Origin of the sequence: Escherichia sp. E1V33, assembly GCF_004211955.1 — a bacterium.
Taxonomy (GTDB): Bacteria; Pseudomonadota; Gammaproteobacteria; order Enterobacterales; family Enterobacteriaceae; genus Escherichia.
Genome location: NZ_RHJI01000006.1, coordinates 1 through 57,248, shown reverse-complemented (window position 1 = coordinate 57,248; position 57,248 = coordinate 1). Strand labels below are relative to the sequence as shown.

Annotated in this window: 58 protein-coding genes, 7 tRNA genes, 1 other RNA gene and 1 pseudogene (1 of these 67 running past the window's edge); 37 read left to right on the top strand and 30 right to left on the bottom strand. The window is 50.1% G+C overall.

The window, feature by feature from the left end; all coding sequences use genetic code 11:
• The 7 genes from sucA to D9742_RS06275 form a co-directional block, all read left to right on the top strand.
• Positions 1–1,466, top strand: the 3' portion of a protein-coding gene (gene sucA / locus D9742_RS06305) for a 2-oxoglutarate dehydrogenase E1 component (protein WP_001181473.1). 1,336 nt of this gene lie to the left of the window's left edge; the window shows 1,466 of its 2,802 coding nt (coding positions 1,337–2,802); the start codon falls outside the window, past its left edge; the stop codon is at positions 1,464–1,466.
• 14 nt (positions 1,467–1,480) lie between these two features.
• Complete coding sequence (odhB, locus tag D9742_RS06300; RefSeq protein ID WP_000099831.1) at positions 1,481–2,698, top strand: 2-oxoglutarate dehydrogenase complex dihydrolipoyllysine-residue succinyltransferase; 1,218 nt, start codon at positions 1,481–1,483, stop codon at positions 2,696–2,698.
• A gap of 366 nt (positions 2,699–3,064) precedes the next feature.
• The gene (sucC, locus tag D9742_RS06295; RefSeq protein ID WP_001048608.1) at positions 3,065–4,231 is read left to right on the top strand and encodes an ADP-forming succinate--CoA ligase subunit beta; all 1,167 of its coding nucleotides are present in this window, start codon (positions 3,065–3,067) and stop codon (positions 4,229–4,231) included.
• On the top strand, positions 4,231–5,100 hold the full coding sequence (gene sucD, locus D9742_RS06290) for a succinate--CoA ligase subunit alpha (RefSeq protein ID WP_000025458.1): 870 nt from the start codon (positions 4,231–4,233) through the stop codon (positions 5,098–5,100). The genes sucC and sucD overlap by 1 nt, the downstream gene beginning before the upstream one ends.
• Positions 5,101–5,412: 312 nt before the next feature.
• The gene (locus D9742_RS23225) at positions 5,413–5,544 is read left to right on the top strand and encodes a hypothetical protein (RefSeq protein WP_346477099.1); all 132 of its coding nucleotides are present in this window, start codon (positions 5,413–5,415) and stop codon (positions 5,542–5,544) included.
• 9 nt (positions 5,545–5,553) lie between these two features.
• Positions 5,554–5,772 (top strand): hypothetical protein, encoded by a 219-nt coding sequence (locus tag D9742_RS06280; protein ID WP_130236345.1) that lies wholly within the window; start codon positions 5,554–5,556, stop codon positions 5,770–5,772.
• A gap of 271 nt (positions 5,773–6,043) precedes the next feature.
• Positions 6,044–6,949, top strand: a complete 906-nt coding sequence (locus D9742_RS06275) for a LysR substrate-binding domain-containing protein (protein WP_130236344.1) — start codon at positions 6,044–6,046, stop codon at positions 6,947–6,949.
• A 33-nt stretch (positions 6,950–6,982) separates the two neighbouring features.
• Here the strand turns inward: D9742_RS06275 and D9742_RS06270 are convergent.
• From D9742_RS06270 to glmS, 8 genes and pseudogenes are all read right to left on the bottom strand, one after another.
• Positions 6,983–7,246 (bottom strand): annotated as a pseudogene (locus D9742_RS06270) (cob(I)yrinic acid a,c-diamide adenosyltransferase); the annotation flags it as partial.
• Between the two features lie 4 nt (positions 7,247–7,250).
• The gene (locus D9742_RS06265) at positions 7,251–8,903 is read right to left on the bottom strand and encodes a class I fumarate hydratase (protein WP_130236343.1); all 1,653 of its coding nucleotides are present in this window, start codon (positions 8,901–8,903) and stop codon (positions 7,251–7,253) included.
• A 268-nt stretch (positions 8,904–9,171) separates the two neighbouring features.
• Positions 9,172–9,489: a DUF4387 domain-containing protein gene (locus D9742_RS06260; RefSeq protein WP_130236342.1), complete on the bottom strand. Its 318-nt coding sequence runs from the start codon at positions 9,487–9,489 to the stop codon at positions 9,172–9,174.
• Positions 9,486–10,856, bottom strand: a complete 1,371-nt coding sequence (locus D9742_RS06255; RefSeq protein WP_130236341.1) for an acyclic terpene utilization AtuA family protein — start codon at positions 10,854–10,856, stop codon at positions 9,486–9,488. The genes D9742_RS06260 and D9742_RS06255 overlap by 4 nt, the downstream gene beginning before the upstream one ends.
• Before the next feature lie 3 nt (positions 10,857–10,859).
• On the bottom strand, positions 10,860–12,101 hold the full coding sequence (locus D9742_RS06250; RefSeq protein WP_130236340.1) for a methylaspartate ammonia-lyase: 1,242 nt from the start codon (positions 12,099–12,101) through the stop codon (positions 10,860–10,862).
• Positions 12,101–13,546 (bottom strand): methylaspartate mutase subunit E, encoded by a 1,446-nt coding sequence (locus D9742_RS06245; protein ID WP_130236339.1) that lies wholly within the window; start codon positions 13,544–13,546, stop codon positions 12,101–12,103. Before D9742_RS06245 ends, D9742_RS06250 begins: the two co-directional genes overlap by 1 nt.
• Positions 13,547–13,564: 18 nt before the next feature.
• Positions 13,565–14,953, bottom strand: a complete 1,389-nt coding sequence (gene glmL, locus D9742_RS06240) for a methylaspartate mutase accessory protein GlmL (RefSeq protein WP_130236338.1) — start codon at positions 14,951–14,953, stop codon at positions 13,565–13,567.
• A complete protein-coding gene (gene glmS / locus D9742_RS06235; RefSeq protein WP_130236337.1) occupies positions 14,953–15,402 on the bottom strand; it encodes a methylaspartate mutase subunit S in 450 nt (149 codons plus the stop codon). Before glmS ends, glmL begins: the two co-directional genes overlap by 1 nt.
• A 1,376-nt stretch (positions 15,403–16,778) precedes the next feature.
• On the opposite strand from glmS, the gene cydA reads away from it, so the two are divergent.
• The 21 genes from cydA (at position 16,779) to pnuC (ending at position 29,113) form a co-directional block, all read left to right on the top strand.
• Complete coding sequence (gene cydA / locus D9742_RS06230) at positions 16,779–18,347, top strand: cytochrome ubiquinol oxidase subunit I (protein WP_010331061.1); 1,569 nt, start codon at positions 16,779–16,781, stop codon at positions 18,345–18,347.
• Positions 18,348–18,362: 15 nt separating this feature from the next.
• Positions 18,363–19,502 carry a cytochrome d ubiquinol oxidase subunit II gene (gene cydB, locus D9742_RS06225; protein WP_130222229.1) on the top strand — a complete coding sequence of 380 codons (1,140 nt, stop codon included), beginning with the start codon at positions 18,363–18,365 and terminating at the stop codon, positions 19,500–19,502.
• 14 nt (positions 19,503–19,516) lie between these two features.
• Positions 19,517–19,630 carry a cytochrome bd-I oxidase subunit CydX gene (gene cydX, locus D9742_RS06220; RefSeq protein ID WP_000270283.1) on the top strand — a complete coding sequence of 38 codons (114 nt, stop codon included), beginning with the start codon at positions 19,517–19,519 and terminating at the stop codon, positions 19,628–19,630.
• Positions 19,630–19,923, top strand: coding sequence for a cyd operon protein YbgE (gene ybgE / locus D9742_RS06215; protein ID WP_000034602.1), 294 nt, complete (start codon positions 19,630–19,632; stop codon positions 19,921–19,923). The genes cydX and ybgE overlap by 1 nt, the downstream gene beginning before the upstream one ends.
• 149 nt (positions 19,924–20,072) lie before the next feature.
• On the top strand, positions 20,073–20,477 hold the full coding sequence (gene ybgC, locus D9742_RS06210) for a tol-pal system-associated acyl-CoA thioesterase (protein ID WP_001098372.1): 405 nt from the start codon (positions 20,073–20,075) through the stop codon (positions 20,475–20,477).
• Positions 20,474–21,166: a Tol-Pal system protein TolQ gene (gene tolQ, locus D9742_RS06205; protein ID WP_000131310.1), complete on the top strand. Its 693-nt coding sequence runs from the start codon at positions 20,474–20,476 to the stop codon at positions 21,164–21,166. Before ybgC ends, tolQ begins: the two co-directional genes overlap by 4 nt.
• A gap of 3 nt (positions 21,167–21,169) precedes the next feature.
• On the top strand, positions 21,170–21,598 hold the full coding sequence (gene tolR / locus D9742_RS06200; RefSeq protein WP_000090097.1) for a colicin uptake protein TolR: 429 nt from the start codon (positions 21,170–21,172) through the stop codon (positions 21,596–21,598).
• A 63-nt stretch (positions 21,599–21,661) separates the two neighbouring features.
• A complete protein-coding gene (gene tolA, locus D9742_RS06195) occupies positions 21,662–22,939 on the top strand; it encodes a cell envelope integrity protein TolA (RefSeq protein ID WP_130236336.1) in 1,278 nt (425 codons plus the stop codon).
• Positions 22,940–23,071: 132 nt separating this feature from the next.
• Entirely contained in the window at positions 23,072–24,364 is a 1,293-nt protein-coding gene (gene tolB, locus D9742_RS06190) for a Tol-Pal system beta propeller repeat protein TolB (RefSeq protein WP_010352214.1), read from the top strand.
• 34 nt (positions 24,365–24,398) lie between these two features.
• On the top strand, positions 24,399–24,920 hold the full coding sequence (gene pal, locus D9742_RS06185; RefSeq protein WP_001295306.1) for a peptidoglycan-associated lipoprotein Pal: 522 nt from the start codon (positions 24,399–24,401) through the stop codon (positions 24,918–24,920).
• A gap of 9 nt (positions 24,921–24,929) precedes the next feature.
• Positions 24,930–25,721: a cell division protein CpoB gene (gene cpoB / locus D9742_RS06180; RefSeq protein WP_130214946.1), complete on the top strand. Its 792-nt coding sequence runs from the start codon at positions 24,930–24,932 to the stop codon at positions 25,719–25,721.
• Between the two features lie 164 nt (positions 25,722–25,885).
• A tRNA-Lys gene (locus tag D9742_RS06175) sits at positions 25,886–25,961 on the top strand.
• Between the two features lie 126 nt (positions 25,962–26,087).
• Positions 26,088–26,163 (top strand) — tRNA-Val (locus D9742_RS06170).
• 2 nt (positions 26,164–26,165) lie between these two features.
• Positions 26,166–26,241 (top strand) — tRNA-Lys (locus D9742_RS06165).
• Between the two features lie 52 nt (positions 26,242–26,293).
• Positions 26,294–26,369: transfer RNA gene (locus tag D9742_RS06160), tRNA-Val, on the top strand.
• 3 nt (positions 26,370–26,372) lie between these two features.
• Positions 26,373–26,448, top strand: a tRNA-Lys gene (locus D9742_RS06155).
• 146 nt (positions 26,449–26,594) lie between these two features.
• A tRNA-Lys gene (locus D9742_RS06150) sits at positions 26,595–26,670 on the top strand.
• Positions 26,671–26,802: 132 nt separating this feature from the next.
• Positions 26,803–26,878 (top strand) — tRNA-Lys (locus D9742_RS06145).
• Positions 26,879–26,902: 24 nt separating this feature from the next.
• A non-coding RNA gene (locus D9742_RS06140) (RtT sRNA) lies at positions 26,903–27,034 on the top strand.
• 278 nt (positions 27,035–27,312) lie between these two features.
• Entirely contained in the window at positions 27,313–28,356 is a 1,044-nt protein-coding gene (gene nadA / locus D9742_RS06135) for a quinolinate synthase NadA (RefSeq protein WP_130236335.1), read from the top strand.
• Positions 28,357–28,393: 37 nt separating this feature from the next.
• Positions 28,394–29,113, top strand: coding sequence for a nicotinamide riboside transporter PnuC (pnuC, locus tag D9742_RS06130; protein ID WP_130236334.1), 720 nt, complete (start codon positions 28,394–28,396; stop codon positions 29,111–29,113).
• Here pnuC and zitB read toward each other — a convergent pair.
• Positions 29,110–30,045: a CDF family zinc transporter ZitB gene (gene zitB / locus D9742_RS06125; RefSeq protein WP_130236333.1), complete on the bottom strand. Its 936-nt coding sequence runs from the start codon at positions 30,043–30,045 to the stop codon at positions 29,110–29,112. The genes pnuC and zitB overlap by 4 nt on opposite strands.
• A gap of 114 nt (positions 30,046–30,159) precedes the next feature.
• Entirely contained in the window at positions 30,160–30,540 is a 381-nt protein-coding gene (locus tag D9742_RS06120) for a YbgS-like family protein (RefSeq protein ID WP_130236332.1), read from the bottom strand.
• A gap of 315 nt (positions 30,541–30,855) precedes the next feature.
• On the opposite strand from D9742_RS06120, the gene aroG reads away from it, so the two are divergent.
• Positions 30,856–31,908 carry a 3-deoxy-7-phosphoheptulonate synthase AroG gene (aroG, locus tag D9742_RS06115; protein WP_130236331.1) on the top strand — a complete coding sequence of 351 codons (1,053 nt, stop codon included), beginning with the start codon at positions 30,856–30,858 and terminating at the stop codon, positions 31,906–31,908.
• 165 nt (positions 31,909–32,073) lie between these two features.
• On the opposite strand, the gene gpmA is transcribed toward aroG, so the two are convergent.
• The 7 genes from gpmA to modE form a co-directional block, all read right to left on the bottom strand.
• Positions 32,074–32,826 carry a 2,3-diphosphoglycerate-dependent phosphoglycerate mutase gene (gene gpmA / locus D9742_RS06110; protein ID WP_001295305.1) on the bottom strand — a complete coding sequence of 251 codons (753 nt, stop codon included), beginning with the start codon at positions 32,824–32,826 and terminating at the stop codon, positions 32,074–32,076.
• Positions 32,827–33,028: 202 nt separating this feature from the next.
• Positions 33,029–34,069: a galactose-1-epimerase gene (gene galM / locus D9742_RS06105; protein ID WP_130236330.1), complete on the bottom strand. Its 1,041-nt coding sequence runs from the start codon at positions 34,067–34,069 to the stop codon at positions 33,029–33,031.
• Positions 34,063–35,211, bottom strand: coding sequence for a galactokinase (gene galK / locus D9742_RS06100; RefSeq protein ID WP_000053416.1), 1,149 nt, complete (start codon positions 35,209–35,211; stop codon positions 34,063–34,065). Before galK ends, galM begins: the two co-directional genes overlap by 7 nt.
• A gap of 3 nt (positions 35,212–35,214) precedes the next feature.
• Positions 35,215–36,261, bottom strand: coding sequence for a galactose-1-phosphate uridylyltransferase (gene galT / locus D9742_RS06095; RefSeq protein ID WP_130236329.1), 1,047 nt, complete (start codon positions 36,259–36,261; stop codon positions 35,215–35,217).
• Between the two features lie 9 nt (positions 36,262–36,270).
• Positions 36,271–37,287: a UDP-glucose 4-epimerase GalE gene (gene galE, locus D9742_RS06090; protein WP_033559629.1), complete on the bottom strand. Its 1,017-nt coding sequence runs from the start codon at positions 37,285–37,287 to the stop codon at positions 36,271–36,273.
• 252 nt (positions 37,288–37,539) lie between these two features.
• Complete coding sequence (gene modF / locus D9742_RS06085) at positions 37,540–39,012, bottom strand: molybdate ABC transporter ATP-binding protein ModF (protein WP_130236328.1); 1,473 nt, start codon at positions 39,010–39,012, stop codon at positions 37,540–37,542.
• 67 nt (positions 39,013–39,079) lie between these two features.
• Positions 39,080–39,868: a molybdenum-dependent transcriptional regulator gene (gene modE, locus D9742_RS06080; protein WP_130236327.1), complete on the bottom strand. Its 789-nt coding sequence runs from the start codon at positions 39,866–39,868 to the stop codon at positions 39,080–39,082.
• A gap of 128 nt (positions 39,869–39,996) precedes the next feature.
• Between modE and acrZ the strand changes: the two genes are divergently transcribed.
• From acrZ to modC, 4 genes are all read left to right on the top strand, one after another.
• A complete protein-coding gene (gene acrZ / locus D9742_RS06075; protein ID WP_047623924.1) occupies positions 39,997–40,146 on the top strand; it encodes a multidrug efflux pump accessory protein AcrZ in 150 nt (49 codons plus the stop codon).
• Between the two features lie 166 nt (positions 40,147–40,312).
• On the top strand, positions 40,313–41,086 hold the full coding sequence (modA, locus tag D9742_RS06070) for a molybdate ABC transporter substrate-binding protein (protein ID WP_130236326.1): 774 nt from the start codon (positions 40,313–40,315) through the stop codon (positions 41,084–41,086).
• The gene (gene modB / locus D9742_RS06065; protein WP_130236325.1) at positions 41,086–41,775 is read left to right on the top strand and encodes a molybdate ABC transporter permease subunit; all 690 of its coding nucleotides are present in this window, start codon (positions 41,086–41,088) and stop codon (positions 41,773–41,775) included. The genes modA and modB overlap by 1 nt, the downstream gene beginning before the upstream one ends.
• 2 nt (positions 41,776–41,777) lie before the next feature.
• Entirely contained in the window at positions 41,778–42,836 is a 1,059-nt protein-coding gene (gene modC, locus D9742_RS06060; protein ID WP_130236324.1) for a molybdenum ABC transporter ATP-binding protein ModC, read from the top strand.
• Here the strand turns inward: modC and ybhA are convergent, their stop codons facing one another.
• On the bottom strand, positions 42,837–43,655 hold the full coding sequence (gene ybhA, locus D9742_RS06055; RefSeq protein ID WP_130236323.1) for a bifunctional pyridoxal phosphate/fructose-1,6-bisphosphate phosphatase: 819 nt from the start codon (positions 43,653–43,655) through the stop codon (positions 42,837–42,839).
• A 154-nt stretch (positions 43,656–43,809) separates the two neighbouring features.
• Here ybhA and pgl point away from each other — a divergent pair, with 154 nt between their 5' ends.
• Complete coding sequence (gene pgl / locus D9742_RS06050; RefSeq protein ID WP_130236322.1) at positions 43,810–44,805, top strand: 6-phosphogluconolactonase; 996 nt, start codon at positions 43,810–43,812, stop codon at positions 44,803–44,805.
• A gap of 41 nt (positions 44,806–44,846) precedes the next feature.
• On the opposite strand, the gene D9742_RS06045 is transcribed toward pgl, so the two are convergent.
• Positions 44,847–45,800: a LysR family transcriptional regulator gene (locus D9742_RS06045; RefSeq protein ID WP_130236321.1), complete on the bottom strand. Its 954-nt coding sequence runs from the start codon at positions 45,798–45,800 to the stop codon at positions 44,847–44,849.
• Between the two features lie 183 nt (positions 45,801–45,983).
• Here D9742_RS06045 and D9742_RS06040 point away from each other — a divergent pair, with 183 nt between their 5' ends.
• The 3 genes from D9742_RS06040 to D9742_RS06030 all read left to right on the top strand — a co-directional run bounded on the left by D9742_RS06040 (position 45,984) and on the right by D9742_RS06030 (position 50,989).
• Entirely contained in the window at positions 45,984–47,036 is a 1,053-nt protein-coding gene (locus D9742_RS06040; protein WP_130236320.1) for a 4-oxalomesaconate tautomerase, read from the top strand.
• A gap of 75 nt (positions 47,037–47,111) precedes the next feature.
• Entirely contained in the window at positions 47,112–48,545 is a 1,434-nt protein-coding gene (locus tag D9742_RS06035; RefSeq protein ID WP_130236319.1) for an anion permease, read from the top strand.
• 182 nt (positions 48,546–48,727) lie between these two features.
• Positions 48,728–50,989, top strand: a complete 2,262-nt coding sequence (locus D9742_RS06030) for a hydratase (RefSeq protein WP_130236318.1) — start codon at positions 48,728–48,730, stop codon at positions 50,987–50,989.
• A gap of 234 nt (positions 50,990–51,223) precedes the next feature.
• Here D9742_RS06030 and D9742_RS06025 read toward each other — a convergent pair whose 3' ends face one another.
• The 11 genes from D9742_RS06025 to D9742_RS23220 form a co-directional block, all read right to left on the bottom strand.
• Positions 51,224–52,507 (bottom strand): putative acyl-CoA thioester hydrolase, encoded by a 1,284-nt coding sequence (locus D9742_RS06025; protein WP_130236317.1) that lies wholly within the window; start codon positions 52,505–52,507, stop codon positions 51,224–51,226.
• A 135-nt stretch (positions 52,508–52,642) separates the two neighbouring features.
• Positions 52,643–53,713 (bottom strand): tyrosine-type recombinase/integrase, encoded by a 1,071-nt coding sequence (locus D9742_RS06020; protein WP_130236316.1) that lies wholly within the window; start codon positions 53,711–53,713, stop codon positions 52,643–52,645.
• The gene (locus tag D9742_RS06015; RefSeq protein WP_001337487.1) at positions 53,691–53,909 is read right to left on the bottom strand and encodes an excisionase; all 219 of its coding nucleotides are present in this window, start codon (positions 53,907–53,909) and stop codon (positions 53,691–53,693) included. Before D9742_RS06015 ends, D9742_RS06020 begins: the two co-directional genes overlap by 23 nt.
• Positions 53,910–54,015: 106 nt before the next feature.
• Entirely contained in the window at positions 54,016–54,360 is a 345-nt protein-coding gene (locus D9742_RS06010) for a hypothetical protein (protein ID WP_130210877.1), read from the bottom strand.
• 64 nt (positions 54,361–54,424) lie between these two features.
• Complete coding sequence (locus tag D9742_RS06005) at positions 54,425–54,739, bottom strand: hypothetical protein (RefSeq protein ID WP_130210875.1); 315 nt, start codon at positions 54,737–54,739, stop codon at positions 54,425–54,427.
• 336 nt (positions 54,740–55,075) lie between these two features.
• Positions 55,076–55,777, bottom strand: a complete 702-nt coding sequence (locus D9742_RS05995; protein WP_130210873.1) for a hypothetical protein — start codon at positions 55,775–55,777, stop codon at positions 55,076–55,078.
• Positions 55,778–56,049: 272 nt separating this feature from the next.
• Positions 56,050–56,208: a DNA polymerase III subunit theta gene (locus D9742_RS05990; RefSeq protein WP_105269881.1), complete on the bottom strand. Its 159-nt coding sequence runs from the start codon at positions 56,206–56,208 to the stop codon at positions 56,050–56,052.
• Positions 56,201–56,611, bottom strand: coding sequence for a hypothetical protein (locus tag D9742_RS05985; protein ID WP_130236315.1), 411 nt, complete (start codon positions 56,609–56,611; stop codon positions 56,201–56,203). The genes D9742_RS05990 and D9742_RS05985 overlap by 8 nt, the downstream gene beginning before the upstream one ends.
• Positions 56,608–56,772, bottom strand: coding sequence for a DUF2737 family protein (locus tag D9742_RS05980; protein ID WP_130236314.1), 165 nt, complete (start codon positions 56,770–56,772; stop codon positions 56,608–56,610). Before D9742_RS05980 ends, D9742_RS05985 begins: the two co-directional genes overlap by 4 nt.
• A 10-nt stretch (positions 56,773–56,782) precedes the next feature.
• A complete protein-coding gene (locus D9742_RS05975; RefSeq protein ID WP_064529150.1) occupies positions 56,783–57,076 on the bottom strand; it encodes a phage anti-RecBCD protein in 294 nt (97 codons plus the stop codon).
• 13 nt (positions 57,077–57,089) lie between these two features.
• On the bottom strand, positions 57,090–57,248 hold a 159-nt coding region (locus tag D9742_RS23220), incomplete at its 5' end, for a single-stranded DNA-binding protein (protein ID WP_130236313.1).

The window sequence follows — 57,248 nt, the reverse complement described above, 5'->3', positions numbered from 1 at the left end:
GTGATGTCTTCATCGACCTGGTGTGCTACCGCCGTCACGGCCACAACGAAGCCGACGAGCCGAGCGCAACCCAGCCGCTGATGTATCAGAAAATCAAAAAACATCCGACGCCGCGCAAAATCTATGCTGACAAGCTGGAGCAGGAAAAAGTGGCGACGCTGGAAGATGCCACCGAGATGGTTAACCTGTACCGCGATGCGCTGGATGCTGGCGATTGCGTAGTGGCAGAGTGGCGTCCGATGAACATGCACTCTTTCACCTGGTCGCCGTATCTCAACCACGAATGGGACGAAGAGTACCCGAACAAAGTTGAGATGAAGCGCCTGCAGGAACTGGCTAAACGCATCAGTACGGTGCCGGAAGCGGTTGAAATGCAGTCTCGCGTTGCCAAGATTTATGGCGATCGCCAGGCGATGGCTGCCGGTGAGAAACTGTTCGACTGGGGCGGCGCGGAAAACCTCGCTTACGCCACGCTGGTTGACGAAGGCATTCCGGTTCGCCTGTCGGGTGAAGACTCCGGTCGCGGTACATTCTTCCACCGCCACGCGGTGATCCACAACCAGTCTAACGGTTCCACTTACACGCCGCTGCAACACATCCATAACGGCCAGGGCGCGTTCCGTGTCTGGGACTCCGTACTGTCTGAAGAAGCCGTGCTGGCGTTTGAATACGGTTATGCCACCGCAGAACCACGCACTCTGACTATCTGGGAAGCGCAGTTCGGTGACTTCGCCAACGGTGCTCAGGTGGTTATCGACCAGTTCATCTCCTCTGGCGAGCAGAAATGGGGCCGGATGTGTGGTCTGGTGATGTTGCTGCCGCACGGTTACGAAGGGCAGGGGCCGGAGCACTCCTCCGCGCGTCTGGAACGTTATCTGCAACTTTGCGCTGAGCAAAACATGCAGGTGTGCGTACCGTCTACCCCGGCACAGGTTTACCACATGCTGCGTCGTCAGGCGCTGCGCGGGATGCGTCGTCCGCTGGTCGTGATGTCGCCGAAATCCCTGCTGCGTCATCCGCTGGCGGTTTCCAGCCTCGAAGAACTGGCGAACGGCACCTTCCTGCCAGCCATCGGTGAAATCGACGAGCTTGATCCGAAGGGCGTGAAGCGCGTAGTGATGTGTTCTGGTAAGGTTTATTACGACCTGCTGGAACAACGTCGTAAGAACAATCAACACGATGTCGCCATTGTGCGTATCGAGCAACTCTACCCGTTCCCGCATAAAGCGATGCAGGAAGTGTTGCAGCAGTTTGCTCACGTCAAGGATTTTGTCTGGTGCCAGGAAGAGCCGCTCAACCAGGGCGCATGGTACTGCAGCCAGCATCATTTCCGTGAAGTGATTCCGTTTGGGGCTTCTCTGCGTTATGCAGGCCGCCCGGCCTCCGCCTCTCCGGCGGTAGGGTATATGTCCGTTCACCAGAAACAGCAACAAGATCTGGTTAATGACGCGCTGAACGTCGAATAAATAAAGGATACACAATGAGTAGCGTAGATATTCTGGTCCCTGACCTGCCTGAATCCGTAGCCGATGCCACCGTCGCAACCTGGCATAAAAAACCCGGCGACGCAGTCGTACGTGATGAAGTGCTGGTAGAAATCGAAACTGACAAAGTGGTACTGGAAGTACCGGCATCAGCAGACGGCATTCTGGATGCGGTTCTGGAAGATGAAGGTACAACGGTAACGTCTCGTCAGATCCTTGGTCGCCTGCGTGAAGGCAACAGCGCCGGTAAAGAAACCAGCGCCAAATCTGAAGAGAAAGCGTCCACTCCGGCGCAACGCCAGCAGGCGTCTCTGGAAGAGCAAAACAACGATGCGTTAAGCCCGGCGATCCGTCGCCTGCTGGCTGAACACAACCTCGACGCCAGCGCCATTAAAGGCACCGGTGTGGGTGGTCGTCTGACCCGTGAAGATGTGGAAAAACATCTGGCGAAAGCTCCGGCGAAAGAGTCTGCTCCGGCAGCGGCTGCTTCGGCGGCGCAACCGGCTCTGGCTGCACGTAGCGAAAAACGTGTCCCGATGACTCGCCTGCGTAAGCGTGTGGCAGAGCGTCTGCTGGAAGCGAAAAACTCCACCGCCATGCTGACCACGTTCAACGAAGTCAACATGAAGCCGATTATGGATCTGCGTAAGCAGTACGGTGAAGCGTTTGAAAAACGCCACGGCATCCGTCTGGGCTTTATGTCCTTCTACGTGAAAGCGGTGGTTGAAGCCCTGAAACGTTACCCGGAAGTGAATGCTTCTATCGACGGCGATGACGTGGTTTACCACAACTATTTCGACGTCAGCATGGCGGTTTCTACGCCGCGCGGCCTGGTGACGCCGGTTCTGCGTGATGTCGATACCCTCGGCATGGCAGACATCGAGAAGAAAATCAAAGAGCTGGCTGTTAAAGGCCGTGACGGCAAGCTGACGGTTGAAGATCTGACCGGTGGTAACTTCACCATCACCAACGGTGGTGTGTTCGGTTCTCTGATGTCTACGCCGATCATCAACCCGCCGCAGAGCGCAATTCTGGGTATGCACGCTATCAAAGATCGTCCGATGGCTGTGAATGGTCAGGTTGAGATCCTGCCGATGATGTACCTGGCGCTGTCCTACGATCACCGTCTGATCGATGGTCGCGAATCCGTGGGCTTCCTGGTAACGATCAAAGAGTTGCTGGAAGATCCGACGCGTCTGCTGCTGGACGTGTAGTAGTTTAAGTTTCACCTGCACTGTAGACCGGATAAGACATTATCGCCTTCTCCGGCAATTGAAGCCTGATGCGACGCTTAACGCGTCTTATCAGGCCTACGGGAAGCACCGATGTAGGTCGGATAAGGCGCTCGCGCCGCATCCGGCACGCGAAGCCTGATGCGACGCTTAACGCGTCTTATCAGGCCTACGGGAAGCACCGATGTAGGTCGGATAAGGCGCTCGCGCCGCATCCGACAAGCGATGCCAGATGCGATGCTTACGCGTCTTATCAGGCCTACGGGTGACCGACAATACCCGGGAGCGATACGAAATATTCGGTCTACGGTTTAAAAGATAACGATTACTGAAGGATGGACAGAACACATGAACTTACATGAATATCAGGCAAAACAACTGTTTGCCCGCTATGGCTTACCAGCACCGGTGGGTTATGCCTGTACTACTCCGCGCGAAGCAGAAGAAGCCGCTTCAAAAATCGGTGCCGGTCCGTGGGTAGTAAAATGTCAGGTTCACGCTGGTGGCCGCGGTAAAGCGGGCGGTGTGAAAGTTGTAAATAGCAAAGAAGACATCCGTGCTTTTGCAGAAAACTGGCTGGGCAAGCGTCTGGTAACGTATCAAACAGATGCCAATGGCCAACCGGTTAACCAGATTCTGGTTGAAGCGGCGACCGATATCGCTAAAGAGCTGTATCTCGGTGCCGTTGTAGACCGTAGTTCACGTCGCGTGGTCTTTATGGCCTCCACCGAAGGCGGCGTGGAAATCGAAAAAGTGGCGGAAGAAACTCCGCACCTGATCCACAAAGTTGCGCTTGATCCGCTGACTGGCCCGATGCCGTATCAGGGACGCGAGCTGGCGTTCAAACTGGGTCTGGAAGGTAAACTGGTTCAGCAGTTCACCAAAATCTTCATGGGCCTGGCGACCATTTTCCTGGAGCGCGACCTGGCGCTGATCGAAATCAACCCGCTGGTCATCACTAAACAGGGCGATCTGGTCTGTCTCGACGGCAAACTGGGTGCTGATGGCAACGCACTGTTCCGCCAGCCTGATCTGCGCGAAATGCGCGACCAGTCGCAGGAAGATCCGCGTGAAGCACAGGCTGCACAGTGGGAACTGAACTACGTTGCGCTGGACGGTAACATCGGTTGTATGGTTAACGGCGCAGGTCTGGCGATGGGTACGATGGACATCGTTAAACTGCACGGCGGCGAACCAGCTAACTTCCTGGACGTTGGCGGCGGCGCAACCAAAGAACGTGTAACCGAAGCGTTCAAAATCATCCTCTCTGACGACAAAGTGAAAGCCGTTCTGGTTAACATCTTCGGCGGTATCGTTCGTTGCGACCTGATCGCTGACGGTATCATCGGCGCGGTAGCGGAAGTGGGTGTTAACGTACCGGTCGTGGTACGTCTGGAAGGTAACAACGCCGAACTCGGCGCGAAGAAACTGGCTGACAGCGGCCTGAATATTATTGCAGCAAAAGGTCTGACGGATGCAGCTCAGCAGGTTGTTGCCGCAGTGGAGGGGAAATAATGTCCATTTTAATTGATAAAAACACCAAGGTTATCTGCCAGGGCTTTACCGGTAGCCAGGGGACTTTCCACTCTGAACAGGCCATTGCATATGGCACCAAAATGGTTGGTGGCGTAACTCCAGGTAAAGGCGGTACTACCCACCTCGGCCTGCCGGTGTTCAACACCGTGCGTGAAGCCGTTGCTGCTACTGGCGCTACCGCTTCTGTTATCTACGTACCAGCACCGTTCTGCAAAGACTCCATTCTGGAAGCTATTGATGCAGGCATCAAACTGATTATCACCATCACTGAAGGCATCCCGACGCTGGATATGCTGACCGTGAAAGTGAAGCTCGATGAAGCAGGCGTTCGTATGATCGGCCCGAACTGCCCAGGCGTTATCACTCCGGGTGAATGCAAAATCGGTATCCAGCCGGGTCACATTCACAAACCAGGTAAAGTGGGTATCGTTTCCCGTTCCGGTACGCTGACCTACGAAGCGGTTAAACAGACCACGGATTACGGTTTCGGTCAGTCGACCTGTGTTGGTATCGGTGGTGATCCGATCCCTGGCTCTAACTTTATCGACATTCTCGAAATGTTCGAAAAAGATCCGCAGACCGAAGCGATCGTGATGATCGGTGAGATCGGCGGTAGCGCTGAAGAAGAAGCTGCTGCGTACATCAAAGAGCATGTTACCAAGCCAGTTGTGGGTTACATCGCTGGTGTGACTGCGCCGAAAGGCAAACGTATGGGGCACGCAGGTGCCATCATCGCTGGTGGTAAAGGGACTGCGGATGAGAAATTCGCTGCCCTGGAAGCCGCAGGCGTGAAAACCGTTCGTAGCCTGGCGGATATCGGTGAAGCACTGAAAACTGTTCTGAAATAAATATTTGTAATAAGAAATAGCCCTCGCCGCTTCCCTCTACAGGAATGGCGAAGGGCTGTCGGTTTCGACATGGTTGGCCATCGTATGATGGCCTTTTTTTTGCCTTAAACGTTAACCATGGTCGAAATCTGACCGCAGGCTGCGTCCCGCTCCGTGACTGCATGACCACAGCCACTGCGGATTGCCGCAACCGACCGCAAGCCACGAATAAGAACGACGGCGTATACCATTGCTGAATCAGTACACGCTCTGCATGATGCTGAAGAGGTCATAACCGTACAAATCAACAGTTCCGATGACAACCCAGCAACCGTGCTGAATGCTGACAAGGCGTATCAGGACTCCATTCAGGTCGCGCAATATTTTGTTAAAGATGGCGCAATCAGCGGCGGGATCTTCCCGACGGCGAACTTCGAATCGTTACCTGTTGCGCTTGTCACTTAGCGTCTGACCGTGGCGTTGGTACATGTTTCGCATAACAGTATGCGTCGCTCGCTGCACCTGGAGGATGAGCACTTTACCGGTTTAACGCGCTTCCTGTCGGCACCCGGTAATAAAGGTCACGGCTTCGGTTCGCTGCATATTCCGTTTGTCGACCAGGATCGGGTCTTTACCCTAGGTATTGCAGCTTCGCAAAAATTCTTAGAAGGATATGCTATAAATCAAAAATAAAATCTTTGTAGATTGTTTATCATAGTATCCATAGATATGATAATTGCTATCAATTTAATAATCTTCACTTAACTTGAATCATAATAATCCGAAGGGCGCTTTGCTTTTCGGATTATTATTATCTGATTGAGATAATTGTCACGTCGGGCTTGCTGGGTTATAAATATTGATCATGATTTTTATAAAATAGTTATTGCTGCTTTGGTTGCCATTATTTAGCAATAAGTAAGGTTTTTTTTGATGGTTTAAACTATTTTTAAGGGACGGCATTATGAGAGGAAAACTACCCAAAACGGAACTGTTGGTAACTTTTGAGGTAGTCGCACGCCATGAAAGTTATACCAGAGCGGCAGAGGAGTTAGCTTTAACTCAAAGCGCAGTATTCAGGCAAGTTAGCGCACTGGAAGATTTTTTACATATATCATTATTTGCTCATTCTAAAAAAAGAATATTTCTTAATGATGCCGGAAAGCATTATCTGGGAATTGTTAAAGAAACATTGAATAAGCTTGAACGTGACACAAATACAATCATGACCTGGCAGCCTACGGTTCAGGTTATTGAGCTTGCTGTCAATCCTACTTTCAGCACGCACTGGTTGATCCCCAATTTACGTGAGTTCAATAAATTGTATCCCGATATTATTGTCAATATTCACTCATTAGCTAATAACGGAGATTTTCTTAATCGGGAATACGATGCCGTCATTATGCGCGAAAATTTTTGCGTGCCCTGGTCGGAGGTAGAATATCTCTTTGAGGAAGAGATTCTGCCGGTATGTAGTGGCAGTTTACTTTCACTTCCTGACCAAAAAATGTCTGTTGCAGAGCTATTAAGTGAACTACCACTGCTGCATCAAAGCACCCGTATTACTGGCTGGGAAGAGTGGTTTGCATTGTCTGGTGTTAGTAGTCCATTGGTAAATAACGGGCCACGTTTTGATTTACTTTCAATGCTGATTGCCGCCGTGCGATCTAATCTCGGTGTGGCGCTCCTTCCTCGGTTTGCAATTCAACACGATTTAGATAGCGGTGACATGGTGATTCCGTGTGATGTGCCTATTCGTACCGGCAATCGCTTTATTATGACATGGCGGGAAGAGAAGGCTGATTATCCGCACTTACAACTTTTTCGTGAGTGGTTGCTGGCAAAATCGGTCGTACCGGAGGAGATGTAAAACCTGCGCCTGGCGAGATGCCAGGCGCAGTCATTACCAGTCGATACCAGGCTGTGCCTGAATACCGTTATCAAAAGCATGCTTGACGGGGTGGATTTCGCTTACCGTATCCGCCATTTTTACTATCCCACTATGGCAACCGCGTCCGGTGACAATGACATTTTGCTGTGCCGGGCGATTTTGTAGCGAAGCGATCACTTCTTCGGTATCCAGATAATGGTAAGCCAGCATGTAGGTCAGCTCATCGAGCACCACTAAATCGTAACGCTCATCAGCCAGCATCCGCTTCCATTCACTTTCCTTAATGCCCGGCGGGGCAATCGGCGCAGTGGTGTTGCTGCTCAAACTGGCTAAAGAAATTGTTGCCTTTATCATCCACCAGAATGAACGCGGGCAAGTTTTCAACCTCCATCATCCATACTGCTTCCATGCCTAACTCTGGATATTCCAGGCAATGCAGGCTTTTGACATATTCTTGTGCCAGTAATGCTGCCGCACCACCGATACTTCCCAGATTAAAGCCGCCATGTTTGTGACAGGCATCGGTAACCTGCTGGCTGCGGTTGCCCTTCGATAACATCACCAGACTGCCGCCAGCCGCCTGGAAGGCGTCGACATAACCGTCCATTCGACCGCCCGTGGTTGGCCCAAGAGAACCACAGGCCATATTTTCCGGTGTTTTCGCGGGGCCTGCGTAATAGACGATGTGATGCTTCAGGTAATCTGGTAACGGTTCGCCGTTATCCAGTCGTTCTTTTATTTTGGCGTGGGCGATATCACGCGCCACTACGATGGGGCCGCTTAACGACACACGGGTGCCGATCGGTAATGTGGCGAGATCCTGCATTACCTCACGCAATGGACGATTTAGATCAATCTGTACGTTATGCGTGTGATTGTCTTCCCGCATTGAGGCTGGAATATATTGCCCCGGATTATGTTCGAGTTTTTCCAGCCAGATGCCGTGCTTGTTAATTTTGGCTTTAATATTACGATCGGCGGAACAGGAGAGCGCCATAGCAATTGGGCAGGAGCCGCCGTGGCGCGGTAGACGAATAACACGAATATCATGAGCGAAATATTTGCCACCAAACTGAGCACCAATACCAAATTGTTGGCTGGCGTCGAGCAAGGTTTTTTCCAGCTCAACATCGCGGAAGGCTTGTCCCTGCTCGTTTCCGCTGGTGGGCAGATTATCGTAGTATTTTGTCGACGCTAGTTTGGCGACTTTTAACGCCTGATCGGCAGAAAGTCCCCCGACGACAAAGGCGATGTGGTAGGGCGGACAAGCAGCGGTGCCCAACGATTTCATTTTCTCGATTAAAAACGCAGTCAGTTTTTCTGGTTGCAGGAGAGATTTAGTTTCCTGGTAAAGCGCGGCTTTATTGGCGGAGCCACCCCCTTTATTGACACACAGAAAATGGTACTCGTCGCCGGGGACGGCGCTGATATCAATCTGCGCCGGAAGATTGGTCTGTGTATTGACTTCGGTATACATATCCAGCGGCGCATTTTGTGAAAAGCGCAGATTATTTTCCTGGAAAGTGGTGTAAATACCTTTGCTTAAGGCTTCGGCGTCATTGCCTCCGGTCCAGATGTGTTGCCCTTTACTGGCGACAATGGTGGCGGTGCCAGTGTCCTGGCAGTTGGGTAATATTCCTTTTGCTGAGACTTCGGCATTGCGCAGTAGCTGCAAGGCCACATATCTGTCATTACTGCTGGCCTGCGGATCGTTCAGAATGCTGGCGACTTGTTGCAGGTGAGCGGGACGTAAGAAAAAAGAGGCCTCATAAAATGCCTCCCGGGCAAGCAACGTTAATGCTTCTGGGGCGACTTTTATCACCTCTTCGCCGTCTATTTCCGTTACTGTAATATATTGTTCGCTGATTAATTTATATTCCGTTGCGTCTTTATATTGTAAAAACGGTTCTTGCCAGATAAATGGTTTGGACATGATGTGTTCTCACATTGTGGTTATTTTTACCGAATAATTAGGCAGGTCGTTTTTCCAGCAGAGATTCGGTATTGACTTAAGTATTTTTTGTTTAATTACGTGTGATTGTTATATGGTTTTTAGAGGGCATAGACCACCAGTTATTCCAGTTGTGATAATGCTGGTGCGCTTCGTAATCTATTTTATTGATATGTTTAGATAAATGCACCTGAGATAAAAATCTGTGCAGGTACATTTATGGGATTGATAATCTAAACAGTATTAATTATTAGATGTCAAAATGAATGCTTAATAAAGGTGCGTGCTGCTGCGCACCATAAACATCATTATCGCCCACATTTCCCGAGATAATATCTCGTGGCATGACGATTTTTACGGCATTAGAAGGATCAAACCAGACAATACGATGAATAAAGTCAGGTTCAACATGATATAAGCGAGCTACCAGTTCTGGGGTTAATTGCCCGGATGATTTAACGCGCTCATAGTTTTCTTTCGTTTTAAATAAAATATCTAACACCAGTTCGTACGGCCCGGCATTTTTCGAGCGGATAACCTGTGCCAGTGAGACAATAGACTGTTTCATGCCTGAACTCCTTCTGGCGTCACCTGTTCCATATGGAAATCAAAACGCAGTGCGTCGTTGGCTTCAATCAGGTGATAGATAGAAAACTCGTATACGGGTCCACTCTGGATATCAGAAGGGGAGAACGGGAACGCCAGGTTACCCGCCGTGGCGATGCGATTTTCATAGCCATAGTGCAACATAGTGGAGCGCACCAGTGAGCAAACACTGTTGGCGATTTCTTGCGTCGGCGCGACCACATCCAGGACGATCCCCAGTTCATGTCCGGCAGTTTCCATGGGCTCGTGGTCGCCCATGACACCATTTTTACCGTACAGGTGGAATGTCATTCGAATGCTGTCATCGGTCAGCGACAGGTTGCGTGTTACGCTGGCTTTGACCTCTTCAATGATTTTGTCGATCCCGGCGATCATGATTGGGTCGCGAGTGCCGGCGATGGTCAGGCAGCGGAAGCCCACCTGCCGCGCGCCTTCCAGCTTCAGGGCATATGGCGTTTCTTCATGCTCAGAACCGCTGACATAAACTTCACCGTCGTTCACTGCTTTGAAGGTGCAGCTTTTCAGATTCAGAACACCGCCTGGTCCCGGCAGGAAGTACGGGTCCGATTTCTCATACAGCGTGTGTGCGGCTGCAGATGTTTCGGTGAACTTACGCTGCGGATTGAACGTCTTCAGCGTGAAGCCATTATCGTCGATGATGCCCATTGCACAGTCAGAGCCGGAACCTGGCGTAGCGGCAATTGCTGCGCATTCGAGGATTTTCCCACAGTGCAGCGCCAGCCCTTCGTCAAAGCCTTGCATGATTGGTAGTGCGGCAAAGCAGGCCGGATCATAAGCCCGGCCGCCCAGCACCACCTGTGCGCCTTCTTTCAGCGCCCGTTGGAAGGGTTCGATGCCCATTTGCGCGACGATATAGGTACTTTCGTCAATCGCGTCGTGCGTTAACGGCGGGACAAAATCCAGCGCCGTTATTTTGCCGTTATCCAGTGCCTGGTGGACAATGGCTTTGTCAACGTCCGTCGGGATCAGCGCCATCGAGAATGAAAGTTTTTCCTCTTGCGCAATCTCGTGAATAATTTGACGACACCACTCCAAATGCGGGGCAGCGCCAGAACCACCGGCCGTCCCGATCACCACCGGAATATTATTTCGCACGCCTGCGGTGATCATATAGCGCAGGTCGCGTTTAACTCCTGCGCGGTCGGTAAAGGGCTTACCCGCCCCCAGATAGTGCGGGCCAGGATCGGAAGAACCGGCATCAACGGCGATCAGGTCGGGAGATTCCGCCATCGCTTTGCGGAAGCTCTCTTCAGGGAAGCCATAACCGAGGATCGCAGTAGGTGATAAGACTTTAAAAGAACGAGCCATCAGTTAGTCCTTAGCCAGCATCAGCGCGATAGTACGATTCATTTCGTTGAACACGATGTCGAGGCCTTCGTCAAATCCCATCCCCGGTTTCACCAACATCCGCATGGGACGCGCGGCAAGGGCTACGTGGACACAAGTTCGGGCGCTGACATCGGTTTCGTTACAGGTGCCTCCCTGATAGGCCTCCATTCCGTGGCTGTTGCAGTACAGAACCGCATCGACGATGTTGTGAATACTGCCCAGATCAGGCGTTTTGATTTGCACCATGTGGCAACTGGCTGCATCAGTGAAATCAACGATATCCTGGTAGGTGTTACACCATTCGTCGGCGACAATTTTCACGCCGGAACCGAGGCGTGTCAGCTCTTTGGTGATGGCAGTCAACAGGCGAATTTGGTCAGGTTTGTTACCGGCATCGACCGGACCTTCAATGTACAGCGGCAGACCTTGTGTTTCTTCTTCCAGGCTGGCGATATATTGCGCACAGCGAACGGGATCCATGTCAAAGATCAGACCAATGGTGCCGTATACATCGATGTGCAGGGTAGGGTGGTAGCGAGTGCTGGTGCGCTTGCTCAGAATGCGATCCGACAGCCAGCGGATATATTCGCGCAGTTTTTCGCCCTGAAAGCCCAGCTTCTCTTCGACGTTATTAATCAGTGCATGGGGCAGCACGTCGATCCCTTTGAGGATCATTTTATCGACGGCGATATACCGATCGTCGCCGCTCTGACCAAATAAAGGAATGGATTTCGCCACGCGCGGTAACTGCCATTCATCGCAAACTACTTCAGTTTTCAGACGGCCCGTTGCCAGCGCGGTAGCATCAAGCAGTGCCTGTGATAATCCATAGCGCACGGCGGTATGCAGCAAGTTGCCGTCAATACGCAGCTTGTCGAAAAAACGGGCGTTCGGCACAAACGCATCCACATCGCGGCCTTCCAGTAACGGTTTGATATGGTCATTAAGGAACGGAACAAAATGCTCTGCGAGAAACAGCGGATCGCGACCGCCAGCCCCGGAGTACTGTACCGCAGCACAATCACCAACCGCGACCGCGCCATTTTCCAGAATCAACTGAACTGAAACGCACTCCCCAGCCTGACGTACTGCGCTAAAACCAGACGTAACCGGCTCCCCGGTATAAAAAAATCCGTCGTGGCCCGCTCCGTTTTTTATCGCCTGCTGGTCATCGAAATAGAATGAGGAGTAGCCAGCGGTGAACAGGGCCTGTTTTATTTTCATTATGGTCTTCCTATTAATTTACTGTGGGATACAGCATTGATGTCATCTACAACCATCTGGAATGTCGGTTGACGTCCTTCAAAGCGCGCGCGTTCGGCAACGTAATCGTGGTGAAGGTCGAGAATGTCTTTTGGCAATGGAACGGCGCCGGCTTCCAGCACACGTATCGCGCCGGTGTTGTCGCGGACCGGAAGAATTTTGCCCGCGTTGCAGGCGGCTGGCGCAAACGGCACATCCAGTACGCCCGCTTCAAATGCCAGCACCGTACCGCGCGCGATATCCCCATTCCCCAGTTCGAACACTTTATTCAGCACGGCGCGCACTTCACTCTTAATCAACTCGACTTCCAGTTCCACCGCAGGACACGGCGGGAATTTCTGATCGCTAACCATATTGAGCATTTGGCGGGAGGCTTTCAGTCCCTGCACGTTGGCGGCAGCGGTAGGGATGCCCCAGGCTTCATGCGGGCTCTTGGTGATCACTTTGGTTGCGCCCGACATTCCGGCAACCGCCGCGCCCCAGGAGATAATCGCGAACGCTTTTGACTCATCTTCCGGGAAACCGCCCATCCACTGGTGGAACACCGTACTTAATTCGTAATCTGCATAGCCATGGTTCTGGAAGTATTCGTGAGCGAGTTCACGCAGAGACTGGATCGCCGCAATATCTTGCGTCAGGCTTCCAACCTGACCATAACCGACGGTGATAGATTTCACGCCCTGTTCCAGCGCCAGCAAGCCTTCGATTATCGCAATAGAGTGCGAGATAAACGGTGGAATCAAGGTACCTGTAAGCGGGCCAAACGGTTCGCGGTTGATGCGAATGCCGTGCTCTTCAAACAGCCCCATTAAACGGTCGCAGTACTGCCAGTCGCGGATCGATTTTTCCAGCGTTACGCGTTTGGCATACGGAATATTGTAGGAAATACCACCGCCTTCATAGCTGGTGAAGCCGCTGGCCATTGAGATTTCAGCCAGCAGTCGCGCATCTGGTGTGCCGTGGCGGATCTGTAGCGGTTTTTGCAGGGTTTCAGTCAGACGACGGCATGCTGCGACGCCGTGGTTAACCACCGGTAAACCGTTCAGTTTAGAGGTTCCGGCTTCGATGGATTTTTTAATCCCTACCGCGGCTTCTTCGTAACGATTCAGACGGGTATAGGCATCGATGGTGCTCGGCAGCAGATCGCACTCATCTTGCAGTGTTTTCAGTAGTTCGATGTGTTCGTCCATCAACGCCACGCCAGCCCGCGGTTGGCTAAGCGTTTTACCTTCCAGGTCTGCTTTCAGTAGGGCAAGGGAGAAGCGTTTATGATCAGGAATGGTTTGTTGATATTTAACGCCATCTTCGAAGTTTTCAACGTCCTTGCCGGTTTCCCAGGTTTTCAGTACCTGTTGCCGCTCGGTCATGAATTCGTCATGGGTTAATTTCTTATTTCGAAGTTCCATTGATTGCTGCCTTAATTGTTATAGGGTTAAGCATTGAATACTGGTACGCGCGGCGGCCTGCGGATCTACTCTGGCGACGTTTGCCAGCAGTGGAAATAGCCCCTTTGAATCGCGGTAATATTCAAATTCGGTCGGTAAGAGAATGCGTTTGCCGTCGTCGTTTAACTCGCGGTATTTCAACCAACGATGAATATCAAACTGGCTGGCGCGCGATAACCATCCACCTGAACCAACGACTTTGCGCACGGTGGTCAGGTCGCGCCCCATCTGTAAATCGACATTGCCGACGCAGGTGCAGACCTCTTTTTTGGTGCCGGCATGACGTTCAGTGGCGTAACCTACGCACAGCCCGGCCAGCACAGAATCGAAATATTTTTCTTCTGCGTTAGTGGGTAAATGATCGGGATGTGCAACTAAATGACGGAGATAATGATAAAATGCGTCCTGCTGTGTGGGGTGCTGAGAAAAGATCACATTGACTAAGTCTTTTGCGCTTTCACCAACCACCATCGCTGAGACGCGCATTCCCAGATCGCCTTCAACAGTCCGTTTTACGAACGGTTCCGGTACGCCGTGTAAAACGGTGTCGGGTGAGAGATTATTGGCACAGGCAGAATACATATCGGTGGTTGCGCCTCCCATGTCGATCAGCATGAACTCTTTCCAACTGCTATCGACATTACTGATTGCCTTAACCAGTTCAAAAACCGTCCACGGCGTCGGCATCGGCTCTTCGCCCGTTTCATCAACAATGACATCCAGCCCTTTTCCTTTAACAATGCGTTTGAGGAAAATGTCGCAGATGGCCTGACGCGCGGCGCAAGGAGAGGGATTTTCAAGGTCAGGCAGGACGTTATCGACGATGGTCAGATCTTTATGCCCGAGGATGTCCTGTATATTGTCCTGAATGTCCCGGTTTCCGGCATAAATAATGGCGCAATCGAGTTGTGATTCCGCCAGCACACGGGCGTTATTTAGCCCGTAACTCTCTTCTCCGCCGTCGGTGCCGCCCGTGAACAAGAGGATATCGGGTGGTGACTCTTCCAGCGCCTGAATATCACGGCGGTTCAGCTTGTAGGAGTAATGTTGCGCAATTTTAGCGCCAGCAGAGTGAGCGGTTACTTTCGCGGATTCCAGGGTAATAGATGGCACTAATCCCATTGCGGCAACCGCCAGTCCACCTTTGGCTGAAGAGGAGTACTTCAATGTAACTTCGCCGCTTTTTAACAGGGGGAGGGCGTTATCTACATTTAACACCTGGTTCAGACTTGAGAAAAAACCATCGGCCAGATGATGGGTGGTGGTTGGAGTCAGAACGTGGTTAACCAGCGTTAACGCGTCCCCCTCCCGGGTAAAGAGGGCAGCTTTGGTCCACGTCGATCCAATATCGACAGAGACGATTTGCATCAGATGGCCTCTTCGAAAATACGTGTTTCAACACCATGAAGCTGGTTGATATCGTGGGCCATCAGCTGGCAGACATCTTCTAAGTCATGGCTGGGGGCGAAGACGCGGTCAAAACCCATCTCTTTGAATTTGATTTCCACGTTAGCGAAGTCATGTTTACCCACTACCAGATTACCGCCTACATAGAGCAGAATGTCGCCCAGCCCACGTTCGATGCAACGTTCACGCATGCCCAGACAGTCGATATCGCCATGTCCGTAGATAGAGGAAACCACTATCGCGTCAGCGCCAGTTTCAATGGCGGCATCAATATATTCATCCTGGCTGACCATTACGCCCAGGTTAATGACTCTGAAGTCATGGGAAGTAAAAACGCGATCCAGAACTTTATTGCCAACTGCATGGCAGTCGGCACCAATAACGCCAAGCACAAGTGTTGCTTTCTTCATGGGTAATCCTTTGTAAGACAGAGAGTAAAATAAGTTACACACGTCGTATTTATGGCCGTTTTCTGTGGCTCACGATTAATAGCACTGGAGTGTCTTTTTCCTGTCATCAGGTTTCAATTGATCTATTTTCAAAATATCTTTCGAAAAATAATTGTTTATGTGGTTGCTTTAAATATGGCAGTTATTTCAATTGTTTACATATATCGTTGCTATTGATTTTAATTTTTAAAATTATATTGATTTAATGTATTGATATATTTGTGATCAAGATCTGATTTGCTTTTTTGTAAGAGGGGCTGGTTATTAAGGCAGTCCATAAAGTTTGGTGTGCATTATTAATACAATTTGCTGCCGTCTTAACATGGAATTGTAAAGGTAATGTTTAAAGTAACAAATAGTTAATAACTCATTGGGATGGTTATTCATTGGAGCAATTAATTATCTCTAATGAAATGATTATTCTGCAGCAGTGGAACGTATTACTTAGAGCAGGCTAGTGTTCAATAACGGCCAGATATAATGCCGTTTCATCGTCTCGTCTTGCTGCTGGGTTAATAAAAATAACTTGCATATACCAACACGGGATAAACTTAGTTATTGAATCCCATGTTGTTTGATGTTGGGTTACTGAGCTGTTCGTTGAATATAAGAAGGGAAAAATACTTATATCAGATGCAATTTAGTTTAAAAATTCTCTTTCCCTTCTCTCCACAATTCTACAAAGCCATCCTTCAATGTGACTATTAGCAAAGAAACAATAACATTCCGAGGTAAAGATTGGTGCTCATAAAGACAACAATCAATTAACTTTGATAAAAATATGTTATGTAAAATGGCAACAAATTGGCTAATCTAATCAATTAGTCTTATAAAAAGTTGGCAAGGTGCCCTTGTTAAATAAAATACTGGTTTTTTATCTATATCTTTCCACAGCGATAAATATCACGCTTTAATATTTCACAATAAATTAACAATAAAATCACTAATGATCTATAGTTTACATGTAATTAACATATCTGATTGATTTTGATATAAATCAATTTTTAAATCTTGAAAAAAATCAGTAAAACGCGATAAATTGTTGTAGATCAAATTGGTGATGTGGTGACAATTTCGCTATAAATTGATCACTGTCGAAAAATGCAAATTTGCTCAATAAAAACCTGTTTATTGTAAGGATTTTGCGGCGTAATATAATTACGGGATCAATTTGGTTTATTCATTAACATATTTGTAACTTTTTATCATTGTCTTTTCCTCTTTTGATGAAATGGCAACGATAGGGGCGAGCAAATACATTTGTATTGGGGCATGCGTGTGACCCTTTCTAACGGGGTTCACTCTCGGAGTCTTCATGCGATGAGCAAGGAGTCATGATGTTAGATATAGTCGAACTGTCGCGCTTACAGTTTGCCTTGACCGCGATGTACCACTTCCTTTTTGTGCCACTGACGCTCGGTATGGCGTTCCTGCTGGCCATTATGGAAACGGTCTACGTCCTTTCCGGCAAACAGATTTATAAAGATATGACCAAGTTCTGGGGCAAGTTGTTTGGTATCAACTTCGCTCTGGGCGTGGCAACCGGTCTGACCATGGAGTTCCAGTTCGGGACTAACTGGTCTTACTATTCCCACTATGTAGGGGATATCTTCGGTGCGCCGCTGGCAATCGAAGGTCTGATGGCCTTCTTCCTCGAATCCACCTTTGTAGGTCTGTTCTTCTTCGGTTGGGATCGTCTGGGTAAAGTTCAGCATATGTGTGTCACCTGGCTGGTGGCGCTCGGTTCAAACCTGTCCGCACTGTGGATTCTGGTTGCGAACGGCTGGATGCAAAACCCAATCGCGTCGGATTTCAATTTCGAAACTATGCGTATGGAGATGGTGAGCTTCTCCGAGCTGGTGCTTAACCCGGTTGCTCAGGTGAAATTCGTTCACACTGTAGCCTCTGGTTATGTGACTGGCGCGATGTTCATCCTCGGTATCAGCGCATGGTATATGCTGAAAGGCCGTGACTTCGCCTTCGCTAAACGCTCCTTCGCTATCGCTGCCAGCTTCGGTATGGCTGCCGTTCTGTCTGTTATTGTTCTGGGTGATGAATCTGGTTACGAAATGGGCGATGTGCAGAAAACCAAACTGGCTGCTATTGAAGCCGAGTGGGAAACTCAACCTGCACCTGCTGCCTTTACTCTGTTCGGTATTCCTGATCAGGATGAGCAGACGAACAAATTTGCGATCCAGATCCCTTACGCTCTGGGTATTATCGCAACGCGTTCCGTGGATACACCGGTTATCGGCCTGAAAGAGCTGATGGTGCAGCACGAAGAACGCATCCGTAACGGGATGAAGGCATACTCTCTGCTCGAGCAACTGCGTTCTGGTTCTACCGACCAGGCTGTCCGTGACCAGTTCAATAGCATGAAGAAAGACCTCGGTTACGGTCTGCTGCTGAAACGCTATACGCCGAACGTGGCTGATGCGACTGAAGCGCAGATTCAACAGGCAACCAAAGACTCCATTCCGCGTGTAGCGCCGCTGTACTTCGCGTTCCGTATCATGGTGGCGTGTGGCTTCCTGCTGCTGGCAATCATTGCGCTCTCCTTCTGGAGTGTCATCCGCAACCGCATTGGCGAGAAAAAATGGCTGCTGCGTGCTGCGCTGTACGGTATTCCGCTGCCGTGGATTGCTGTAGAAGCGGGCTGGTTCGTTGCCGAATATGGTCGCCAACCGTGGGCTATCGGTGAAGTGCTGCCTACCGCCGTGGCGAACTCGTCGCTGACCGCAGGCGATCTCATCTTCTCGATGGTACTGATTTGCGGCCTGTATACCCTGTTCCTGGTGGCAGAATTGTTCTTAATGTTCAAATTTGCACGCCTTGGCCCAAGCAGCCTGAAAACCGGTCGCTATCACTTTGAGCAGTCTTCCACGACTACTCAGCCGGCACGCTAAGACAGGAGTCGTCAAATGATCGATTATGAAGTATTGCGTTTTATCTGGTGGCTGCTGGTTGGCATTCTGCTGATTGGTTTTGCAGTCACTGACGGTTTCGACATGGGGGTGGGCATGCTCACCCGTTTCCTCGGTCGTAACGACACCGAGCGTCGAATTATGATTAACTCCATCGCGCCACACTGGGACGGTAACCAGGTATGGCTGATCACCGCAGGCGGCGCACTGTTTGCTGCCTGGCCGATGGTCTATGCCGCTGCGTTCTCCGGCTTCTATGTCGCGATGATCCTCGTTCTGGCGTCACTGTTCTTCCGTCCGGTCGGTTTTGATTACCGTTCCAAGATTGAAGAAACCCGCTGGCGTAACATGTGGGACTGGGGCATCTTCATTGGTAGCTTCGTTCCGCCGCTGGTGATTGGTGTGGCGTTCGGTAACCTGTTGCAGGGCGTACCGTTCAACGTTGATGAATATCTGCGTCTGTACTACACCGGTAACTTCTTCCAGTTGCTTAACCCGTTCGGCCTGCTGGCAGGCGTGGTGAGCGTCGGGATGATCATCACTCAGGGCGCAACCTATCTGCAAATGCGTACCGTTGGCGAATTGCACCTGCGTACCCGTGCAACGGCTCAGGTGGCGGCGCTGGTGACTCTGGTGTGCTTCGCACTGGCTGGCGTGTGGGTGATGTACGGTATCGATGGTTATGTTGTGAAATCAACAATGGACCATTACGCGGCCTCTAACCCGCTGAATAAAGAAGTGGTTCGTGAAGCTGGCGCATGGCTGGTTAACTTCAACAACACGCCGATTCTGTGGGCTATTCCGGCGCTGGGTGTGGTTCTGCCGCTGCTGACCATTCTGACTGCACGTATGGATAAAGCCGCGTGGGCGTTTGTGTTCTCCTCCCTGACGTTGGCCTGCATCATCCTGACTGCCGGTATCGCAATGTTCCCGTTTGTGATGCCGTCCAGCACCATGATGAACGCAAGTCTGACAATGTGGGATGCAACTTCCAGCCAACTGACGCTTAACGTCATGACCTGGGTTGCGGTGGTTCTGGTACCGATCATTCTGCTCTACACCACCTGGTGTTACTGGAAAATGTTCGGACGTATCACCAAAGAAGATATTGAACGTAACACCCACTCTCTGTACTAAGTAAGGAGCTAAAAATGTGGTATTTCGCATGGATTCTGGGAACGCTTCTTGCCTGTTCGTTTGGGGTAATCACCGCGCTGGCGCTTGAGCACGTCGAATCAGGCAAAGCCGGTCAAGAAGACAGCTGATGAGTAAGATTATCGCAACCTTGTATGCGGTAATGGACAAGCGCCCCCTGCGGGCGCTTTCCTTCGTGATGGCGCTTCTGTTAGCAGGATGTATGTTTTGGGACCCATCACGTTTTGCCGCGAAGACCAGTGAACTGGAAATCTGGCATGGTTTATTGCTGATGTGGGCCGTCTGTGCTGGCGTAATTCACGGTGTGGGTTTTCGTCCGCAGAAGGTTCTTTGGCAAGGGATTTTTTGCCCACTGCTTGCCGATATTGTTCTCATTGTCGGGCTGATTTTCTTCTTCTTTTAAATCAGAATTCTCTTTAAAAATTTATGGACCTTCAACAGTCCATAAATTTTTACGCTCCCTTAACTTGCCCTCATTCCCAAACCTCAATCGCGCGCGTATAGTAGCAGCGTTTAAAAGTTCTAATTTTTGTTGCATTACCGGGATGTAAAGTGAATACAACGCTGTTTCGATGGCCGGTTCGCGTCTACTATGAAGATACCGATGCCGGTGGTGTGGTGTACCACGCCAGTTACATCGCTTTTTATGAAAGAGCACGCACAGAGATGCTGCGTCATCATCACTTCAGTCAACAGGCGCTGATGGCTGAACGCGTTGCCTTCGTGGTGCGTAAGATGACGGTGGAGTATTACGCGCCTGCGCGGCTCGACGATATGCTAGAAATACAGACTGAAATAACATCAATGCGTGGCACCTCTTTGGTTTTCACGCAACGTATTGTCAACGCTGAGAATACTCTGCTGAATGAAGCCGAGGTTCTGATTGTTTGCGTTGACCCACTCAAAATGAAGCCTCGTGCGCTTCCCAAGTCTATTGTCGCGGAGTTTAAGCAGTGACTGACATGAATATCCTTGATTTGTTCCTGAAGGCGAGCCTTCTGGTTAAACTTATCATGTTGATTTTGATTGGTTTTTCAATCGCATCCTGGGCCATTATTATCCAGCGGACCCGTATTCTTAACGCAGCGGCCCGCGAAGCCGAAGCGTTTGAGGATAAATTCTGGTCTGGAATCGAACTTTCTCGCCTCTATCAGGAGAGCCAGGGAAAACGAGATAATCTCTCGGGGTCGGAACAAATCTTTTACAGTGGGTTCAAAGAATTTGTGCGCCTGCATCGTGCCAACAGCCATGCACCGGAAGCTGTAGTGGAAGGAGCGTCGCGCGCGATGCGTATTTCCATGAACCGTGAGCTGGAAAATCTGGAAACGCACATTCCGTTTCTCGGCACAGTGGGTTCCATCAGCCCGTATATCGGTCTGTTCGGTACAGTCTGGGGGATCATGCACGCCTTTATCGCGCTCGGCGCGGTGAAACAGGCGACGCTGCAAATGGTTGCGCCGGGTATCGCAGAAGCGTTGATCGCCACGGCTATCGGTCTGTTTGCCGCAATCCCTGCGGTTATGGCTTACAACCGTCTGAACCAGCGCGTCAACAAACTGGAGCTGAACTACGACAACTTTATGGAAGAGTTCACCGCCATTCTGCACCGCCAGGCGTTTACCGTTAGCGAGAGCAACAAGGGGTAAGCCATGGCCAGAGCGCGTGGACGAGGTCGTCGCGATCTCAAGTCCGAAATCAACATCGTACCGTTGCTGGACGTACTGCTGGTGCTGCTGCTGATCTTTATGGCAACGGCGCCAATTATTACCCAGAGCGTGGAGGTCGATCTGCCGGACGCTACTGAATCGCAGGCAGTGAGCAGTAACGATAATCCGCCTGTGATAGTTGAAGTGTCTGGTATTGGTCAGTACACCGTGGTGGTTGAGAAAGATCGTCTGGAGCGTTTGCCACCAGAGCAGGTGGTGGCGGAAGTATCCAGCCGTTTCAAGGCCAACCCGAAAACGGTCTTTCTGATCGGTGGCGCAAAAGATGTGCCTTACGATGAAATAATTAAAGCGCTGAACTTGTTACACAGTGCGGGTGTGAAATCGGTTGGTTTAATGACGCAGCCTATTTAAACATCTGCGTTTCCCTTGCTTTAAGAGAGCGGGTAACAGGCGAACAGTTTTTGGGAACCGAGAGTGTCAAAGGCAACCGAACAAAACGACAAGCTCAAACGGGCGATAATTATTTCAGCAGTGCTGCATATCATTTTATTTGCGGCGCTGATCTGGAGTTCGTTCGATGAGAATATAGAAGCTTCAGCCGGTGGCGGCGGTGGTTCATCCATCGACGCCGTCATGGTTGATTCAGGTGCAGTAGTTGAGCAGTACAAGCGCATGCAAAGCCAGGAATCAAGTGCGCAGCGTGCTGAAGAACAGCGTAAGAAACAGGAACAGCAGGCTGCTGAAGAGCTGCGCGAGAAACAAGCTGCAGAACAGGAACGCCTGAAGCAAATTGAAAAAGAACGTTTAGCTGCTCAGGAACAGAAAAAGCAGGCTGAAGAAGCGGCTAAACAAGCTGAGTTAAAGCAAAAACAAGCGGAAGAGGCGGCAGCGAAAGCTGCGGCAGATGCTAAAGCGAAGGCCGAAGCGGATGCTAAAGCTGCGGAAGAAGCTGCGAAGAAAGCGGCTGCGGACGCGAAGAAAAAAGCAGAAGCAGAGGCCGCCAAAGCCGCAGCAGAAGCGCAGAAAAAAGCTGAGGCCGAAGCCGCCAAAACTGCAGCGGCGCTGAAGAAGAAAGCGGAAGCAGCAGAAGCAGCGGCTGCGGAAGCAAGAAAGAAAGCGGCAGCTGAAGCTGCTGAAAAAGCCAAGGCAGAAGCTGAGAAGAAAGAGGCTGCTGAAAAGGCTGCAGCTGATAAGAAAGCGGCAGCAGAGAAAGCTGCAGCCGACAAAAAAGCAGCAGAAAAAGCGGCTGCTGAAAAGGCTGCAGCTGATAAGAAAGCAGCGGCAGAAAAAGCCGCCGCAGACAAAAAAGCGGCAGCTGCAAAAGCAGCAGCTGAAAAAGCCGCTGCAGCAAAAGCTGCCGCAGAGGCAGATGATATTTTCGGTGAGCTAAGCTCTGGTAAGAATGCACCGAAAACGGGGGGAGGGGCGAAAGGGAACAATGCTTCGCCTGCCGGGAGTGGTAATACTAAAAACAATGGCGCATCAGGCGCAGATATCAATAACTATGCCGGGCAGATTAAATCTGCTATCGAAAGTAAGTTTTATGATGCTTCGTCTTATGCAGGCAAAACCTGTACGTTGCGCATAAAACTGGCACCAGATGGCATGTTACTGGATATCAAACCTGAAGGTGGCGATCCCGCACTTTGTCAAGCTGCGTTGGCAGCAGCTAAACTTGCGAAGATCCCGAAACCACCAAGCCAGGCAGTATATGAAGTGTTCAAAAACGCGCCATTGGACTTCAAACCGTAATCGCGATGTTGGTCGTCACGACGGTCAACATCAGACACCGGTTGTCGTAGGGTTCTGGTAGTTTTGTGTATTTGAGTTTGTTAACATTCTGCTAAATTATCGTGGACTATCTGTCCAGATAAGGGAGATATGATGAAGCAGGCATTACGAGTAGCATTTGGTTTTCTCATATTGTGGGCGTCAGTTCTGCATGCTGAAGTCCGCATTGTGATCGACAGTGGTGTAGATTCCGGTCGTCCTATTGGTGTCGTTCCATTCCAGTGGGCGGGGCCTGGTGCGGCACCTGAAGATATTGGCGGCATCGTTGCTGCTGACTTGCGTAACAGCGGTAAATTTAATCCGTTAGATCGCGCTCGTCTGCCTCAACAGCCGGGTAGCGCGCAGGAAGTTCAACCTGCTGCATGGTCTGCGCTGGGCATTGACGCTGTCGTTGTCGGCCAGGTAACTCCGAATCCGGATGGTTCTTACAATGTCGCTTATCAGTTGGTTGATACCGGCGGTGCACCGGGTACTGTGCTTGCTCAGAACTCATACAAAGTAAACAAACAGTGGCTGCGTTACGCTGGCCATACCGCCAGTGATGAAGTGTTTGAAAAACTGACCGGCATTAAAGGTGCGTTCCGTACCCGTATTGCCTATGTTGTTCAGACCAATGGCGGCCAGTTCCCGTATGAGTTGCGCGTGTCTGACTATGATGGCTACAACCAGTTTGTAGTTCACCGTTCACCGCAGCCGCTGATGTCTCCGGCGTGGTCACCGGATGGTTCTAAACTGGCTTATGTTACCTTCGAAAGCGGTCGTTCCGCGCTGGTTATCCAGACGTTAGCTAACGGTGCGGTGCGTCAGGTTGCTTCATTCCCGCGTCACAACGGTGCGCCTGCATTCTCGCCAGACGGCAGCAAACTGGCTTTCGCGCTGTCGAAAACCGGTAGCCTGAATCTGTACGTAATGGATTTAGCCTCTGGTCAAATCCGTCAGGTTACAGATGGTCGCAGCAACAACACCGAACCGACCTGGTTCCCAGATAGTCAGAACCTGGCCTTCACCTCTGACCAGGCCGGTCGTCCGCAGGTTTATAAAGTGAATATCAACGGCGGTGCGCCGCAACGTATTACCTGGGAAGGTTCTCAGAACCAGGATGCGGATGTCAGCAGCGACGGTAAATTTATGGTAATGGTCAGCTCCAATGGTGGGCAGCAGCACATTGCCAAACAAGATCTGGTAACGGGAGGCGTACAAGTTCTCTCCTCAACGTTCCTGGATGAAACGCCAAGTCTGGCACCTAACGGCACTATGGTAATCTACAGCTCTTCTCAGGGGATGGGATCCGTGCTGAATTTGGTTTCTACAGATGGGCGTTTCAAAGCGCGTCTTCCGGCAACTGATGGACAGGTCAAATTCCCTGCCTGGTCGCCGTATCTGTGATAATAATTAATTGAATAGTAAAGGAATCATTGAAATGCAACTGAACAAAGTGCTGAAAGGGCTGATGATTGCTCTGCCTGTTATGGCAATTGCGGCATGTTCTTCCAACAAGAACGCCAGCAATGACGGCAGCGAAGGCATGCTGGGTGCCGGCACTGGCATGGATGCGAACGGCGGAAATGGCAACATGTCTTCCGAAGAGCAGGCTCGTCTGCAAATGCAACAGCTGCAGCAGAACAACATCGTTTACTTCGATCTGGACAAATACGATATCCGTTCTGACTTCGCTCAAATGCTGGATGCACACGCAAACTTCCTGCGTAGCAACCCGTCTTACAAAGTCACCGTAGAAGGTCACGCGGACGAACGTGGTACTCCGGAATACAACATCTCCCTGGGCGAACGTCGTGCGAACGCCGTTAAGATGTACCTGCAGGGTAAAGGCGTTTCTGCAGACCAGATCTCCATCGTTTCTTACGGTAAAGAAAAACCTGCAGTACTGGGTCATGACGAAGCGGCATACTCCAAAAACCGTCGTGCGGTACTGGTTTACTAAGAGAATTGCATGAGCAGTAACTTCAGACATCAACTATTGAGTCTGTCGTTACTGGTTGGTATAGCGGCCCCCTGGGCCGCTTTTGCTCAGGCACCAATCAGTAGTGTCGGCTCAGGCTCGGTCGAAGACCGCGTCACTCAACTTGAGCGTATTTCTAATGCTCACAGCCAGCTTTTGACTCAACTCCAGCAACAACTCTCTGATAATCAGTCCGATATTGATTCCCTGCGTGGTCAAATTCAGGAAAATCAGTATCAACTGAATCAGGTCGTGGAGCGGCAGAAGCAGATCTTGTTGCAGATCGATAGCCTTAGCAGCGGTGGTGCAGCGGCACAATCAGCCAGCGGCGATCAAAGCGGGGCGGCGGCGGCAACGACGCCAACAGCTGATGCAGGTACTGCGAATGCTGGCGCGCCGGTGAAAAGCGGTGATGCAAACACGGATTACAATGCAGCTATTGCGCTGGTGCAGGATAAATCCCGCCAGGATGACGCAATGGTGGCATTTCAGAATTTCATCAAAAATTATCCTGATTCAACTTACCTTCCCAACGCTAATTATTGGCTGGGTCAGTTAAACTACAACAAGGGTAAGAAAGATGATGCGGCGTACTATTTTGCTTCGGTAGTGAAAAACTATCCGAAGTCACCAAAGGCTGCAGATGCGATGTTTAAAGTCGGCGTCATCATGCAGGACAAAGGTGACACCGCAAAAGCGAAAGCTGTATACCAGCAGGTTATCAGTAAATACCCTGGTACTGATGGTGCTAAACAGGCGCAAAAACGTCTGAACGCGATGTAATGCATAACACACGACCAGAAGTCGCATTATTTCTGGTCGTGTCGTGCGAATCATAAGCAGTTGAGTGATCTGCATCGAAATTTTTGTTGCGCTCAAGTCTGAAATCAGTAATATATGCCGCCGTTGCCACGGGATATCAAACAAACCGAAAGCAACGAAAAAGTGGGTCGTTAGCTCAGTTGGTAGAGCAGTTGACTTTTAATCAATTGGTCGCAGGTTCGAATCCTGCACGACCCACCAATCGCTAAGGTGGAAGCGGTAGTAAAACGTGAAGGATAACGTTGCGTCAGCAACGGCCCGAAGGGCGAGACGAAGTCGAGTCATCCTGCACTACCCACCACTTTAAGTAGTATCCAGCGTAGTATCGGGTGATTAGCTCAGCTGGGAGAGCACCTCCCTTACAAGGAGGGGGTCGGCGGTTCGAACCCGTCATCACCCACCACCGGGTCGTTAGCTCAGTTGGTAGAGCAGTTGACTTTTAATCAATTGGTCGCAGGTTCGAATCCTGCACGACCCACCACTAATTGCGGTGGTGGTCGGTGGAAGTAGTTTGTAGTATCCAGCGCAGTATCGGGTGATTAGCTCAGCTGGGAGAGCACCTCCCTTACAAGGAGGGGGTCGGCGGTTCGATCCCGTCATCACCCACCACTCGGGTCGTTAGCTCAGTTGGTAGAGCAGTTGACTTTTAATCAATTGGTCGCAGGTTCGAATCCTGCACGACCCACCAGTTTTAACATCAAACTCAGATGTTAAGCGTGAAGGATAACGTTGCGCCAGCAACGGCCCGTAGGGCGAGCGAAGCGAGTCATCCTGCACGACCCACCAATTTTAAAGATTGGTCCCGAGTAAAAATCTTTCAGGTAACACCCGTATGGGTCGTTAGCTCAGTTGGTAGAGCAGTTGACTTTTAATCAATTGGTCGCAGGTTCGAATCCTGCACGACCCACCAATTTAAAGGTGGTTACTGGTAGAGAACGTGAAGGATAACGTTGCGTTAGCAACGGCCCGAAGGGCGAGACGAAGTCGAGTCATCCTGCACGACCCACCATCCTGAATGATTAAAGCAGCATAATCCCGCAAGGGGTCGTTAGCTCAGTTGGTAGAGCAGTTGACTTTTAATCAATTGGTCGCAGGTTCGAATCCTGCACGACCCACCAATGTAAAAAGGCGCCCTAAAGGCGCCTTTTTGCTATCTGCGATATTCAAAGATTCGAACCTGCTGCAGGTTCGAGTTGAGCGTAGCGAAACAACGGAGCCGCTTGCGGCGACGACCCGAAGGGCGAGCGAAGCGAGTCATCCTGCACGACCCACCAATGCAAAAAAGCGCCCTAAAGGCGCTTTTTTGCTATTCAGGCATCTCTCAATTTCAATTCTTAACCCTGATAACATATTCCGCGCTTGCTGCGTAAACAACTCTACGTTGGAGGAATAAGACGCAAAGTGTGGCATTCGCCATCTCATACGTAATTCGAGTGACTTTTCCCCACCATTCGACTATCTTGTTTAGCATATAAAACAAATTCGGCCGATTGCAGCGAAACTGACGCTTAATATCGGTTTAAACGTTAAGCCTGTAAAACGAGATGGCCAAATGAGCGTGATGTTTGATCCTGAAACGGCGATTTATCCTTTCCCCCCGAAGCCGACGCCGTTAAGCATTGATGAAAAAGCGTATTACCGCGAGAAGATAAAACGTCTGCTAAAAGAACGTAATGCGGTGATGGTTGCCCACTACTATACCGACCCCGAAATTCAACAACTGGCTGAAGAAACCGGTGGCTGTATTTCAGATTCTTTGGAAATGGCCCGCTTCGGTGCAAAGCATTCCGCTTCTACGCTATTAGTCGCTGGGGTGAGATTTATGGGGGAAACCGCCAAAATTCTCAGCCCGGAAAAAACAATTCTTATGCCAACACTTAAGGCTGAATGCTCACTGGATCTCGGCTGCCCGATTGAAGAATTCAACGCATTTTGCGATGCCCATCCCGATCGTACTGTCGTCGTCTACGCTAACACTTCCGCTGCGGTAAAAGCGCGTGCAGATTGGGTGGTAACTTCAAGCATTGCTGTCGAACTCATTGATCATCTGGATAGTTTGGGTGAAAAAATCATCTTGGCACCAGACAAACATTTGGGGCGTTACGTGCAAAAACAGACAGGCGCAGACATCTTATGCTGGCAAGGCGCCTGTATTGTTCATGACGAGTTTAAGACTCAGGCGTTAACTCACTTACAAAAACAGTACCCCGATGCTGCCATACTGGTGCATCCGGAGTCACCACAAGCTATTGTCGATGTGGCCCATGCTGTTGGTTCCACAAGTCAGTTGATTAACGCTGCAAAAACTTTGCCGCATCAGCAACTGATTGTGGCGACTGACCGGGGCATTTTCTACAAAATGCAGCAGGCAGTGCCAGATAAAGAATTGCTGGAAGCGCCAACCGCTGGTGAGGGCGCAACCTGTCGAAGTTGTGCTCATTGCCCGTGGATGGCAATGAATGGCCTTCAGGCCATTGCAGAGGCCCTGGAACAGGGAGGAAGCAAACACGAGGTGCATGTTGATGAAAAACTGCGAGAGAGGGCGTTAGTGCCGCTCAATCGCATGCTGGATTTTGCGGCTACACTACGTGGATAACTGACAATAAGGCGTCACATTACGCTTTGGGGGAACGATGGATTTTTTTAGTGTGCAGAATATCCTGGTGCATATACCAATTGGGGCAGCCGGTTACGATCTCTCATGGATCGAAGCGGTAGGCACGATTGCCGGGTTGCTGTGTATTGGCCTTGCCAGTCTGGAGAAGATCAGCAACTACTTCTTTGGCCTGATCAACGTCACCCTGTTTGGCATTATTTTCTTTCAGATTCAGCTGTATGCCAGCCTGCTATTACAGGTGTTTTTCTTTGCCGCGAATATTTACGGCTGGTATGCGTGGTCGCGACAAACCAGTCAACATGAAACCGAGTTGAAAATTCGCTGGTTGCCATTGCCGAAGGCATTAACCTGGCTGGCGGTTTGTGTCATTGCTATTGGCCTGATGACGGTATTTATCAATCCGGTGTTTGCATTTTTGACCCGCGTGGCAGTCATGATCATGCAAGCGTTAGGATTACAGGTTGCGATGCCTGAACTGCAACCGGACGCTTTCCCGTTCTGGGATTCCTGCATGATGGTGTTATCCATCGTAGCAATGATTCTGATGACGCGAAAATACGTCGAAAACTGGTTGCTATGGGTCATTATTAACGTAATTAGCGTGGTGATTTTCGCCTTGCAGGGCGTCTATGCCATGTCGCTGGAGTATCTGATCCTGACGTTTATTGCCCTTAACGGCAGCCGGATGTGGATCAACAGCGCACGCGAGAGAGGCTCGCGCGCGCTGTCCCATTAATGATGATGATGTGAATGGCCAGGCACCCCTTCATTCAGGTGGCAGTCTGGCCCATGACAAGGTTGATATTCCATTTGAATGGTGGCGTGCTCAATCTGATAGTGATCCATCAGATAGTGTTGGATCTGATCTAACAACGCGTCGTGATCGTGTGGCGGGATCACCTGCACATGCAGCGTCATCACCGGCTTTTCGCCCACCATCCACACATGTACATGATGCACATTACGGACTTCCGGGATTTCCCTACACATGCGGCGTTTCATTTCAGCGATATCCAGTGAAACAGGCGCACCTTCAAGTAATTCATTCACGCTGTCTTTCAATAATCGCCACGCGCTGCGCAGAACCAGAAGCGACACCAGTATCGAGAGAATAGGGTCCGCAGGTGTCCAGCCGGTCCAGATAATAATCAACGCGGCGACAATAGCGCCAACGGAACCCAGCAGATCGCCCAATACATGCAGTGCCGCTGCGCGCACGTTGAGGTTTTTCTCTTCACTACCGTGATGAAGTAACCAGAAAGAAACAATATTCGCCAGTAGTCCCGCCACAGCAATGACCATCATCATGCCGCCCTCGACCGGACGCGGCGTGCGGAAGCGTTCTATCGCTTCCCAGACAATCAAAATGGTAATTACCACGAGGGCAATGGCATTCACAAACGCCGCGAGTGTAGTCAGCCTAAGCCAGCCGAAAGTGTGGCGAATGGTGGGAGGACGACGAGAAAATTGCACCGCAAGTAGGGCGAAGAGCAAGGCGGCTGTATCGGTCAACATATGTCCGGCATCAGCCAGCAATGCCAGGGAACCGGAAAGAAAACCGCCAATGACTTCTACCAGCATAAACCCGGCAGTTACGCCGAAAGCATACAACAAGCGACGAGCATTATTATCTTCTGGCAGGTGTGGGGAAGTGTGTGAGTGCGCCATGACGAGTCATCCCTTAATTTATCTCACTTAACTTTATGACATCATACTGCTTTTAGAAGGGAAAAATTAAAAAGGAGAGCCTCCGCTCTCCCATTATCAGCCATATATCCTGGCTTACTGCGTAGTACCGTCGGTTTTGGTATCAACATCATTGTTGATACCATCCCCGGTTTGGACTTTTTTATTGATGTCCGGGCAGCGACCATCTTTGCACATGGTGTTTTTGTGCTCTTCGTCTTTGGTCATGCCGTCATTATTCATGGATGAACCATTCGGGTGCAGCATAGTCCCACTCGAGTTGGTATTTACCCCGTTATTGTCGACGTTATTTGGCGCGACATTTTCACGGGCGTCAGGGGCTACCTGGCCCGCATCAGCTGCGGCGTTTGCCTGGCCGTTATTGGTTTGCGCTCCGCTATCGGCAGCCAGTGCGGCACCGCTGGCAAGGCTTAGAGTGGCAGTCAGAAATAGTGTGGCCAGTTTTGTCATTTTCATAGGATGCTCCTGTTATGGTCGTTATGTCGGATAACCTCTTCCAACAGTGCATTTGCAGGTGAATATCAGGCAATGGTTGAAGATTTCAGCCAGAAGAATAGATCCAGCAGAGAATCTTGAAAAAATTAACAAGCAAAGGAGTTACAGTTAGAAATTGTAGGAGAGATCTCGTTTTTCGCGACAATCTGGCGTATTTCTTGCCGATTCCAGGATTATTCCGTCCATAGTGTAAAACCCCGTTTACACATTCTGACGGAAGATATAGATTGGAAGGATTGCATTCACCAAGATAAGTATGGCAACACTGGAAAAGACATGAATTATCAGAACGACGATTTACGCATCAAAGAAATCAAAGAGTTACTTCCTCCTGTCGCATTGCTGGAAAAATTCCCTGCTACTGAAAATGCCGCGAATACGGTTGCTCATGCCCGAAAAGCAATCCATAAGATCCTGAAAGGTAATGATGATCGCCTGTTGGTGGTGATTGGTCCGTGCTCAATTCATGATCCTGTAGCGGCTAAAGAGTACGCAACTCGCTTGTTGGCGCTACGTGAAGAGCTGAAAGCCGACCTGGAAATCGTAATGCGCGTCTATTTTGAAAAGCCACGCACCACGGTGGGCTGGAAAGGGCTGATTAACGATCCGCATATGGACAATAGCTTCCAGATCAACGACGGTTTGCGTATTGCCCGTAAATTGCTGCTCGATATTAACGACAGCGGTCTGCCAGCTGCGGGTGAATTCCTCGATATGATCACTCCTCAGTATCTCGCTGACCTGATGAGCTGGGGCGCAATTGGTGCACGTACCACGGAATCGCAGGTGCACCGCGAACTGGCGTCTGGTCTTTCTTGTCCAGTAGGTTTTAAAAATGGCACAGACGGTACGATTAAAGTGGCTATCGATGCCATTAATGCCGCTGGTGCACCGCACTGTTTCCTGTCAGTGACCAAATGGGGTCATTCGGCGATTGTGAACACTAGCGGTAACGGCGATTGCCATATCATTCTGCGTGGCGGTAAAGAGCCTAACTACAGCGCGAAGCACGTTGCTGAAGTGAAAGAAGGGCTGAACAAAGCAGGTCTGCCAGCTCAGGTGATGATCGATTTCAGCCATGCCAACTCGTCCAAACAGTTTAAAAAACAGATGGATGTATGTGCTGACGTTTGCCAGCAGATTGCCGGTGGCGAAACAGCCATTATTGGCGTGATGGTGGAAAGTCATCTGGTTGAAGGCAATCAGAGCCTGGAGAGCGGGGAGCCGCTGGCCTATGGTAAGAGCATCACCGATGCCTGCATTGGCTGGGATGATACCGATGCTCTATTACGTCAACTGGCGAATGCAGTGAAAGCGCGTCGCGGGTAAAGTTTAGTTGTAGGATGCGCCGTCAGAGTGGCGTATCCGATGAATCACCGTAGGCCTGATAAGACGCGCAGCGTCGCATCAGGCAATGTGCTCCATTAGTAGCGACGAAAAACAAAAAAGCCGACTCATTTGCAGTCGGCTTTCTCATTTTTAAGCGAATGACGTTTACTTCGCTTTACCCTGGTTAGCAACTGCCGCTGCTTTCGCCGCGATCTCGTCAGCATTACCCAGATAATAACGTTTCAGCGGTTTGAAGTTCTCGTCGAACTCATATACCAGCGGCACGCCAGTCGGGATATTCAGCTCAAGAATCTCTTCTTCGCTCATGTTATCGAGATATTTCACCAGCGCACGCAGAGAGTTACCGTGTGCAGCGATGATCACGCGCTCACCGCTCTTCATACGCGGCAGAATGGTTTCATTCCAGTAAGGGATCACGCGGTCAATGGTCAGCGCCAGGCTTTCAGTCAGCGGCAGCTCTTTCTCGCTCAGTTTCGCGTAACGCGGATCGTGACCCGGATAACGCTCATCATCTTTAGTCAGTTCCGGCGGAGTCACCGCAAAACCACGACGCCACTGTTTCACCTGCTCGTCGCCATACTTTTCAGCAGTTTCCGCTTTGTTCAGACCCTGCAACGCACCGTAGTGACGTTCGTTCAGTTTCCAGGATTTCTCAACGGGCAGCCATGCCTGATCCAGTTCGTCCAGCACATTCCACAGGGTATGGATAGCACGTTTCAGCACAGAGGTGTAAGCAAAGTCAAAGCTGTAACCTTCCTCTTTCAGCAGCTTACCTGCTGCTTTTGCTTCGCTTACGCCTTTCTCAGACAGATCCACGTCGTACCAACCGGTGAAACGGTTTTCTTTGTTCCACTGACTTTCGCCATGACGAACCAGAACCAGCTTAGTTACAGCCATATACTTACTCCTCAAATCATCTTTTAATGATAATAATTCTCATTATATTGCCGTGACGAAGCAACAGCAATGCTTACGCATAACCATAGCGAAAATAGTGTCGCAGTGTAAGGTTGTTGTGAATATTGAGTTGCAAATATGTCGGTGTTTGCTTGTGGTTTGAACAATATGAGGATAAAGCCCTCATGACGAGGGCTTAACATTACTCAGCAATAAACTGATATTCCGTCAGGCTGGAATACTCTCCGCCAGGACGCAGGAAGCAGTCCGGTTGCGGCCATTCAGGGTGGTTCGGGCTGTCCGGCAGAAACTCGCTTTCCAGCGCCAGCCCTTGCCAGTCGGCGTAAGGTTCGGTTCCCCGCGACGGTGTGCCGCCGAGGAAATTGCCGGAGTAAAATTGCAGAGCCGGGGCGGTGGTGTAGACCTTCAGCTGCAATTTTTCATCTGTTGACCAGAGATGCGCCGCCACTTTCTTGCCATCGCCTTTGGCCTGTAACAAGAACGCGTGATCGTAACCTTTCACTTTGCGCTGATCGTCGTCGGCAAGAAACTCACTGGCGATGATTTTGGCGCTGCGGAAATCAAAAGAGGTCCCGGCGACAGATTTCAGGCCGTCGTGCGGAATGCCACCTTCATCAACCGGCAGATATTCGTCCGCCAGAATCTGCAACTTGTGATTGCGCACGTCAGACTGCTCGCCGTCAAGATTGAAATAGACGTGATTAGTCATATTCACCGGGCAAGGTTTATCAACTGTGGCGCGATAGGTAATGGAGATACGGTTATCGTCGGTCAGACGATATTGCACCGTCGCGCCGAGATTACCTGGAAAACCCTGATCGCCATCATCTGAACTCAGGGCAAACAGCACCTGACGATCGTTCTGGTTCACAATCTGCCAGCGACGTTTGTCGAATCCTTCCGGGCCGCCGTGCAGCTGGTTAACGCCCTGACTTGGCGAAAGTGTCACGGTTTCACCGTCAAAGGTATAACGGCTATTGGCGATGCGGTTGGCATAACGACCAATAGAGGCCCCCAGAAACGCGGCCTGATCCTGATAGCATTCCGGGCTGGCGCAGCCAAGCAGCGCCTCGCGGACGCTGCCATCGGAAAGCGGAATACGGGCTGAAAGTAAAGTCGCACCCCAGTCCATCAGCGTGACTACCATCCCTGCGTTGTTACGCAAAGTTAACAGTCGGTACGGCTGACCATCGGGTGCCAGTGCGGGAGTTTCGTTCAGCACTGTCCTGCTCCTTGTGATGGTTTACAAACGTAAAAAGTCTCTTTAATACCTGTTTTTTCTTCATATTGTTCAGCGACAGCTTGCTGTACGGCAGGCACCAGCTCTTCCGGGATCAGGGCGACAATACAGCCACCAAATCCACCGCCGGTCATGCGTACGCCACCTTTGTCGCCAATCACAGCTTTTACGATTTCGACCAGGGTGTCAATTTGCGGCACGGTGATTTCGAAATCATCGCGCATAGAGGCATGAGACTCTGCCATCAACTCGCCCATACGTTTCAGGTCGCCTTGCTCCAGCGCGCTGGCAGCTTCAACGGTGCGGGCGTTTTCAGTCAGGATATGACGCACACGTTTCGCTACGATCGGGTCCAGTTCATGCGCTACGGCGTTGAACTCTTCAATGGTGACATCGCGCAGGGCCGGTTGTTGGAAGAAACGCGCACCGGTTTCACACTGCTCACGGCGGGTGTTGTATTCGCTGCCAACCAGGGTACGTTTGAAGTTACTGTTGATGATGACCACAGCCACGCCTTTCGGCATGGAAACCGCTTTGGTCCCCAGCGAGCGGCAGTCGATCAGCAAGGCATGATCTTTCTTGCCGAGCGCGGAAATAAGTTGATCCATGATCCCGCAGTTACAGCCAACAAACTGGTTTTCTGCTTCCTGACCGTTAAGCGCGATTTGTGCGCCGTCCAGCGGCAGATGATAAAGCTGCTGCAATACGGTTCCGACCGCCACTTCCAGTGAGGCGGAAGAACTTAACCCGGCACCCTGCGGCACGTTGCCGCTGATCACCATGTCCACGCCGCCGAAGCTGTTGTTACGCAGTTGCAGATGTTTCACCACGCCACGAACGTAGTTAGCCCATTGATAGTTTTCATGAGCGACAATGGGCGCATCAAGGGAAAACTCGTCAAGCTGATTTTCATAATCGGCTGCCATTACGCGAACTTTACGGTCATCGCGTGGCGCACAGCTAATTACGGTTTGATAATCAATCGCGCAGGGCAGAACGAAACCGTCGTTGTAGTCGGTGTGTTCACCAATCAAATTCACGCGGCCAGGCGCCTGAATGGTATGAGTGGCAGGGTAGCCAAATGCGTTAGCAAACAGAGATTGTGTTTTTTCTTTCAGACTCATTTCTTACACTCCGGATTCGCGAAAATGGATATCGCTGACTGCGCGCAAACGCTCTGCTGCCTGTTCTGCCGTCAGATCACGCTGGGTTTCTGCCAGCATTTCATAACCGACCATAAATTTACGTACGGTGGCGGAGCGCAACAGAGGCGGATAAAAGTGCGCGTGCAGCTGCCAGTGTTGATTCTCTTCGCCATTAAACGGCGCGCCGTGCCAGCCCATAGAGTAGGGGAAAGAGCACTGGAAGAGGTTGTCATAGCGACTGGTCAGCTTTTTCAACGCCAGTGCCAAATCGCTGCGCTGGGCATCGGTCAAATCGGTTATACGCAAAACGTGGGCTTTGGGCAGCAGCAGCGTTTCGAACGGCCAGGCAGCCCAGTAAGGTACAACGGCTAACCAGTGTTCGGTTTCGACCACGGTACGGCTACCGTCTGCCAGCTCGCGCTGAACATAATCCACCAGCATTGGCGATTTCTGCTCGGCAAAATATTCTTTTTGCAGGCGGTCTTCGCGCTCAGCTTCGTTAGGCAGGAAGCTATTTGCCCAAATCTGGCCGTGCGGATGTGGATTAGAGCACCCCATCGCCGAACCTTTGTTTTCAAATACCTGCACCCACGGATACGTTTTTCCCAGCTCTGCGGTTTGCTCTTGCCAGGTTTTGACGATTTCTGTCAATGCCGCAACGCTTAACTCTGGCAGCGTTTTACTGTGATCCGGTGAAAAACAGATCACCCGGCTGGTACCGCGCGCGCTCTGGCAACGCATCAGCGGATCGTTGCTTTCTGGCGCATCTGGCGTGTCAGACATCAAGGCCGCAAAGTCATTAGTGAAAACGTAAGTCCCGGTGTAATCGGGGTTTTTATCGCCTGTCACCCGCACATTACCTGCGCAGAGGAAGCAATCTGGATCGTGCGCAGGTAACACCTGTTTGGCTGGCGTTTCCTGCGCCCCCTGCCAGGGGCGCTTAGCGCGATGCGGTGAAACCAGAATCCATTGCCCGGTGAGCGGGTTGTAGCGGCGATGTGGATGATCAACGGGATTAAATTGCGTCATGGTCGTTCCTTAATCGGGATATCCCTGTGGATGGCGTGACTGCCAGTGCCAGGTGTCCTGCGCCATTTCATCGAGTGTGCGCGTTACGCGCCAGTTCAGTTCACGGTCGGCTTTGCTGGCGTCCGCCCAGTAGGCCGGAAGGTCGCCCTCGCGACGCGGTGCAAAATGATAGTTAACCGGTTTTCCGCAAGCTTTGCTGAAGGCATTAACCACGTCCAGCACGCTGCTGCCTACGCCAGCGCCGAGGTTGTAGATGTGTACGCCTGGCTTGTTCGCCAGTTTTTCCATCGCCACGACGTGACCGTCCGCCAGATCCATTACGTGGATGTAATCGCGCACGCCAGTACCGTCTTCGGTCGGATAATCGTTACCAAAAATCGCCAGCGAGTCGCGGCGGCCTACGGCAACCTGGGCAATGTACGGCATCAGGTTATTCGGAATGCCTTGCGGATCTTCGCCCATATCGCCCGACGGATGCGCGCCAACCGGGTTGAAGTAGCGCAGCAGGGCAATGCTCCAGTCCGGCTGGGCTTTTTGCAGATCGGTGAGGATCTGTTCCACCATCAGCTTGCTTTTGCCGTAAGGGCTTTGCGGTGTGCCGGTCGGGAAGCTTTCAACGTAAGGAATTTTGGGCTGATCGCCATAAACGGTGGCGGAGGAGCTGAAGATAAAGTTTTTGACGTTAGCGGCGCGCATGGCGTTAATCAGGCGCAGAGTGCCGTTGACATTGTTGTCGTAATATTCCAGCGGTTTTTGTACCGATTCGCCAACGGCTTTCAGCCCGGCGAAGTGGATCACGGTGTCGATAGCGTGATCGTGCAGGATCTCGGTCATCAACGCTTCGTTACGGATATCGCCTTCAACAAACGTTGGATGTTTGCCGCCTAAACGCTCGATAACAGGCAGTACGCTGCGCTTACTGTTACAGAGGTTATCAAGAATGATGACATCATGACCGTTTTGCAGTAATTGCACACAGGTATGACTTCCAATGTAACCGCTACCACCGGTGACCAGAACTCTCATAATTCGCTCCATTAGGCTTATGGTATGAAATAACCATAGCATAACAAAGATGCGAAAAGTGTGACATGGAATAAATTAGTGGAATCGTTTACACAAGAATTTAGCCATTTTTTATGCGTGATTAATTGATTATAAAACAGAGGGTTTGTGAATGGTTGCGCTTTTTATCTGAAAAAAAGACGCGTTTTCATGCCTGGATGCGTCTGACCGTGGGCCGGATAACGCGTTTACGCCACATCCGGCACTACCGACTCAATTTATTTTTGTCAGCACATAGCGATAGAGTCCACCATCCGGCACGAACTCCAGACGATGGGTAATACAAGCTGGCGCATCTTCAGCGTGGTGTGAAACAAACAACAATTGCGTTTCACCTTCGCTAATCAGCACATCAACAAAACGGCGAATAAGCTGGCGATTCAGTGGATCAAGCCCCTGCAATGGTTCGTCGAGAATAAGCAATGTGGGATGCTTCACCAGTGCGCGGACGATCAGCGCCAGACGCTGCTGTCCCCAGGAAAGACTATGGAAAGGAGCGTCAGCCGTGCGTTTATCAATGCCGAGAATATCCAGCCACTGCTGCACCAGCTTTTGCTGGCGATCCGAAACGGCCTGATAAATGCCAATCGAATCAAAATAGCCCGAAAGAATAACGTTACGCACGGTAGTACTGACACGGTAATCCAGATGCAAACTACTGCTGACGTAACCAATATGTTTTTTGATGTCCCAGATGGTTTCACCGCTGCCGCGACGTCGGCCGAAAAGCGTTAAATCGTTGCTGTATCCCTGCGGATGATCGCCAGTGATAAGGCTCAATAACGTTGATTTTCCCGCGCCATTTGGCCCGACAATTTGCCAGTGCTCGCCCGGATTCACCCGCCAACTAAGGTTATTAAGAATGGGGCGATCGTTATAAGAAACCACGCCATTGTTCAGCACAATGCGCGGTTCGTTGGCGGGCAGGGCGTGACGCGCCGAAGGTTCATCTGGTTCCGGCAGTTGCACGCCATCAAGCCGTTCACTGTGCGCTAGTTGCGCAACGAGTGCCTGCTGGAGTAGTTCCTCTTTAGCGCCAGTTTCCGCTAACGTGCAATCCGCCAGCACGCCGGCAAACTGGACAAATTCCGGGATCTCATCGAAGCGATTGAGCACCAGTACCAGGGTAATACCGGACTGATGTAACGAGGCGAGTAATTCTGCCAGTTGCTGACGTGAGGCAACATCCAGACCATCGAACGGTTCATCAAGAATCAATAAGTCAGGCTCCGACATCAGTGCCTGACACAGCAGGGTTTTACGCGTCTCGCCAGTGGAAAGGTATTTAAAGCGTCGGTCGAGAAGGGCGGTAATGCCGAACTGCTGCGCCAGCTGCGTGCAACGCTGTGCATCCTTAACTTCATCCTGAATGATCTCAGCCGTGGTACGCCCGGTGTCATCTTCGCCAGGGCCGAGCATATCGGTGTTATTGCGCTGCCATTCGTCGCTGACAAGCTTTTGCAATTGCTCGAAGGAGAGACGAGTGATGTGGGAAAACTGGCTTTGCCGTTCACCTTTCAATAGTGGAAGTTCTCCCGCCAGCGCGCGGGCCAGCGCCGACTTGCCACTACCGTTAGAACCGACAAACGCCCAACTATCACCCGCGTTTAACGTTAGCTGAGGCAATTGCAGCGTTTTTGTGTCGCTAAGACGAAACGTGCCTTGCAAAATTTGCAATGATGACATTTTGTATCCCATTTTTTGCAGCGATTAATGACAGGGATACGTGTTTCATAACAAATTGTCAACACGCTTAGCAAAGCGTGGCGATAATCACGCTGTCGGCGTTGAAGTAAGCCGTGACATTCTGCCCTTGTTCAAGAGAAGCTGCTTCATTTACCGGCACCGTGGCGCACAAGGTTTGCCCGTCAGGTAACGCCATTAACACTTCGCATTGTTCTGCGCCTCGCTCTATATGGCGAATAATGCCCGGCAATTGGTTGTCGGCACTCTGGGCTACAGCGTCATCCTGGGTAATGTTCACCCACGGCGCTTTCAGCAGAATCAACACTTCTTTGCCTTCATCCAGCCCCAGACGCGCACCGCTTTGTGCGGTAATCGCGGCTTTCAGGCGCGTTTTACCGTCTGCCAGTAACACGTCTACATGTTGTTGAACATCATCATTATTACGAGCGGTGATCGTACCGAACCACTGGTTACGGGCACTGGTCTGCAGTGAAAAACGTGAGATGGCTGCCAGCAGACTATTGAGCGGCAGGGCGTCGTCATCACTTAACACATCAAAGGCTTTTTGCTGGATCTGGGCGAGCAGATCGTAAAGCTGAATCAGTCGTTGGCCATAGCGAGTCAGCATCGCACCGCCGCCGCCTTTTCCGCCTGTTGCGCGCTCAACCAGCGTATGCTCGCTTAACTGATTCATTTCGTTAATGGCATCCCAGGCGCTTTTATAGCTGATACCGGCATCTTTCGCCCCCTGGCTGATGGAACCGGAAAGCGCAATATGTTTTAGTAGTGAAATGCGGCGTGGGTCGGCAAAGAGCTTTTGTTGAAGCTTAAGGGTGAGAAGGATTTCGGCCTGCATAACAATGTCCTGGCAAAAATCTTATTGTGACGGAAAATGAGCGCCACGCAAAGCTGACCGCACAAAAGGGGAGTGCTTTTCTGTGTTTAACGGTTAGAATAGTCACAGGACTACATCTGGAGTTGACCATGTTAGAGTTATTAAAAAGTCTGGTATTCGCCGTAATTATGGTACCTGTCGTGATGGCCATCATCCTGGGTCTGATTTACGGTCTTGGTGAAGTATTCAACATCTTTTCTGGTGTTGGTAAAAAAGACCAGCCCAGACAAAATCATTGATTCCCTGAATGCCCGCTTTTGCGGGCGTTATCTTTTTTCTCAACTTCCTGCTTTTCCTGCCGATATTTTTTCTAGCTACCTCTCAAAGGTTAACAATAACTGCTGGGAAAATTCTGAACTTACCGTTATATTGACGCCTACATAACGTTATATAAAGGGGTTATAAATGGCGCGTAAATGGTTAAATCTGGTTGCCGGAGCGGCACTCTCTTTCACTGTTGCTGGCAATGCATTGGCGGACGAAGGGAAAATCACGGTTTTTGCGGCAGCATCGCTGACGAACGCAATGCAGGACATTGCTACGCAGTATAAAAAAGAGAAAGGCGTGGATGTGGTTTCTTCTTTTGCCTCGTCTTCTACCCTGGCCCGTCAGATTGAAGCGGGTGCGCCTGCGGATCTGTTTATTTCTGCCGATCAGAAATGGATGGATTATGCGGATGATAAAAAAGCGATCGATACAGCTACGCGTCAGACACTGCTCGGCAATAGCCTGGTCGTTGTAGCAGCGAAAGCCAGCGAGCAGAAAGATTTCACCATCGACAGCAAAACCAACTGGACTTCGCTGCTGAATGGCGGTCGTCTGGCTGTTGGCGATCCTGAACATGTTCCTGCTGGCATTTATGCGAAAGAAGCACTGCAAAAACTGGGCGCATGGGATACGCTCTCTCCGAAACTGGCCCCAGCAGAAGATGTACGTGGGGCGCTGGCGCTGGTCGAACGTAACGAAGCGCCTCTGGGCATTGTCTACGGTTCTGACGCAGTTGCCAGCAAAGGGGTAAAAGTAGTCGCCACCTTCCCGGAAGATTCGCATAAAAAAGTGGAATATCCGGTTGCTGTCGTGGAAGGACATAACAACGCCACGGTGAAAGCATTTTATGATTATTTGAAAGGGCCGCAGGCAGCGGAAATCTTTAAACGTTACGGATTTACAGCTAAGTAATGATACTGACCGATCCAGAATGGCAGGCGGTTTTGCTAAGCCTGAAAGTTTCTTCCCTGGCTGTGCTGTTTAGCCTGCCGTTTGGGATCTTTTTTGCCTGGTTACTGGTGCGTTGCACGTTTCCGGGCAAAGCTCTGCTCGATAGCGTACTGCATCTACCGCTGGTGTTACCGCCAGTGGTTGTCGGTTATCTGCTGCTGGTTTCTATGGGGCGGCGCGGATTTATCGGCGAACGCCTGTATGACTGGTTTGGCATTACCTTCGCCTTTAGCTGGCGCGGCGCGGTTCTCGCTGCCGCAGTCATGTCTTTTCCGCTGATGGTGAGGGCGATTCGTCTGGCGCTGGAAGGGGTTGATGTCAAACTTGAACAAGCCGCAAGAACGCTGGGGGCCGGGCGCTGGCGTGTTTTCTTTACTATCACATTACCGCTGACGTTGCCGGGAATTATCGTCGGTACGGTACTGGCGTTCGCTCGTTCGCTCGGTGAATTTGGCGCAACGATCACCTTTGTTTCGAACATTCCAGGCGAAACGCGGACCATTCCTTCTGCCATGTATACCCTGATCCAGACTCCAGGCGGTGAAAGCGGCGCAGCGAGACTGTGCATTATTTCTATTGTGCTGGCGATGATCTCCCTGTTGATTTCAGAGTGGCTGGCGAGAGTCAGTCGTGAACGGGCGGGGCGCTAATCATGCTGGAACTGAATTTTTCCCAGACGTTGGGCAACCATTGCCTGACGATTAATGAAAAGCTGCCCGCCAACGGCATCACAGCTATCTTTGGCGTCTCTGGTGCCGGAAAAACATCGCTGATTAATGCCATCAGTGGCCTGACGCGCCCGCAAAAAGGGCGGATTGTTCTCAATGGTCGGGTACTAAATGACGCCGAAAAAGGGATCTGCCTGACGCCTGAAAAACGCCGCGTTGGCTATGTTTTTCAGGATGCGCGACTGTTTCCGCATTACAAAGTGCGCGGCAATCTGCGCTACGGCATGGCGAAAAGTATGGTCGATCAGTTTGATAAGCTGGTGGCGCTTTTAGGCATTGAACCGTTGCTTGATCGTTTACCAGGGAGTCTTTCCGGGGGAGAAAAACAGCGTGTGGCAATTGGCCGGGCATTGCTGACGGCTCCGGAATTATTATTGCTGGATGAACCGCTGGCGTCGCTGGATCTTCCGCGAAAACGCGAGCTATTGCCTTATCTGCAACGGTTGACGCGGGAAATCAACATTCCGATGTTGTATGTCAGTCATTCGCTGGATGAGATCCTCCATCTGGCGGACAAAGTGATGGTACTGGAAAACGGTCAGGTGAAGGCGTTCGGTGCGCTGGAAGAAGTGTGGGGCAGTAGCGTGATGAATCCGTGGCTGCCGAAAGAGCAACAAAGTAGCATTCTGAAAGTAACGGTACTGGAACATCATCCGCGTTACGCGATGACCGCGCTGGCGCTGGGCGATCAGCATTTGTGGGTTAATAAGCTGGATGAACCGCTGCAAGCCGCGCTACGCATCCGCATCCAGGCTTCCGATGTTTCTTTGGTTTTACAACCGCCGCAACAAACCAGCATCCGCAATGTGCTGCGCGCCAAAGTCGTCAATAGCTATGACGACAACGGTCAGGTGGAAGTGGAACTGGAAGTTGGCGGTAAAACGCTGTGGGCGCGGATAAGCCCGTGGGCCAGGGATGAACTGGCGATCAAACCTGGCCTGTGGCTATACGCGCAAATTAAAAGTGTCTCGATAACCGCCTGATTAAATCAGGTGGCTATAAATGAACTGGGCAATGCTGTCGGTGGTGTTATCACCAATCACAATGTTGGCGCGCGCTTTTACCGCGTCATCGGCGTTGCCCATCGCCACGCCTGTACCAGCGGCTTCCAGCATACTGATATCATTGAAGTTATCGCCGAATGCGACTACGTTTTCCATCGACCAGCCTTGCGCCTCAACCCATTTCGTCAGGCGTTTGCCTTTACTGTTGCCGCCGCGCGCAATATCAACCTGATCGTGCCAGGACCATTCACACTCCAGACCCAACTCATGTTCAACATGCTTACCAAAATGCTGTAACTGCGGCAGTTCATCGTGCGTGAGAGCGAACTTCCACACGGCGTTAACTTGTTGCGCTGTTTCAGCCAGAGAAGCGACTTGTGTGAAAGTCGGGCGCTGTTCTGGCGGCAAAGTCTGCGCCCAGTTAGAAGTGCGAATGACATGTCCGGTCGGATGCTCATAAACCATTGCGTCATCCACATACATCAGACCGTGAATGTGGTGTTCATTCAACATCTCAATGAGTTGCAGGGCTTTGTTAACAGGCATTGGATCGGCTTCAAGCACAGTTTTTGCATGATAATCATACAAATAGGTGCCATTACAGCAAATAGCAGGTGTATCCAGCGCCAGCGCCTGATAAAAAGGATGAATAGCGACGTGATGGCGACCCGTGACGATAATCAATTGGTAACCTGCTTCGCGAGCGCGGGCAAGGGCTTCAATCGATGAGGGAAGCAGAGTCTTTTTGGGTGTCAATAAGGTGCCGTCTAAGTCGAGAGCAATCACGCGTGTGGTCATGGCGTTTTCCAGATTAAGGTTAAGAATTTTCGTCTGCGCGAATGGTACACCGATACCACTATTGGACAAAATTCTGAGTTTTAATTCAGCATTCACCGCCAAAAGCGACTAATTTTAGCTGTTAAAGTCAGTTGCTAAATGCAAAGGAGCATTCATGAAGCAAACAGTTTATATCGCCAGCCCTGAGAGCCAGCAAATTCACGTCTGGAACCTGAATCATGAAGGCGTGCTGACGCTGACACAGGTTGTCGATGTGCCGGGGCAGGTGCAGCCGATGGTGGTCAGCCCGGATAAACGTTATCTCTATGTCGGCGTTCGCCCGGAGTTTCGTGTTCTGGCGTATCGTATTGCACCGGACGATGGCGCGTTGACCTTTGCCGCAGAGTCTGCGTTGCCGGGTAGCCCGACGCATATTTCCACCGATCACCAGGGGCAATTTGTCTTTGTCGGCTCTTATAATGCGGGCAATGTAAGCGTAACGCGACTGGAAGATGGCCTGCCAGTGGGCGTCGTCGATGTGGTTGAGGGACTGGACGGCTGCCATTCCGCCAATATTTCACCGGATAACCGCACCCTGTGGGTTCCGGCATTAAAGCAGGATCGTATTTGCCTGTTTACCGTCAGCGATGACGGTCATCTGGTGGCGCAGGAACCGGCGGAAGTGACTACCGTTGAAGGGGCCGGCCCGCGTCATATGGTATTCCATCCAAACGAACAATATGCGTATTGTGTCAATGAGTTAAACAGTTCAGTGGATGTCTGGGAACTGAAAGATCCACACGGCAATATCGAATGCGTACAGACGCTGGATATGATGCCAGAAAACTTCTCCGACACCCGTTGGGCTGCTGATATTCATATCACTCCGGATGGTCGCCATTTGTATGCCTGCGACCGTACCGCCAGTCTGATTACCGTTTTCAGCGTTTCGGAAGATGGCAGCGTGTTGAGTAAAGAAGGATACCAGCCAACTGAAACCCAACCACGTGGCTTTAATGTTGATCACAGTGGCAAGTATCTGATTGCCGCCGGGCAAAAATCGCACCACATCTCGGTATACGAAATTGCCGGCGAGCAGGGGCTGCTGCATGAAAAAGGCCGCTATGCGGTAGGGCAGGGGCCAATGTGGGTTGTGGTGAACGCACACTAACCGCTGATTTACCCGGCGCTGAATCTCCTGCGCCGGGAGTATTAACCCATCTCCTGTAACGCATGTCTCTGGCGTTCGACGATATTGGTCCACAAATTGTCTTTATCGTCAGTCCACAAATTAATCAGCAAGGCAAAAAAGCGTTCTGCTGCTGGAGAAAGTACGGCATCTTTACGGCGAATTATTCCCAATGTTCGACGAATGACCGGTTCCACCAATGGGATTCCAATAATCGAAGAATAGGGCGCATGAGGCATTGCCAGGCCAGGAAGCGCCGAAATCCCTAGTCCAGCTTCCACCAATCCTAATGAGGTCGAAAGATGGCGAACTTCGTAAAACCAGTCCAGCTTCCAGGGCTTGTCGGCTAGCTGTTGTTCTATCAACAGTCGGTTGCCGCTGGAGGAGCGTACGCCAATCATTTTGTAACCTACTAACTCCTGCCATTCTACAAGCTGCTTTTTGGCCAATGGATGGTCACGCCGACAGGCCAGCACGAACGGCTCGTTGACCAGTGGGGTAAAATCAATAGATGAATTTGTGACATTGTTCATGTTTATGCCAAAGTCAGATTCGTTGCATAGCACCGATTCCATACAATTATTCGTGCCTTGTTCCAGAATCCGCACTTTAATATTGGGATACAGCTCATTAAATTTACCGATTGCCAATGGCAAAAAATAAAATACCGCGGTCGGAATACACGCTAACGTCACCATACCTCGATGATAAGCATTCATATCGCGAATATTAAAAAGCGTTTCATCTAATTTCTTTATTAATTCCCGCGCCTCCGGGAGTAACCTTTTTCCTGCTTTTGTTAATGTAACCTTGCGAGTTGTGCGCTCAAAGAGCTGAACATGTAAATCCTCTTCCATCTTTTTTATTCTGCGTGTTAATGCAGGTTGCGTAATATTGAGTAATTTAGCAGCATTGTTAAATGAGCTGGACTCTGCCAGCGTAACAAATGCCTTCATACTTGATAGTTCATGCTTCATTATTACTCCGAAAAATGGAAGCGATGCGTTTTAGTGATTTACTGTTAAACAGTTTAACTGCAATTTAATCACTTAAATTAATGAAAAAATGTTATTAATCGTGGAGCTAAAGTCATTAGAGATGCTTTGCCCTTAATGTAACCATATCGCAATAAGTTATGTTTTTAAATTGAGGGCATTATTATGAAAAAAATACCCTGCGTGATGATGCGAGGTGGAACCTCGAGGGGCGCGTTCCTGTTAGCGGAACACTTACCCGAAGATCAAACGCAGCGCGATAAAATATTGATGGCAATTATGGGTTCCGGTAACGATCTGGAAATTGACGGTATTGGCGGCGGAAATCCGCTGACCAGTAAAGTCGCCATTATTAGCCGTTCCAGCGATCCGCGTGCTGATGTCGATTATCTGTTTGCTCAGGTTATCGTCCATGAGCAGCGTGTCGATACCACACCAAACTGCGGCAATATGCTATCTGGCGTTGGGGCATTCGCCATTGAAAATGGTTTGATTCCAGCGACATCACCGGTCACCCGTGTTCGTATCCGCAACGTCAATACTGGTACTTTCATCGAAGCTGATGTGCAAACGCCAAATGGTGTTGTCGAGTACGAAGGTAGTGCCAGGATTGACGGCGTACCGGGTACTGCCGCGCCAGTTGCGCTCACTTTCCTGAATGCCGCCGGAACGAAAACCGGAAAAGTTTTCCCGACCGATAATCAGATTGATTATTTCGACGATGTTCCGGTGACCTGTATTGATATGGCGATGCCAGTTGTCATTATTCCCGCTGAATATCTGGGGAAAACTGGGTATGAATTGCCTGCGGAACTGGATGCCGACAAAGCATTATTAGCCCGTATCGAATCAATCCGTTTACAAGCCGGTAAAGCCATGGGCTTAGGGGATGTCAGCAATATGGTGATTCCTAAACCTGTGCTTATTTCACCTGCACAGAAAGGCGGTGCGATTAATGTGCGTTATTTTATGCCGCACTCATGTCATCGCGCGTTGGCTATTACGGGGGCTATTGCTATTTCCAGTAGCTGTGCGTTGGAAGGCACCGTCACCCGACAAATCGTCCCTTCTGTGGGGTACGGCAATATCAATATTGAACACCCCAGTGGTGCGCTTGATGTTCATTTAAGTAATGAAGGTCAGGATGCCGCAACGTTACGCGCATCTGTTATTCGGACGGCCAGAAAAATATTTTCCGGTGAAGTTTATCTTCCCTGAAAAATTTTGTTGTCGTGATAAGGACAATCAATAAAGGAATTCTGTATGAGTAATACAGAAAGCTCAGGATATTAAATGAATAAAAAATCATTATGGAAGCTAATTCTGATATTAGCGATCCCATGTATTATTGGTGTTATGCCAGCACCGGCAGGATTAAGCGAACTGGCATGGGTACTTTTTGGTATTTATCTGGCGGCAATTGTGGGTCTGGTTATCAAGCCTTTCCCGGAACCTGTCGTATTGTTAATTGCCGTTGCTGCCTCCATGGTGGTGGTCGGTAACTTATCCGACGGTGCGTTTAAAACCACCGCCGTACTAAGCGGTTACTCTTCCGGTACAACCTGGCTGGTATTCTCAGCGTTCACCTTAAGCGCCGCGTTTGTAACTACTGGCTTAGGTAAACGTATCGCCTATTTGCTGATTGGTAAAATCGGTAATACCACGCTGGGGCTGGGCTACGTTACGGTATTTCTCGATCTGGTACTTGCTCCGGCAACGCCGTCTAACACCGCGCGTGCGGGCGGCATCGTGTTACCGATAATCAACAGCGTGGCAGTGGCTTTGGGATCAGAACCGGAAAAAAGTCCGCGTCGTGTTGGACATTACCTGATGATGTCCATTTACATGGTCACCAAAACCACCAGTTATATGTTCTTTACCGCAATGGCGGGGAACATTCTGGCGCTGAAAATGATCAACGACATTCTGCACCTGCAAATTAGCTGGGGTGGATGGGCGCTGGCCGCCGGATTGCCGGGCATCATTATGCTGCTGGTTACTCCGCTGGTGATTTACACCATGTATCCGCCAGAAATTAAGAAGGTGGATAACAAAACTATCGCTAAAGCCGGTCTTGCTGAACTGGGACCGATGAAAATCCGCGAAAAAATGCTGCTCGTTGTGTTTGTGCTGGCACTGCTTGGCTGGATTTTCAGTAAGAGCCTGGGTGTTGATGAATCTTCAGTGGCTATTGTTGTTATGGCGACCATGCTGCTGCTGGGTATCGTTACCTGGGAAGACGTGGTTAAAAATAAAGGCGGCTGGAATACATTAATCTGGTACGGCGGTATTATCGGTTTAAGCTCATTATTATCGAAAGTTAAATTCTTCGAATGGTTAGCTGAAGTCTTTAAAAATAACCTGGCATTTGATGGTCACGGTAACGTTGCCTTCTTCGTTATTATTTTCCTTAGCATCATCGTGCGTTATTTCTTCGCTTCCGGTAGTGCCTATATCGTTGCCATGTTGCCGGTATTTGCCATGCTGGCGAATGTCTCCGGTGCACCGTTAATGTTAACTGCGCTGGCGCTGCTTTTCTCCAACTCCTATGGCGGCATGGTTACTCACTATGGCGGCGCGGCAGGTCCGGTCATCTTTGGTGTGGGTTACAACGATATTAAATCCTGGTGGTTGGTCGGTGCGGTGCTGACGATATTAACCTTCCTGGTGCATATCACCCTCGGCGTGTGGTGGTGGAATATGCTGATCGGCTGGAACATGCTGTAAATATACTCGTCATACTTCAAGTTGCATGTGCTGCGTCTGCGTTCGCTCACCCCAGTCACTTACTTATGTAAGCTCCTGGGGATTCACTCGCTTGTCGCCTTCCTGCAACTCGAATTATTTAGAGTATATCCATTTATTATCATTCTGCGCACTTACCGGTGCGCAGATATCTGGAGCATTTGATGATCAAGTTATCTGAAAAAGGCGTGTTTCTCGCCAGTAATAACGAAATAATTTCCGAAGAACATTTCACCGGCGAAATTAAAAAAGAAGAAGCAAAAAAAGGCACTATTGCCTGGTCTATTCTCTCTTCTCATAACACGTCCGGAAATATGGATAAACTTAAAATTAAGTTTGATTCATTAGCCTCACACGATATTACCTTTGTTGGTATTGTACAGACCGCTAAAGCGTCCGGTATGGAACGTTTCCCGCTGCCGTATGTGCTGACCAACTGCCATAACTCACTCTGCGCCGTCGGCGGCACCATTAACGGTGATGACCATGTTTTTGGTTTATCGGCGGCCCAGCGTTATGGCGGTATTTTTGTGCCTCCGCATATTGCGGTCATCCATCAATATATGCGTGAAATGATGGCAGGCGGCGGCAAAATGATCCTCGGGTCAGACAGCCACACTCGTTACGGTGCATTAGGGACAATGGCAGTCGGTGAGGGCGGCGGCGAGTTGGTAAAACAGCTGCTTAATGACACCTGGGATATCGACTATCCGGGAGTTGTTGCGGTGCATCTGACCGGAAAACCAGCGCCGTATGTCGGGCCGCAGGATGTGGCGCTGGCTATCATCGGTGCCGTGTTCAAAAACGGCTACGTCAAAAACAAAGTGATGGAATTCGTAGGTCCCGGTGTTGCTGCGCTCTCTACCGATTTTCGTAACAGCGTTGACGTTATGACCACTGAAACGACCTGTTTAAGTTCTGTCTGGCAAACCGATGAAGAAGTGCATAACTGGCTGGCGCTGCACGGTCGCGGCCAGGATTACTGCCAGCTTAACCCTCAACCGATGGCGTACTACGATGGCTGCATCAGCGTTGATTTAAGCGCCATCAAACCAATGATTGCGCTGCCGTTCCACCCGAGCAACGTGTATGAAATCGACACACTGAACCAGAACCTGACCGACATTCTGCGTGAGATTGAAATTGAGTCAGAACGCGTGGCGCACGGTAAAGCCAAACTCTCGCTGCTGGACAAAGTGGAAAATGGTCGCCTGAAAGTGCAGCAGGGGATTATCGCGGGCTGTTCTGGCGGTAACTACGAAAACGTCATCGCGGCGGCGAATGCACTGCGCGGTCAATCCTGTGGCAATGACACCTTCTCGCTGGCGGTTTACCCGTCATCACAGCCGGTGTTTATGGATCTCGCCAAAAAAGGTGTGGTAGCAGATTTGATTGGCGCAGGCGCAATCATCAGAACCGCGTTCTGCGGCCCATGCTTTGGCGCGGGCGATACGCCAATCAACAACGGTTTGAGTATTCGCCACACCACGCGTAACTTCCCGAACCGCGAAGGTTCTAAGCCAGCTAATGGGCAGATGTCAGCGGTGGCGTTGATGGACGCTCGTTCTATCGCTGCGACTGCGGCAAACGGTGGCTATTTAACCTCTGCGAGCGAACTCGATTGCTGGGAAAACGTGCCGGAGTACGCCTTCGATGTGACACCGTATAAAAACCGTGTTTATCAGGGCTTTGTGAAAGGGGCGACTCAGCAACCGCTGATTTACGGACCGAACATTAAAGACTGGCCGGAATTGGGTGCGCTGACTGACAATATCGTCCTCAAAGTGTGCTCGAAGATCCTCGACGAAGTGACCACCACCGACGAACTGATTCCTTCCGGGGAAACCTCTTCTTATCGTTCAAATCCGATTGGTCTGGCGGAGTTTACCCTGTCACGCCGCGATCCGGGTTATGTTGGCAGAAGTAAAGCGACTGCTGAGCTGGAAAATCAGCGTCTGGCGGGGAATGTCAGCGAACTGACAGAGGTGTTTGCGCGCATTAAGCAGATTGCTGGTCAGGAAAATATTGACCCGCTGCAAACTGAAATTGGCAGCATGATCTATGCGGTGAAACCAGGCGATGGTTCTGCGCGTGAACAGGCGGCAAGCTGTCAGCGTGTGATTGGCGGTCTGGCGAATATCGCCGAGGAATACGCCACCAAACGCTACCGTTCTAACGTCATCAACTGGGGGATGTTACCGCTGCAGATGGCGGAAGTACCGAACTTTGACGTAGGTGATTACATTTACATCCCTGGCATTAAAGCGGCGCTGGATAATCCGGGTACGACGTTTAAAGGTTATGTGATCCATCAAGATGCGCCGGTAACGGAAATTACGCTTTATATGGAAAGCCTGACGGCCGAAGAGCGCGAGATTATCAAGGCGGGTAGTTTGATTAACTTCAATAAAAACCGTCAGATGTAAAAAGCACCATGTGAATGTGGGTCGCATCCGGCACTTATTGTCGGATGCGATGCTGACGCATCTTATCCGACCTACGAATCGCATCGAATCTGTAGGCCAGATAAGGCATTTACGCAGCATCCGGCACTTATTGTCGGATGCGATGCTGACGCATCTTATCCGACCTACGAATCGCATTGAATCTGTAGGCCGAATAAGGCGTTTACGCCGCATCCGGCAAAAAGTAAATAGCTTTTACTTTTTCGCCTCTGCAACCACTTTACTACCGACGCCGCGGTTATTGTATTCCCACATGCGGTTGTAGTTAGTGTCATTCAGATTGCGCTGTACTTCGTCGCTATCGTCAACGCTGCCGGTGTTACCCGCAAACGGACGATTGGAAATCACCGCATCAGCCCACGGTTTGGCTGTGTTAAAACCTTCGTTGATGGCGCTATCACGAATCACCACCTGACCGTTGGTATTAGCATCAACATCCAGCGAACGGCCCAGTTGTGCGACGCCATCACCAGAAGCATTGAAACGGCTATTTACTGCCAGGAAACCGTAATAGATGTTAGACAGCGTAGCCGGTGCAAACACATACGCTTCTTGCTGGGTACGGGAGTTCACCACGCGGAATTCGGTGTTATCAAACACCACTGCGCCGCGACCAGAAACGATATCCACATCCCCTTCAATGTAACTGTTGGTCACCAGAGTACGTGGCTGACGGTTGGTTTCCAGACGGTTTTGCACACCACTGTTGGTGACAAAGAAGGTATTCTGACGACCAAGAATGTTGACGTTATTGATCTGCACTTTGTCGCCATCAGTACGCAGCGCCACCGCCGGATGGTTACCCGCATCTACGCTATCGCCCAACGTGTTTTCGATGGTCAGGTTTTGCAGTTGCAGGCCATTATTTTGTGACCAGAAGACCGCGGAACACAGAACGCCAATGCTGTTGCTACGTTTGCTCTGGCAGCTATCGTACATATACCACGCTGGTTTACCTGGCATATATTTGCCGCGCGGGTTGACGTCGTGACGCCAGTCGGCAGGGCTCATGCCCCCATCAAGGGAAAGTCCAATTTTCACATCAATCGGTTTTTCGCCTGTACCGTAGACGGTGATTCCACCCGGAGCGGCAGGGATATAGACCGTGCCTTCATACTCACCTGGCATCACGGCAATATACTGGCGTTTATTGGTGCGTTTGATAATTGCCGCATCCACCGCTGCCTGAATAGTCGTGTGCGTCACACCCGGTGTACCCGTCGGTCCGACAACAAAGTCAGGTTGAGCAGGCAGAGTAATAGGTGAAGGATTCCACGCCGCAGCACCTGGCGTCAGGGACGCAAAATAGTGTTGCGCATCGAAATTCTGCGCTTCTTTTGCCGACAGAATCGGCCGAGAAGACGTACCAGGCGCGGTTTGATCAGAAGGACGTTGATCGGGCGGTGTTGAGCTACAGGCGGTCAGCGTCACGCCAAAAGCCAGTGCCAGCGCCAGACGGGAAACTGAAAATGTGTTCACAGGTTGCTCCGGGCTTTGAAATGGAAAAAATGAATCCGTTGAAGCCTGCTTTTTTATACTAAGTTGGCATTATAAAAAAGCATTGCTTATCAATTTGTTGCAACGAACAGGTCACTATCAGTCAAAATAAAATCATTATTTGATTTCAATTTTGTCCCACTCCCTGCCTCTGTTATCACGATACTGTGATGCCATGGTGTCCGACTTATGCCCGAGAAGATGTTGAGCAAATTTATCGCTTATCTGCTTCTCATAGAGTCTTGCAGACAAACTGCGCAACTCGTGAAAGGTTGGCGGATCCCCTTCGAAGGAAAGACCTGATGCTTTTCGTGCGCGCATAAAATACCTTGATACTGTGCCGGATGAAAGCGGTTCACGACGAGTAGATGCAATTATGGTTTCTCCGCCAAGAATCTCTTTGCATTTATCAAGTGTTTCCTTCATTGATATCCCGAGAGCATCAACATGCAATGTTGTAGGGATGGCAATTTTTACGCCTGTTTTGCTTTGCTCGACATAAAGATATCCATCTACGATATCAGACCACTTCATTTCGCATAAATCACCAACTCGCTGCCCGGTAACAACAGCCAGTTCCATTGCAAGTCTGAGCCAACATGGTGATGATTCTGCTGCTTGATAAATTTTCAGGTATTCGTCAGCCGTAAGTCTTGATCTCCTTACCTCTGATTTTGCTGCGCGAGTGGCAGCGACCGGGTTTGTTGTTATATGGCCTTCAGCTATTGCCTCTCGGAATGCATCGCTCAGTGTTGATCTGATTAACTTGGCTGACGCCGCCTTGCCCTCGTCTATGTATCCATTGAGCATTGCCGCAATTTCTTTTGTGGTGATGTCTTCAAGTGGAGCATCAGGCAGACCCCTCCTTATTGCTTTAATTTTGCTCATGTAATTTATGAGTGTCTTCTGCTTGATTCCTCTGCTGGCGAGGATTTTTTCGTAGCGATCAAGCCATGAATGTAACGTAACAGAATTATCACTGTTGATTCTCGCTGTCAGAGGCTTGTGCTTGTGTCCTGAAAATAACTCAATGTTGGCCTGTATAGCTTCAGTGATTGCTATCCTCCTGTCTCGGCCTAATCCAAACTCTTTACCCGTCCTTGGGTCCCTGTAGCAGTAATATCCATTGTTTCTTATATAAAGATTAGGGGGTAAATCCCGGCGCTCATGACTTCGCCTTCTTCCCATTTTTGATCCTCTTCAAAAGGCTACCTGTTACTGGTCGATTTAAGTCAACCTTTACCGCTGATTCGTGGAACAGATACTCTCTTCCATCTTTAACCGGAGGAGGGAATATCCTGCACTCGCGTACCCATCGACGAACTGTTTCAAGGCTTCTTGGGCGTCGCTGGCGTGCGTTCCACTCCTGAAGTGTCAAGTACATCGCAAAGTCTCCGCAATTACACGCAAGAAAAAGCCGCATTGATGCGGCGATGGTAGGTCTGGATATCTTGAGAAATGAACAGGCCTCATCGAGTGTGAGGCTGTGGTTAGTACTTGCGTAGCTCGCTAATTCTTCTGTAAGTTTCTGGTGCTTTGTTTCCGTGTATCTTCATTTCAGACTTCAACAGAGCAACGAGAGAATCCCATTCGTTGAGGATGCCTTTGAATGCCGGAACGCGCTTTGCAACCTTGTCGAATGAATCTCTGATTTCTGGAATCTGCTCAACAAGTGCAACGCATCGTCGGAAATCGGCTGCGTCATGTGGAGCACCGAAGTGATGACCATAGATATTCTTTTTCAGTCCACATGCGATTGAGGCAAGAGTTGCGCTACTGATGCCGACATCGCCAGTCGTTTGCCATTTCAAAATCTTCATAGCCAAATCTGACATTTCTTGTCTCCAATAAAAAACCGCCATCAGGCGGCTTGGTGTTCTTTCAGTTCTTAAATTCGAATCAGCCTTTGGTCACCCAGCATTGTGAGTCACCATTACACGGGCATGAATTAACAGGAACTCTCTCGCCGCACTTACCGCAACGTTTTATGCTGATCGATTTTATACGCCAGCGCACAAGTGCATCATCCTGGCGGCTCAGTAACGCGATGTACTCACCAAACTCGTAAGGCGCACGCCTGAAGCGACGCGTGGCACAGTTACGCTCCAGCATTTCAATTTCCTGAGCATCAAGTACAAGCTCCAGCTTACGCATACCGGATGATGCTTGCTTGGCTCTCTGATCGGCTTTGCGCTCTGCTGCTGATTTAGCCATTCTGCTTTTCCTGCATCAGGAGAAAGACAATCATAGCGGCGCGGATGCTTCCGATATCTCTTTATGCGATAAGCACATACAAGCAGCGAACCATCAACTGGAGTGAGTGAGGAATCGACCACAAGCAACGCCCCTTGCAATATGCCTTCGCGGTAATGGCTGTCACCCGCGGAACAATTTATCTGCTGGCTGCATGAAAAGCCAGCAATACAACTTTTGCTGACTTTCCACCGTTAACGCGACACAACCTTTGTTCCTGAGCTTCACGTTGCAGAGCCGATAATCTCCGTCTCTTTAAATTAAAAAGACGGAGACTATTAAAAACTCATTAAAACATCAGGAAACAACAGATTCCCCGTAAAACGCTACAGCCTGTGCAGACTGGGAGTCCATATCATCATGGAGATCTCTGGAGTATGGGAGGGAGTTGACTGTCGATATAAATATACTGTCATTTTCTAAAGTGAAAATTTCTGATTCGAGACTACCAATATCACCACGTACAGGATTAGTCCACCCACTAAACAGTAAAAATCCCCATTCCTGAAAAAGCCCGGAATTCACTTCACGTTTTACATCATGAAACATTTCTCCCGTCAGTTCATCGAAAGGGACATTATTGATATCGCGTCGTGCCGGGACAGTCCCTTTTTTATCCTCAATCCAAAACAATGCATCGTAAAATCTGTCCGACGTTGCGGTACGAGGTTTAAAGAAGCGATAAGGTTTAATTAAATAAGATGACACATTTTTCCCTGTGGCTTTATCCTTCGCAAAAATAACAAATGTTTTACCAATGCAACTTTCATCAATATCATTTGAAAATGACACCACGCCGTCCTGATTTACAGTCAGCGAATTGTCTCCCGCATTGGTGACAACACTCCAGTCCAACGTATTATTATTGACAACATCATTGTCAACCACCATCTGAAATGTCGCGCCTGGAAATAATGTTTTCGGGAATGAACCATTAGCCATGTCTTTTTTTATATCGAACACATGGTGGCTCACTAGAACACCGGTAATTTTGGGCATAAAAAACTCCTTACTTGTTTAATTGAAATGCGATCAATAAATTCGATCACCAAAGAGATATTATTACTTTTACAAGAATAAATGTTGTTATTTGTTTATTATAAAACAATCATCACCCAGAAAAGAAAAAGATGCAGCTCGTTAACAAAAACCTTTGTGGCATATTAAGGTTGTGTCGCGTTAACGGTGGAAAGTCAGCAGATAAAATTGTTCTGTGGGTGACAATCCATCACCCTGAGGATGCTGATATTGCCCCTTGCGCATCATGTGGATTAATTCAACGCCGGCCAGTATCGTAGCCGTTCCATGAAATAGGTGTGCAAGTTCTCCGGTTGCTCACGGGCTACCTGTTCTGCAATTACCGGTATATTCATCCGCTCTTTGTAGGCAACGCCGCTGGCGGCCAGGTCAACGTTGAAGTGGTCAACCAAAACTGGCCACCGAGTTAGAGTTTTTCCAGTTGTCGCGTATATCAGATGCAAGCGACTGTTCGGATTTTGAGTTACATTTCTGTGCAAACATCTCCAATCCCTGCGCCCGGACTTCAGCCAAGAAAGCGTCGGTGGCTGGGGTTTCGCTGTGGTGCAGGGCATCATTGATAATCATCGCAGCTACTCCGGCCTGTCCTGCGTCCGTGACCGACACATGCTCAAGAGTTACGGCCATTGCGTTTTTCAGCCCAGCATTCTCCTCCGCCAGCGCCGCGCATTTAGCTTCAAGTTCACCGAACTTACGCACCAGATATTCAGCGTTTGTTTCGTTAACCTTTAAATCTCGTGGGATGCATTTACCTTTCAGAAATCCATCTATCTCAATTAGTGACATTTGTTTCATTTCTTCCCACTCCGCCACATCGCATTCAGATATTTGTTTTGACTCACTGAAGGAAAAGAATTTCGCTTAAGCAATTCCTCTCTCGATGGCATTGGCTTTACGCGTTGGCGAATAATCATTTCTGCCGGAAGAATGCCGGGATTGTATGCAAGTCCTCTCATGGTAAATTCCTCAGTCATTACTGATAGCGCCATAGCGTGAGCGGTAATTACGCAGGCGCGGGTCAATTTCAGGGAAGTGGGTATATGTGGCTTTGCGGAATGGTCGGATTGATGTCTGGTAAATTCGCTCGCGTTCTTCTTTCTCTGCAAGCCATATACAATGGCGAAATTCCTTTTCCTCTTTCGTTTCCTGCGGTAGCGACATTATCAGGTCGTAGTTTTTTCTGAATTTATCCAGCACCTCCAATACGGAATTGCCGGAACAGCGGCGCGCGTCGTCCGCACCATACAGAGGCGCTGGCATGGTTTTCTCCTGATTAAATTGCGTGAATAGCGTGACGAGGGAAGGGGAGAGTTACTGGTGCAAAGGGTATATCGTCGTCAAAATCCATCGGAGGTTCGTTGTGTTGTGCTGGGGATGATTGCTGCTGTGGCTTCTGTGATTGCCTGCTGGCTGCTTGTTGTTTGCTGTCGCC

Bases quoted from the DNA above. Each gene is read 5' to 3' on its own strand.
- odhB (WP_000099831.1), top strand. From the start codon at position 1,481: ATGAGTAGCGTAGATATTCTGGTCCCTGACCTGCCTGAATCCGTAGCC.
- sucC (WP_001048608.1), top strand. From the start codon at position 3,065: ATGAACTTACATGAATATCAGGCAAAACAACTGTTTGCCCGCTATGGC.
- sucD (WP_000025458.1), top strand. From the start codon at position 4,231: ATGTCCATTTTAATTGATAAAAACACCAAGGTTATCTGCCAGGGCTTT.
- D9742_RS06275 (WP_130236344.1), top strand. From the start codon at position 6,044: ATGAGAGGAAAACTACCCAAAACGGAACTGTTGGTAACTTTTGAGGTA.
- D9742_RS06265 (WP_130236343.1), bottom strand. From the start codon at position 8,903: ATGTCCAAACCATTTATCTGGCAAGAACCGTTTTTACAATATAAAGAC.
- D9742_RS06260 (WP_130236342.1), bottom strand. From the start codon at position 9,489: ATGAAACAGTCTATTGTCTCACTGGCACAGGTTATCCGCTCGAAAAAT.
- D9742_RS06255 (WP_130236341.1), bottom strand. From the start codon at position 10,856: ATGGCTCGTTCTTTTAAAGTCTTATCACCTACTGCGATCCTCGGTTAT.
- D9742_RS06250 (WP_130236340.1), bottom strand. From the start codon at position 12,101: ATGAAAATAAAACAGGCCCTGTTCACCGCTGGCTACTCCTCATTCTAT.
- D9742_RS06245 (WP_130236339.1), bottom strand. From the start codon at position 13,546: ATGGAACTTCGAAATAAGAAATTAACCCATGACGAATTCATGACCGAG.
- glmL (WP_130236338.1), bottom strand. From the start codon at position 14,953: ATGCAAATCGTCTCTGTCGATATTGGATCGACGTGGACCAAAGCTGCC.
- glmS (WP_130236337.1), bottom strand. From the start codon at position 15,402: ATGAAGAAAGCAACACTTGTGCTTGGCGTTATTGGTGCCGACTGCCAT.
- cydA (WP_010331061.1), top strand. From the start codon at position 16,779: ATGTTAGATATAGTCGAACTGTCGCGCTTACAGTTTGCCTTGACCGCG.
- cydB (WP_130222229.1), top strand. From the start codon at position 18,363: ATGATCGATTATGAAGTATTGCGTTTTATCTGGTGGCTGCTGGTTGGC.
- cydX (WP_000270283.1), top strand. From the start codon at position 19,517: ATGTGGTATTTCGCATGGATTCTGGGAACGCTTCTTGCCTGTTCGTTT.
- ybgE (WP_000034602.1), top strand. From the start codon at position 19,630: ATGAGTAAGATTATCGCAACCTTGTATGCGGTAATGGACAAGCGCCCC.
- tolR (WP_000090097.1), top strand. From the start codon at position 21,170: ATGGCCAGAGCGCGTGGACGAGGTCGTCGCGATCTCAAGTCCGAAATC.
- tolB (WP_010352214.1), top strand. From the start codon at position 23,072: ATGAAGCAGGCATTACGAGTAGCATTTGGTTTTCTCATATTGTGGGCG.
- pal (WP_001295306.1), top strand. From the start codon at position 24,399: ATGCAACTGAACAAAGTGCTGAAAGGGCTGATGATTGCTCTGCCTGTT.
- cpoB (WP_130214946.1), top strand. From the start codon at position 24,930: ATGAGCAGTAACTTCAGACATCAACTATTGAGTCTGTCGTTACTGGTT.
- nadA (WP_130236335.1), top strand. From the start codon at position 27,313: ATGAGCGTGATGTTTGATCCTGAAACGGCGATTTATCCTTTCCCCCCG.
- pnuC (WP_130236334.1), top strand. From the start codon at position 28,394: ATGGATTTTTTTAGTGTGCAGAATATCCTGGTGCATATACCAATTGGG.
- zitB (WP_130236333.1), bottom strand. From the start codon at position 30,045: ATGGCGCACTCACACACTTCCCCACACCTGCCAGAAGATAATAATGCT.
- D9742_RS06120 (WP_130236332.1), bottom strand. From the start codon at position 30,540: ATGAAAATGACAAAACTGGCCACACTATTTCTGACTGCCACTCTAAGC.
- aroG (WP_130236331.1), top strand. From the start codon at position 30,856: ATGAATTATCAGAACGACGATTTACGCATCAAAGAAATCAAAGAGTTA.
- gpmA (WP_001295305.1), bottom strand. From the start codon at position 32,826: ATGGCTGTAACTAAGCTGGTTCTGGTTCGTCATGGCGAAAGTCAGTGG.
- galK (WP_000053416.1), bottom strand. From the start codon at position 35,211: ATGAGTCTGAAAGAAAAAACACAATCTCTGTTTGCTAACGCATTTGGC.
- galT (WP_130236329.1), bottom strand. From the start codon at position 36,261: ATGACGCAATTTAATCCCGTTGATCATCCACATCGCCGCTACAACCCG.
- galE (WP_033559629.1), bottom strand. From the start codon at position 37,287: ATGAGAGTTCTGGTCACCGGTGGTAGCGGTTACATTGGAAGTCATACC.
- modF (WP_130236328.1), bottom strand. From the start codon at position 39,012: ATGTCATCATTGCAAATTTTGCAAGGCACGTTTCGTCTTAGCGACACA.
- modE (WP_130236327.1), bottom strand. From the start codon at position 39,868: ATGCAGGCCGAAATCCTTCTCACCCTTAAGCTTCAACAAAAGCTCTTT.
- acrZ (WP_047623924.1), top strand. From the start codon at position 39,997: ATGTTAGAGTTATTAAAAAGTCTGGTATTCGCCGTAATTATGGTACCT.
- modA (WP_130236326.1), top strand. From the start codon at position 40,313: ATGGCGCGTAAATGGTTAAATCTGGTTGCCGGAGCGGCACTCTCTTTC.
- modB (WP_130236325.1), top strand. From the start codon at position 41,086: ATGATACTGACCGATCCAGAATGGCAGGCGGTTTTGCTAAGCCTGAAA.
- modC (WP_130236324.1), top strand. From the start codon at position 41,778: ATGCTGGAACTGAATTTTTCCCAGACGTTGGGCAACCATTGCCTGACG.
- ybhA (WP_130236323.1), bottom strand. From the start codon at position 43,655: ATGACCACACGCGTGATTGCTCTCGACTTAGACGGCACCTTATTGACA.
- pgl (WP_130236322.1), top strand. From the start codon at position 43,810: ATGAAGCAAACAGTTTATATCGCCAGCCCTGAGAGCCAGCAAATTCAC.
- D9742_RS06045 (WP_130236321.1), bottom strand. From the start codon at position 45,800: ATGAAGCATGAACTATCAAGTATGAAGGCATTTGTTACGCTGGCAGAG.
- D9742_RS06040 (WP_130236320.1), top strand. From the start codon at position 45,984: ATGAAAAAAATACCCTGCGTGATGATGCGAGGTGGAACCTCGAGGGGC.
- D9742_RS06035 (WP_130236319.1), top strand. From the start codon at position 47,112: ATGAATAAAAAATCATTATGGAAGCTAATTCTGATATTAGCGATCCCA.
- D9742_RS06030 (WP_130236318.1), top strand. From the start codon at position 48,728: ATGATCAAGTTATCTGAAAAAGGCGTGTTTCTCGCCAGTAATAACGAA.
- D9742_RS06020 (WP_130236316.1), bottom strand. From the start codon at position 53,713: ATGGGAAGAAGGCGAAGTCATGAGCGCCGGGATTTACCCCCTAATCTT.
- D9742_RS06015 (WP_001337487.1), bottom strand. From the start codon at position 53,909: ATGTACTTGACACTTCAGGAGTGGAACGCACGCCAGCGACGCCCAAGA.
- D9742_RS06010 (WP_130210877.1), bottom strand. From the start codon at position 54,360: ATGTCAGATTTGGCTATGAAGATTTTGAAATGGCAAACGACTGGCGAT.
- D9742_RS06005 (WP_130210875.1), bottom strand. From the start codon at position 54,739: ATGGCTAAATCAGCAGCAGAGCGCAAAGCCGATCAGAGAGCCAAGCAA.
- D9742_RS05995 (WP_130210873.1), bottom strand. From the start codon at position 55,777: ATGCCCAAAATTACCGGTGTTCTAGTGAGCCACCATGTGTTCGATATA.
- D9742_RS05985 (WP_130236315.1), bottom strand. From the start codon at position 56,611: ATGAAACAAATGTCACTAATTGAGATAGATGGATTTCTGAAAGGTAAA.
- D9742_RS05980 (WP_130236314.1), bottom strand. From the start codon at position 56,772: ATGAGAGGACTTGCATACAATCCCGGCATTCTTCCGGCAGAAATGATT.
- D9742_RS05975 (WP_064529150.1), bottom strand. From the start codon at position 57,076: ATGCCAGCGCCTCTGTATGGTGCGGACGACGCGCGCCGCTGTTCCGGC.